This window comes from Christiangramia aestuarii (assembly GCF_009735585.1).
In the GTDB taxonomy this organism is placed as follows: domain Bacteria; phylum Bacteroidota; class Bacteroidia; order Flavobacteriales; family Flavobacteriaceae; genus Christiangramia; species Christiangramia aestuarii.
In genome coordinates this window covers 519,043-575,674 of record NZ_VJVW01000001.1, presented here as the reverse complement: position 1 = coordinate 575,674, position 56,632 = coordinate 519,043, and the positions used below count along the sequence as shown (strand labels likewise).

The window sequence follows — 56,632 nt, the reverse complement described above, 5'->3', positions numbered from 1 at the left end:
AAAATAACTTCACCATGAAAAAAACAATTTTGATGTTTGCGGCAGTAGGGGCAATGCTGTTCACCGGATGTAAAGATAACGCCTCAGATAAGGTAAAAGCTGAAAACGTAGAGGCTTCAGCTGAGCGTGACGCTAAGGAAACCGTTTATCCTGAAATTACCTTCGAAGAAACTGAGTTCGATTTTGGTAATATCGCCAAGGGTACTGCAGTTGAGCACACCTTCAAATTTACCAACACTGGAGATGCTCCATTGGTGATCACCAACGCATCAAGTTCATGTGGTTGTACAGTACCAACTTATCCTAAGAACGAAACTATCGCTCCTGGAGAATCTGGAGAGATGCTTGTTAAGTTCAATGGATCTGGAAACGGACAGGTTACCAAAACAGTTACTGTATCTGCAAATACAGAAAAAGGAAAAGAACAGATTAAAATCAAGGCTTTTGTAGAAGCTGACGAAAACGCTAGCTAAAAGCATATATGGATCAATTAACGCAGTTTGCACCAATTATTTTAATGTTTGTGGTGGTGTATTTTTTTATGATACGTCCGCAAATGAAAAAAGCTAAACAGGAAAAGAATTTTGCCGCCGAGCTTAAAAAAGGAGATCGGATCATTACCAAAAGTGGGATGCACGGCAAGATCGTAGATTTCAGCGAAAAAAATAATTCGGTGATAATTGAAACCGGAGCAGGAAAAATTACTTTCGACCGTTCTTCAATCTCAATGGAGATGAGTCAGAAACTTAATGAGCCTGTGAAGGAAAAGGAAAAGAAAAAATAAGTTTTACTACTTGTAATAAAAAAGCAGCTTTCTAAAAGCTGCTTTTTTTTGTTCTAACAATTCTTGTATTTATCATTAAGGCCAACCCCTTTCTTGATCATGGGAATGATCTTCTCGATCCGGCTTATTTTGGTAGCCTCTCTTTTTGCTTCCTTAATGTGCGCGGCATATTCCCTTTGTTTGCCGGGAGTAAGTTCGTTAAAATATTTTTCCAGCTCCCTGTCGGCTTTTAATGCTGCGGCAAGTTCTGGCGGGATCACCAGGGTTTTTACTTTCACAGGCTTTATTTCCTTGCCTTCTTTTTGATTCTGGATCGCCTCCTGAATATACGGGAGAAGAACCGAGGTTTTTAAATTGTCCCCTTTTTCGAATTTAATCTGTCTCAGGGCCTTGGTCTTCCCTTCCTGGGCATTTACCAGTAAGGCGGTATTTTCCTTTAATAGGGCACCATTGAAGAACCAAAGGCCAAAATGATTCTTAAATGCTCCCAGGCCCACAACATTCTTTCCGTCCAGGGTATAAACGGGAGCTCCCCATTTGATCTCCGACTTTAGTTCTGTGGTCATGATCATTTCATGAAGCTGCCTCAATTCTTCTTCCCAGTATTCATGAGAAGAAATGTATTCTTCAGCATTTTTAACAGGCATGGTCTACAGATTTAATTATTCATATTTTTTGGCGGTAAGCTCGGCCAGCTTCATGATAACTTCGGCCGCTTTCTGCATACTCTCCACAGGTACATATTCATACTTGCCATGAAAATTATGTCCGCCGGCAAAAATATTAGGGCAGGGCAGTCCCATAAAACTTAACTGGGCCCCATCTGTACCTCCTCTAATTGGTTTGATGATGGGCTTTACATCTACAGCTTCCATGGCTTCCTGGGCCAGGTCTACGATATACATTACCGGTTCTACCTTTTCACGCATATTGAAATACTGGTCCTTGATCTCGATCTGGACACAATCCCTTTCGTATTGCGCACAGATATCATTTCCAAGGTCTTTCATCATCTTTTTTCGCGCCTCAAAATGGGTGCGGTCATGGTCTCTTATGATATATTCCAGAACTGTTTCTTCCACATCTCCTTTTATACTGCTCAAATGAAAAAATCCCTGGCGATCTTCGGTATGTTCCGGAGTTTCCAGCCTGGGAAGGGAATTGATGAAATCCTGGGCTATATACATGCTGTTGATCATCCTATCCTTGGCATAACCAGGGTGGACGCTTTTTCCTTCTATTCTTACTACTGCCTGGGCAGCGTTAAAATTCTCATATTCCAGTTCTCCTATCTGGCTGCCATCCATAGTGTACGCCCATTCGGCGCCGAATTTTTCAACATCAAATTTATGGGCTCCCCGGCCAATTTCTTCGTCTGGTGTAAAACAAACCCTGATCTTGCCATGCGGAATTTCCGGGTTATCGATAAGATATTCCATAGCCGTCATGATCTCGGTGATCCCGGCCTTATCGTCGGCTCCCAGAAGAGTGGTCCCATCTGTGGTAATGATGGTTTGGCCCTTATACTGCTGAAGATCCTCAAAATATTCAGAAGAAAGAACTATATCCTTTTCCTCGTTCAGGACAATATCTTTCCCGTCATAATCTTCAATGATCTGGGGATTTACATTGGTTCCTGAAAAATCGGGGGTCGTATCAAAATGAGAAACAAATCCTATCACCGGGACAGTATGAGGCACATTCGCAGGTAAGGTTGCCATAACGTAAGCGTGCTCGTCTATGGTCACCTCCTGCATTCCTATGGCCTTAAGTTCATCTACAAGTTTATTGGCCAGGTCCCATTGCTTTTTAGTGCTGGGGGTTGAATTGCTGTTAGGGTCACTCTGGGTATCAATTTTTACATAACTGATAAACCTATCAATTATATGCTGTTTATTGGTCATTAAGCTAAGATTTAGTCCAAAAATACATATATAGAGGCCTGCTTCAAAACCTTTTAAGTTTTCATATAGTTTTTTCCATATTCATTCTATTTTTGCACAAACCTCACAACAATGTATAAATCGCTTATAAGACCTGGCCTCTTTAAATTTGATCCTGAAGAGGTGCATTATTTCACCTTCAATTTTTTAAGAAAGTTCTGTAAGATCCCCGGGGCAACTTCATACCTGAGGTCCAAATTCCAGGTGGAAGACAAGCGACTGGAACGTGAGGTGTTCGGGTTAAAGTTCAAGAACCCCGTGGGGCTGGCGGCAGGTTTCGATAAGGATGCGAAACTTTATAAAGAACTTTCCTCACTCGGCTTCGGTTTTATTGAAGTGGGAACGGTAACCCCAAAGCCACAACCGGGTAACGAAAAGAAAAGACTTTTCAGGTTAAAGGAAGATTCAGCTATCATCAACCGAATGGGTTTCAATAACCATGGTGTGGAAGAGATGGTAGAAAGGCTGAAAAAAAATAAGGATGTGCTTATTGGTGGAAATATTGGGAAAAATAAAATCACTCCCAATGAGAAGGCCAAGGATGATTACCTGTATAGTTTCGAGGCTTTATTCGATTATGTGAATTATTTCGTGGTGAATGTGAGTTCACCAAATACTCCAAATCTTAGAGAATTACAGGATAAAGAACCGTTGAAGGACTTGCTGAATACGCTTCAGAAGAAAAATGAGCAAAAACCTGATCCTAAGCCGATACTTCTGAAGATAGCTCCAGATCTTACCGATGAGCAGCTGATGGATATCATTGAAATTGTGCAGGAGACCGGTATCGCCGGGGTAATTGCTACCAATACCACGATTTCTCGTGAAGGTCTTAAGTCCGAAAATAAAAATGAAATGGGAGGTTTAAGCGGGAAACCCCTTACAAAAAGATCTACCGAGGTGATCAGGTTCCTTTCGGAAAAAAGCGGGAAGGCATTCCCGATCATTGGAGTGGGTGGAATTCATTCGGCAGAAGACGCCATAGAAAAGCTTGAGGCAGGAGCAAGTCTAGTGCAGCTTTATACCGGTTTCATTTATGAAGGCCCCGCACTTATCAAGGCGATCAACAAAAAGATTTTAGAGAAAGGTCTTTAATTTATGCTAGACCAACTCATACCTTTTTTAACCGCTTCTATCCTGCTTACTTTTTCACCGGGCCCCGATATTATCTATGTGCTGGTGAGGTCCATAGCCTTTGGATATAAACAGGGAATAATGACCGCCTTGGGCTTGGTCTCCGGGATTCTGGTGCATACCAGCCTGGTTGCTTTTGGGGTTTCTGCTATCATAAAACAGTCTGAATACATTTTCCTGGTCATTAAGGTGCTTGGAGCCCTGTACCTTTTATACCTGGCTTACCAGGTCTATAAGAGCGATCCCAAAATCGCTTTTACTGCTGAAGGGATCAGTGATAAAAGCATGGCCCGGCTTTACAGGCAGGGATTTATCATGAACGTGCTTAATCCCAAGGTGAGCATTTTTTTCCTCGCTTTTTTCCCCGGATTTTTATGGGAACCCGAAGGAAATACGGTTTTGCAGTTCTATATCCTGGGAGGTTTGTTCATGCTTCAGGCGCTGGTCATCTTTAGTTTTGTTGCGGTGATGGCGGGCAGGATCTCGAAATATATAAAATCTCATCCCAGGTCTGGACTTTTCCTTAAATGGTTGCAGGTCGTTATCTTTGTGCTTATTGCTGTCCTGATATTACTTTGATGACTTAAGGATTCTACAGCCAATATTCTGAAATTGCCAGTTGAAATTTAATATTATCAATAAAACTATATTCTTTTTCAATTTTCCCTAAAATGCTATCTTTGGCCGTATGGGGAAAGTAAAAATGATCGAATGTCCTAGAGATGCCATGCAGGGCATCAGGGATTTTATTCCTACCGAAAAGAAAGCTCAGTACATACAGTCGCTGTTACGTTGTGGTTTCGACACCATAGATTTTGGTAGTTTTGTTTCTCCTAAGGCAATCCCGCAAATGAAGGATACGGCCGAGGTGCTTTCCCGGCTGGACCTTTCAACGACCAAAAGTAAACTTCTGGCTATTGTGGCCAATACGAGGGGAGCAGAAGATGCTTCTAAATTCGAGGAAATAGATTTCCTGGGTTATCCTTTTTCTATTTCAGAAAACTTCCAGATGCGTAATACGCACAAGACCATTGCAGAATCTGTTGATGTACTGCAGGAGATCCTTGATATTGCCGGCGCCAGCAATAAAGAGGTCGTGGCTTACCTAAGTATGGGCTTCGGAAATCCTTACGGTGATCCGTGGAATGTGGAGATCGTAGGGGAGTGGACCGAGAAACTTTCGGCTATGGGAGTAAAGATCCTTTCCCTTTCTGATACCGTGGGTACTTCCACTCCAGAGATCATTGAATACCTTTTCTCTAATCTTATTCCTAAATATCCCAATATCGAGTTTGGAGCACACCTGCATACCACACCGTCTAAATGGCACGAAAAGGTTGATGCTGCCTATAAAGCGGGTTGCCGCAGGTTCGATGGTGCCATCCAGGGATTCGGTGGCTGCCCCATGGCCAAGGATGAGCTCACCGGCAATATGCCTTCAGAAAAAATGCTTTCCTATTTTAATGCTGCGAAGGCAGATACCAATATCAAAATGACCAGTTTTGAATCTGCTTACAATGAAGCCCTGAAGATCTTCAACGCCTACCATTAATAAGATTTATCACTTTTCTCACTCTTATTTATAAAGTTTATTTAAAATTAATCTAAATAAATTTGTAGCAACAAAAACGGGTTTTTATATTTGCCGCGATAAATTATTTTAAACCAGTCTAAATAAAGCTATATGAGAAAGCTGTTTTATTCAGCAATGATTTTCGGGGGACTTAGCCTCGTTTCTTGTTCAAATGATGATGATAATATCCAGGTACCTGGAGAGAACGAAGTAGTAGTTCCTGCAAATTACACATTCGAAAGAGATAACAGTTCAACCGTTTATTACGGTGGGCAAACTACCAGACTTGAGATGTCTAAGGAAATTACTTCCAATTTCCTGAATTTTGATGGAGCAACAGAAGAAATGCTTCTAAATATGTTCGCTAATGAGAATTCTCCATTTGAGAATGCTGAGCTTAACGAATCTTCAAAAAGCGTAAAATCTAAGGTTGCCGCATCTAACCTTTACTTTTCCACAAATACCGTAGAAAGTTCAGAGATCAGAAATGATTTTGAATCATGGATCGCAGAGCAGATGACCACGGTAAAAGCCAATAAAGATGAATTAGCTGAGGCTGGAAAAGCAGGACAGATCGCTCAGGGAACCACAGCCAGATATGTAAACGGAAAAGGACTTGAGCCTAACCAGGCTTTCGCCAAATCTTTAATAGGTGGGCTTCTGGTAGACCAGATCCTTAACAATTATCTATCTCAGGCCGTGCTTGATGAAGGTGATAACCGTATGAATAATGAAAACGATGTGACCGAAGAAGGTAAGGCTTATACTACCATGGAACACAAGTGGGATGAGGCTTACGGATATCTTTATGGAGATCCTTCTATTCCTGCTAACGATCCTAATTCAATGTTGAACGAAAGTGATGATAACCTTCTGTTTAACTATCTGGGCCGTGTAGATGCAGATGAGGATTTTGCCGGGATCGCAGAAAGTACTTACGAGGCATTCAAAACCGGACGTGCAGCAATCGTTGCAGGAGACTATGAACTTCGTGACGAGCAGGTAGAGATTATTCGTGAAAATCTTTCAAAAGTGATAGCGGTTAGAGCGGTACACTATCTGCAGGGAGGAAAGGATGCATTGAACAACCAGGAATATGGGGCAGCTTTTCATGAACTTTCTGAAGGTTTCGGATTTATTTACAGCCTTAGGTTTACCCATAACCCTGAAACCGGAGCGCCTTACCTGAGCAAAACTCAGATCGATGCCTACAAACAGGCCCTTCTTGACGGAAATGGTTTCTGGGACGTTACTCCTGAAACTTTAGACTCCATCTCAGAGGAGATCGCAGCAGCATTTGGCTTTGCTGTATCTGAGGCATAATAATAAAATAAGTTAGCCGAAGTCCTAAGAGGGCTTCGGCTTTAAAAATAGATAAGATGATAAGGATTTCAAGAATTTTAGTGTTAGCCACCCTGGTTTTTGCTGCGTGTTCTACAGAAGATGACAGCAACGGTGGTGGCAATAGTAATGATAATTTCGACCGCGGAGCCATGCTGGCAAACTGGGCAGACAATGTCATAGTTCCTTCGTTCGAGAATTTCCAGTCTGAAACCCAGAAGCTGGAAGCAGCGGCAAAGAACTTTGCAGCTAATCCTGAAATGAGCGAGCTGGAAGCTTTAAGGGCTCAGTACGAGGATGCTTACCTGGAATTTCAGACGGTTTCAATGTTCCAGATTGGCAAGGCCGAGGAGTTGAACTATCGTAATTTCCTGAATACTTATCCGGTAAACGAATCTAGCCTGGAATCTAAAATTGCTTCCGGGGAGTATAATCTTTCTTTACCATCCAGCTTTACAGAACAGGGATTCCCTGCTTTAGACTACCTGCTTTACGGTTATGGTTCAGCTGAAGCTACCCTGGAAAAGCTTGGCGGTAATGAAAATTATAGCAATTACTTGGTAGCGATTTCAGAAAGGATCAATGCGCTAACCAGCGAGGTTACTGCTTCATGGCAAGGTGATTTCAGGGATACTTTTGTAAATAATACAGGTTCCTCAAGTACAGGATCGGTAGACCGTTTTACCAATGATTATGTAATGTACTTTGAAAAGATCTTAAGATCTGGAAAAATTGGTTACCCTTCCGGGGCCCTTACGGGAACTCCATCACCAGGAAATGCTGAAGCGCTTTATGCTGGTATTTCTAAAGAACTTTACCTTAAAGCCTTTAATAGTTTCGAAGATTTTTATAAAGGCAAAACCGGGCCAAGCTACTCTCAGTACCTAGATTACTTAGGAAGTATGAAGGATGGCTCAGACCTTGATGCTCTCATCAGGGACCAGTTCGAGGCGATCAAAGCTCAAAGTGCAGATCTTAATAATAACCTTAAATCTCAGGTTGAGAGCGATAACACCAAAATGCTTACCGCATTTGATGAATTGCAAAAAGCCGTGATCCTGTTAAAGGTAGATATGATGCAATCTCTTTCTACTAGCGTGGATTATGTAGATTCAGATGGGGACTAGGCGATAATAAATGCGATTCTCACCTGGTAAATATTTGAAAAAGAATACGGAAGCCGCCCCTTTGGCGGTTTTTCGTTTGTTCTTTGGGATCATGATGTTTGCCAGTATAGTTAGGTTCTGGCTGAATGGCTGGATCGAGAAATTGTATATCGCTCCCAAATTTTTCTTTTCATATTATGGATTTGAATGGGTGAAACCGCTTGGCGATTTCACCTATTTAATTTTTATAATTTGCGGTATCGCCGCATTGATGGTCGCAGCAGGCTACAAATACCGCCTGGCCATCGTTTTATTCTTTCTCAGCTTTACTTATATAGAATTGATGGATAAGACTACTTATCTTAATCATTACTATTTTATAAGTATTCTGAGCTTCCTGATGATCTTCCTTCCTGCAAACGTATATTTTTCGGTAGATGCTTTCAGGGATCCGGCCAAGGCATTTCAAAAGATTCCAAACTGGTGCGTAGATTCCATAAAACTGCTGCTCGGGATCGTTTATTTTTATGCCGGCCTGGCCAAGATAAATTCAGACTGGTTGTTTCGCGCCATGCCATTAAAGATATGGCTGCCGTCTAAATACGACCTTCCCCTGCTCGGGGATCTTATGCAACAGGAGTGGGTACATTACGCCTTTAGCTGGAGCGGAATGCTGTACGACCTGTTCATTCCATTTTTATTGCTTTGGAAAAAGACACGTTTCCCGGCCTTTATCATGGTTATAATATTCCACGTGCTTACCCGGGTTCTATTCCCTATCGGAATGTTCCCTTATATCATGATCGTAAGCGCGCTTATATTCTTCAGTCCGAAGTTGCATCATAGAATTCTGAAAAAGATCTCCGGTTGGCTGAAGATTTCGAAACAAAGATTCGATAACTCCAGGACCCTTGTTTTTGCTGGATTAAAACAACAGCTGAGCCTTGCGGTCGTTTCGGTATTCTTTATTATACAGATTTCATTTCCATGGAGGTATTTGCTTTATCCTGGGGAGCTTTTCTGGACCGAAGAAGGCTTCAGATTTTCCTGGCGCGTAATGCTGATGGAAAAGGCGGGTTATGCCCAGTTCAAGGTGGTAGATGGGGAGACGGGCAAAAGATTCTATGTTGATAACTCAGATTTTCTAACTCCCTTCCAGGAGAAGCAAATGTCTTTTCAACCAGATTTTATTATCGAATACGCCCATTTCCTGGCGGAACATTTTAAAAAGGACGGCCATAAAAATATAGAGATCTACGTAGATAGCTACGTGGCTCTAAATGGCAGAAAGAGCGCTCCATATATAGACCCCGAGGTTAATTTGCTTAATTTCGCGGACTCTTTTGAACATAAAACATTCATTTTACCATTTAATGATGAGATTAAAGGTCTTTAGTATATTTTTCTTTTGCGGTCTTTTTGCTCAGGCCCAATATAGCCTAAGCGGAAAGGTGGTCTCTGCCGAAACCGGGGAGCCAATTCCCAATGCCGAGGTCTGGAATAAAACTGAATCTGAAGTGAGTCTGGCTAATGAGCAGGGTGAATTCAGGATCGAGAATATCGAGGCAGGGACCTATCAGTTTGCCGTATTCGGGTTTGAATATGCTATCCTGGAAAAAGAGATCACCATAGATGGAGATGTGGAGATGGACTTTCAGCTGGCTCCACTAGCAGAAAGCCTTAGCGAGGTTATGATCACCAACCGCAGGGAACAATTATTTGCCCTGAGGAAATTGAGGAAAGTAGAAGGTACGGCGATCTATGCCGGAAAGAAAAGTGAGGTGGTCCTCTTGGATAAGGTAATGGGAAACCTGGCTTCTAATAACGCCAGGCAGATCTATAACCAGGTAGTAGGACTTAACATCTATGATAATGGGGATGCAGGTCTTCAGCTGAATATTGGAGGTCGCGGGCTGGACCCTAACCGAACGCAGAATTTCAATACCCGGCAGAACGGTTATGATATATCTGCTGATGTTCTTGGATATCCAGAAAGTTATTATACCCCGCCGCCGGAAGCATTACAGGAGATCCAGGTGATTCGTGGGGCAGCTTCCTTACAGTATGGGACACAGTTTGGGGGACTCATCAATTTCAAGTTCAAGGAACCTGCAGCCGATAAGAAGATCGAGCTGGTCTCGAGACAGTCGGTTGGTTCCTATAATCTTTTTACAAGTTTCAATAGCCTGAGCGGTACGGTGGGGAAATTCAGCTATTATACCTATTACAATTTTAAAAGCGGGAACGGTTTCAGGCCGAATTCTGAATATGACTCCCACAATGCTTTTGCTCATTTGGGCTGGAAGTTCAGCGATCGCACCAGGCTTAGCTTTGAATATACCTATTTAAATTACCTGGCTCAGCAGCCGGGCGGGTTAACCGATGCGCAGTTCTATGAAGATCCAGATTACAGCAACCGGGAAAGGAACTGGTTCGATGTGAACTGGAATCTATATGCTCTGAAATTCCAACACAAATTCTCTGAAAGATCAGATTTTAGCCTGAACCTTTTTGGATTGGACGCTTCAAGGAAAGCAGTAGGCTTCAGGGAAAACAGGGTTTCTCAACCCGATGACCTGGATGCTCCGCGGGAACTTCTGGTAGATGAATTTTCTAACTGGGGTGCCGAAGCGAGGTTTCTAACCAGGTACGACCTGTTTGGTGAAGAATCGGTATTGCTTTTTGGAAGTAAATACTATGATGCCGATAATTTCCAGAAGCAGGGGCCGGGTACGGTTTCGGCGAAACCTGAATTCAATTTCACCAATGATGAATACCCGAATTATCCAAGACAGGCAGAGTATGAATTACCCAATAAGAACCTGGCCTTTTTCGGAGAGAACATTTTTAACCTGACCAATAATTTTTCTTTGACGCCCGGTTTCAGGATCGAATATATCCACACCGGTGCCATTGGATCCTACAAGAGAATTATCCTGGACCTTGCAGGAAATCCGCTGGTGAACGAGACCTTTGAAGAAGATAAGGACCTGGAGCGCAGTTTTGCCCTGCTGGGATTAGGGGCGAGTTATAATCTTGATGCTTCTAATGAGCTTTATGCTAATTTTTCCCAGAATTACCGTTCGGTCACTTTTTCAGATATCAGGATCATCAATCCAAGTTCTGTGGTGGACCCAGATATTTCAGAAGAAAGAGGCTTTACCTCAGATATCGGGATAAGGGGGAGAATTAAGAAGTATGTTTCTTATGACGCCAGTTTATTCGGTCTCTGGTATAATGAGCGAATAGGTGAGGTGACCGAGGTTCAGGATGGATTTATCGTTAGGAGAAGAGCTAATGTGGGAGATGCCTTTATCTATGGTCTGGAAACTTTTGCTGATTGGGACCTGAAAAACACTTTTTTCGACAATTGGGAGAATCATCGAATGAACCTTTTTGTGAATGCCGCTTTTACGAATTCGGAATATACCGATGCTGCTGAAGGCATCGTGAACGTGGAGGGAAACCAGGTAGAATTCATTCCCTATGTGAATTTGAAGTCCGGGCTTAATTTTGGTTATAAGAATCTTCTTGCCGGCATTCAGTATACCTACCTGTCCAGGCAGTATACAGATGCTACCAATGCTCCACAGGATAAGACCGATAACCAACGCGGAATTAAGGGAAGTATTCCCGCGTATGGAATATTGGATCTTTCAGCTTCTTACACTTACGGAAAGTTCAAACTGGAAGCAGGAATCAATAACCTTCTGGACAACTCATATTTCACCCGCAGAGCAACGGGGTATCCCGGCCCGGGAATAATTCCGGCACAGCCAATTACCTGGTATACTACGCTTCAGCTTAAGCTGTAGCCTGTGGAGCCCAGTGATTGCAAAGCATTCCCGGTGCAGCCTTTTTAGGGTTGGCACACGTAGGGGATTGGTACCTTCCGCAGTTAAGGCAATTCGGCTCGTTCTTAATGGCCGCTTTCATCTTAAAACTGTCACAGGTATGCTGGTAGCCTACACTGGTTTCATGCTTTTTGCAGTAATTGTCCTTAAAGCGGTCACAATTCATGCAGCTGTTTCCTAATCTAATGCTCATAATGATCTGTTTTAACTGAATTAAATTTACGACCCGATCACTTAAGAAGCAATATAAATAATTAAGCAGTAGTTATTTAGAGGTTAAAATTTGGTGTGCTTGAAAAAAAATTCTTCGAAATTCCCTGCCATGAGCAGGCTCTGGATTTTCAGGCATAAGTTTATCTTGTCTTAACATGTATAACTCCCTTTTTCTCACTTATTAACCTTATATTTGCATGCAATTAAATCCTTAATTGCAATGACCGCACACGATTCAAAAATACTCGGAGAGGGATTAACTTACGATGATGTACTGTTAGTTCCGGCATATTCCGATGTTCTTCCCAGAGAAGTAAGCATTCAATCAAAATTTACCAGAAACATTCCTATCAATGTTCCTATTGTATCTGCCGCGATGGATACAGTAACCGAATCCCGCATGGCAATAGCTATGGCCAGAGAAGGAGGAATAGGTGTTCTTCATAAGAATATGACCATGGAGCAGCAGGCTCTTAAGGTTCGTAAAGTGAAGCGTGCCGAGAGTGGAATGATCATAGACCCGGTAACCCTTCCTATTTCGGCAAGGGTGCGTGATGCCAAGGAGTCTATGAAAGAGCATAGCATCGGCGGGATCCCGATCGTAGATGAAAACGGTAAATTACTGGGGATAGTAACTAATCGTGACCTTAGGTTCGAAAAGAACCTTAACAGGCCTATCGCTGAGGTTATGACGTCAGAGAACCTGGTAACGGTTTCAGAAGGAACTTCTTTAGACGATGCTGAAGATATTTTACAGGCAAACAAGATTGAGAAGCTTCCCGTGATCAATAAAGACCAGAAACTGGTAGGGCTAATCACTTTTCGTGATATTACCAAGCTTACGCAGAAGCCGATGGCCAACAAGGATACTTTTGGAAGACTAAGGGTAGCTGCGGCTGTGGGAGTTACTGCAGATGCGGTAGACCGCGCAGAAGCACTGGTTAATGCCGGGGTAGACGCGATCATCATTGATACGGCTCACGGTCATACCAAAGGAGTGGTACATGTGCTGAAAGAGGTAAAGAAGAAATTCAGTGACCTTGAGGTGGTGGTAGGAAATATTGCCACGGGAGAAGCGGCAAAATACCTGGTAGATGCCGGGGCAGATGCGGTTAAAGTAGGGATAGGACCAGGTTCCATCTGTACAACTCGTGTGGTTGCGGGGGTAGGATTCCCTCAATTTTCGGCGGTACTTGAGGTTGCTGCGGCGATCAAAGGAAGCGGAGTTCCGGTGATTGCAGACGGTGGCATTAGGTATACTGGAGATATTCCTAAAGCGATCGCTGCGGGAGCTGATTGTGTGATGCTAGGATCGTTGCTAGCAGGTACCAAGGAATCACCTGGAGAGACCATCATCTTTGAAGGTCGTAAATTCAAGTCTTATCGCGGAATGGGATCTGTAGAAGCTATGCAAAAAGGTTCTAAGGACAGGTATTTTCAGGATGTGGAAGACGATATCAAGAAACTGGTGCCAGAAGGCATCGTTGGACGTGTTCCTTACAAGGGAGATCTTGAAGAAAGTATCCATCAGTTCATAGGAGGTCTAAAGGCCGGAATGGGATATTGTGGAGCCAAAGATATTGAAACCCTTAAAGAGAACGGTAAGTTCATTAAGATCACCGCTGCCGGGGTTCATGAGAGTCATCCACATGATGTAACCATTACCAAGGAATCTCCAAATTACAGCAGGTAATTATTCAAACAGAGATATAATAAAAAAAGCCCTCACATTTGTGGGGGCTTTTTCATTTTTAGAATAATATTATCTAATTCTCAACCGTGTTCTCAGCTGCCGGTTTAGGATCTTTAGGCTCAATGCCTAGTTTCTTTAAAACTTTCAGGGTAATATCATCTTCAACCCTTGAAAAAGCAAGTGCGTTGGAGCCTGCATGGAAGATCTGGGTATATCCTTCCTCGGCGATCACTTCCTGCATAGCCTTGTCTATTTTCTCATATAGAGGGCCGGTAAGTTCGTTACGCTTCATTTGCATCATTACCCCAGCCTTCTGGCGAAATCCTTTGATGTTGTTTTCCAGCTCGATGATCTTGTCTTCCTTCTGTTTCTTCAGGGTGTCTGAATAGGTTTCACTGTTCGCCTGGTAATCTTTTACCATGGTCTCATATTCCTTGATGCTGGATTCAAGGTCAGATTGCAGCTCCTTGTTATAAGATTCAAGGCCCTGGCTTACATCAGTGTTTTCAGGCATCTGGGATAAGATGTATTCGGCATCTATGGTCCCGATCTTAGATTGTGCATTCGATGAAAATGCGAAAAACATTAATAGTATTGCTAAACTAAATCGTTTCATTTTTTGTGATTTTTTCGCAAATATAACAGCCTGAGTAGAATATATCTAGTCTTTTATTTCAAAAATTGAGATTCTAGTTGTCCAGCACGCTTTTTTCTTCCTCTACGAATGCTTTGAAGTCTTCCATGTATTTCCGGGATTGTTTTTTGAAGGCACCCGGCAAGAACCAGCCAACCAGCTTCATGAACCCGCTGAACTGGAATTCGTTATCTGTGGTCCATAAAGTGCTTTTTTCAAGGGTGGGAGAGAAGCGGTTCACCTGGTAGTTATAGACGCCCTTGGCCTCATAAGTGGCGCTGTATTCTTCGGGCAGGTTGTTCTTGATAATGGTTTCGGTCATTTCTATTTGCCGCTTTCCCATATCGTACTTGAGCAGGTTCTGCGAGCCTTCTTCACCAAGCTTGCCATTGATGGGCTTCATAAAGATGAATCCGCGCTGCCAGTGCTTCATGTTTTTAGGGTCTGAAAATTTTTCCACGACCTCTTTTCGGGGCTTATTAATAGTGATCTCCAGTTGGTATTTCATAATAAGCTGATTAGTTGTAGCTTAAAGATAACATAGAATTAAATATTTCTGAAATTTATAATTTAAATCTGCTGTTTTCGTTATGCCTTTAGCTTGCAGAACCTTAACTAATTCTTATTTTTGCCCGGATAGAGATCTTATGTACAGGTAACTTCTCTTCTGGCATTTAATTTGAAGAATGCTAAATAAAACAGATTTTGAAGAAGAATTTTAGCGGATTTATTTTTGGCTTCATCTCATTGCTCCTGCTGGGTTGCGATTATTTTCAGCAATCTGATGATCGTAAGGTAGCCGTTAGAGTGAATGACTCCTATCTTTACGAAGAAGATATACAGGCCCTGATAAATGAGAACACTTCTCCCGAAGACAGCGCTATTATTGTTTCAAATTATATCACCCGCTGGGCTACCCAGCAGTTGCTCATAGACAGGGCAGAGCTGAATTTACCCCAATCTCAGCAGAATGAGTTCAACGAACTGGTGAACAATTACCGGAATGAGCTTTATACCAATGCCTATACCGATGCCGTGGTGTCCCGTGACCTGGATACTTCTCTCAACCGGGAAGATGTGGAGAAATATTATGAGCTGAACAAGGAAAATTTCATCCTGAATGAAGACCTGGTGAAACTTAGATATATCAACCTGGCCAAGAACAGCAATAACCTGGAGGAGATCAAGAGGAAATTTGAAAGGTTCAATGAAGAAGATCAGCAGGAGCTTTTGGATATGGCACTGCAGTTCAAGAACTATTCTTTGAACGATTCGGTTTGGGTAAAGACCAAATCTGTATATGATAAAATTGGTCCGCTTTCAGTAGAAGACAGATCAAGCTTGCTTAAGAAATCTAATTTTATGGAATTGCAGGATTCACTAAATGTGTATCTTGTGTACGTAAATGACGTTCTAAGCCGAAATGAGCAGGCACCCATAGAATATGCTTCGGCAACCATACGCGAGATTTTGCTGAATAAACGCAAACAAGCATTAATTAAGGAATTAGAAAAAGATATTACAAAAGATGCAATTAAGAATAATGAATTTGAAATCTTCAATTAAACCTGTTTTAGCAGGCCTGGGTGTGATACTGAGCAGTACTTTGAGTTACGGGCAGGAAGTGATCGTTACAGACAGTACTTCCATTCAGCCTGATGCCGAAGTGAGACAAGTGGAAGAAAGCAAGCAGGGTACCCAGAGGAAAAAGGTAGATGGGATTGCAGCTGTAATTGGGCAATATATTATCCTGGAAAGTGATATTGACCTTATGTATAAGGATATGCAAAGCCAGGGAATGTCTACTTCTGAAGTGACCGACTGTAATCTTGCCGGTTCCCTAATGGAAAATAAACTATATGCTCACCATGCCATACAGGATAGTATCATCATTTCTGATGCCCAGATAAATGGAATTGTAGACCAGAGACTTCAGGGACTGGTACAGCAGGCAGGTTCCATGGAAAAGATCCTGGAATTCTACAATAAGGAAAGCGAAGCTGAACTGAGACAGGAGATCTTCGATCTTACCAAGCAGAGCCAGCTTACCCAGAGAATGCAACAAAAGATCATCGAAGAGATCGAGATCACTCCAGAAGAGGTGAGACAGTATTATAACAAAATGGAAGAGAAGCCAATGTTCGGAACAGAGGTGGAACTTTCACAGATCGTGATCGAGCCGGAGATCCCTGAATCTGAAAAACAAAAGATCATAGATCGACTAAATGAGTTTAAGGCAGATATCGAGGAAAATGGTGCGAGCTTCTCTACCAAAGCAGTTCTTTACTCCCAGGATCCTGGAACGGCTTCAGATGGAGGTAGAATTACTCTTACCCGTAAAGATCCATTTGTAAAGGAATTTAAGGATGTAGCTTTTAGCCTTCAGGAAGGAGAGATCAGCGAGCCTTTTGAAAGTGAATTCGGTTATCATATCATCCAGATCGACAAGATCAGGGGGCAGACCGTAGATCTAAGACATATACTTTTGATCCCTGATGTGACTAACGCTTCCGTAGAAAAAGCCAAGAAAGAAATAGATACCATCAGGAAAAAGATCGTGAACGGCGACCTTGAATTTGCAGCTGCGGCGAGAGAAGCTTCAGACGAGGAAGAAACCAAGAATGAAGGAGGTAAGCTTATTAATCCTCGTACCGGGGATACCAGATTCGAACTTACCAAGATAGACCCGGAGCTGTTCAAGCAGGTTGAAGGTCTGGAAGAAGGTGAAGTTTCCCTGGTGCTAAGCCAGAAGGACAGAACGGGAAGGCCACAGTTCAAGATCATCAAGGTTACAAAAAAGATCCCTGAGCATGAGGCAGATTATGCTACAGATTATCAGAAGATAAAGGAACTTGCACTAAGGGATAAGCAGCTTGATGCTATCGCCGAGTGGCAGAAAGAAAAAATTAACGACACCTATATAAAAGTGAATGGTAAATATCGCGACTGCGATTATACCAGTGACTGGGTGAAAAACTAAAATTATATGTCTGACGTTGCACTGGTAGAAAAGTTAGTAGATAAGCATCAGGATCTCAAGAGAGAGATCGCAAAGGTGATTGTTGGTCAGGATGAGGTGGTAAACCAGATCCTTCTAAGTATTTTCTCCGGTGGTCATTCATTATTGATCGGGGTTCCCGGGCTGGCCAAGACGCTAATGGTGAATACCATCGCCCAGGCCCTGGGTCTTAATTTTAAACGTATACAGTTCACCCCAGACCTTATGCCCAGTGATATACTTGGAGCAGAGATCCTGGATGAGAACAGGAAGTTCAAATTCATCAAAGGACCCATTTTCACCAATATACTACTGGCTGATGAGATCAACCGTACCCCGCCTAAAACCCAGGCAGCGCTGCTGGAAGCCATGCAGGAACGAGCGGTTACCGTAGCCGGGCATCACTATAAACTGGATCTGCCTTATTTTGTGCTGGCAACCCAAAACCCAATAGAGCAGGAGGGAACCTATCCCTTACCGGAAGCCCAGCTGGACAGGTTCATGTTCGCCATCCACCTGCAGTATCCCAGTTTTGAAGAAGAAGTAGATGTGGTGAAAACCACTACTACCGACGAGTTCCAGCAGGTGAATGCATTATTCACAGCCCAGGAAATATCAGATATTCAGCATGTGATAAGAAGAATTCCCGTTCCCGATAATGTGGTGGAATACGCCGTTAGACTGGTAGGAAAGACCCGTCCTCAAAACGGCGCGCCAGACCTCATCAAAAACTACGTTGATTGGGGTGCAGGGCCAAGGGCCTCGCAAAACCTTATTATGGCCGCTAAAACCCACGCCGCGGTGAACGGTAAATTCTCGCCAGATATCGAGGATGTTCAGGCAGTTGCTTTCGGAATTCTAAGGCACCGAATCATTAAGAACTATAAGGCAGAGGCAGAGGGCATCACCGAAGAAGAGATCATCAGGAAATTGTTCTAGATGATCGGGATTATCCTAAAAAATAAATTAGCTTACAGTATCTTATTTTATGTTTTCTGGGGCGGCTCTTTTTACGCTACAATTTTGAACCTTGGCGAAGGTGCCACAGAAATTCTAAGATGGTTTCTTAGGTTGCTAATTTTCCTTTTCTGGTTGCCAGTACTGCTGGATATGATCAAGACCAAAATAAAGAATAAAATATTCTGGATCCTTTCCATGTTTTTACTTCCCTTTTTCGCCCCGGTAGTTTATATCTTCCGGCGGAAAAATCTTGTGCATCTGGAAACCAATAAATTTAAATTTGGGAAATAAACCCGGTAAAATTGATAAATTCTCAATTTATTACCCTTAAATTGGTTTTTACTGAATTTTTAGCTATCAAAATTATAATTTCAGAAATTATTTATACTAAATTCTGAGATTCACTTCCAATTTTCAAAATCCCTTAGAAATCCCTATTTTTGCAAGACTTTTTTAGAACAAAAAAACAAACAGAATATGGCATACGATATTGATATGATCAAAAAGGTGTATAGCCACATGGCCGAGAGAGTGAATACTGCTCGCGAGGTTGTTGGAAAGCCTTTGACACTTTCAGAAAAGATCCTTTACTCTCACCTGTGGGATGGTCAAGCGACCGAAGCCTACAAAAGAGGTAAAGATTACGTTGAATTCTCACCAGACAGAATTGCCTGCCAGGATGCGACCGCGCAAATGGCTTTATTGCAGTTCATGCAGGCCGGGAAGAAAAAAGTTGCGGTTCCTACCACTGTTCACTGTGATCACCTGATCCAGGCGAAAATGGGAGCTGCGATCGACCTTCAGTCAGCTAACAAGACTAGTAGCGAGGTTTTCGATTTTCTGGAATCAGTATCTAACAAGTATGGTATCGGATTCTGGAAGCCGGGAGCTGGAATTATTCACCAGGTAGTTCTTGAGAACTATGCCTTCCCGGGAGGAATGATGATTGGTACAGATTCTCACACCGTGAACGCAGGTGGACTTGGAATGGTAGCCATTGGTGTTGGTGGAGCTGACGCTGTAGATGTAATGGCCGGAATGCCATGGGAGCTTAAATTCCCGAAACTAATTGGAGTTAAATTAACCGGAAAACTTTCTGGATGGACGGCTCCTAAAGATGTGATCTTAAAAGTTGCTGGTATCCTTACCGTAAAAGGTGGTACTGGTGCAATCATCGAATATTTTGGAGAAGGTGCACGCAGCATGTCCTGTACAGGTAAAGGAACTATCTGTAATATGGGGGCTGAAGTTGGTGCAACCACTTCTACTTTTGGGTATGATGACTCTATGGAGCGTTACCTGAGAGCTACCAACCGTGCAGATGTTGCAGATGCAGCCAATGAAGTACGTGAGCACCTTACAGGTGATGATGAGGTATATGCAAATCCAGAGCAGTATTTCGATGAAGTTATCGAGATCAACCTATCTGAATTGAAACCTCACCTAAATGGACCTTTTACTCCAGACCTTGCGACTCCAATTTCAGAAATGGGAGAAAAGGCAAAAGAGCATGACTGGCCAATCAATGTAGACTGGGGTCTTATTGGTTCATGTACCAACTCTTCTTACGAAGACCTTACTAGAGCCGCTTCTATTGCTAAACAAGCCGTGGACAAGAAAGTAAAAGCAAAATCTGATTTCGGTATCAACCCGGGATCTGAGCAAATTAGATATACTGCAGAAAGAGACGGACTGCTACAGATCTTTGAAGATCTTGATGCGACTATCTTTACGAATGCCTGTGGGCCATGTATCGGTCAGTGGGATCGTTCAGACAGGAAAGGTGAAGAGAAGAACACGATCGTTCACTCCTTCAACCGTAATTTCTCTAAACGTGCAGATGGTAACCCGAATACTCACGCTTTCGTAGGTTCTCCAGAAATGGTTGCCGCGATCGCAATTTCAGGTAGACTTGATTTCGATCCAACTCGTGATAAACTGATCAATGAGGATGGTGAAGAAGTAATGCTTGATGAGCCACAGGGAATTGAATTACCAACAAAAGGATTTGCTGTAGAAGATGCAGGGTATATTGCGCCAAAAGAAGATGGTAGCGATGTTGAAGTAAAAGTTGCTGAAGATTCTGAAAGACTTCAGTTATTGACTCCTTTTGAGCCATGGGACGGTAAGAACCTAACCGGGGCGAAACTTCTTATCAAGGCCCACGGAAAATGTACTACCGACCATATCTCTATGGCTGGACCATGGTTGCGTTACCGAGGTCACCTGGATAACATTTCTAACAACTGTTTGATTGGAGCGGTTAACGCTTTCAATATGAAAACGAACTTCGTGAAGAACCAATTGACAGGTGAATACGATGGAGTACCTGCAGTACAGAGAGAATACAAGAAAGAGGGAATCCCGACGGTAGTTGTGGGTGACCATAACTACGGTGAAGGTTCTTCGAGAGAGCATGCAGCCATGGAGCCAAGACACTTAGGTGTTAAGGTTGTTCTTGTGAAATCTTTCGCTCGTATCCACGAGACTAACCTGAAAAAACAGGGAATGTTAGGTCTTACTTTCGCGAATGAGAACGATTACGATCTTATTCAGGAAGATGATACCTTCAACTTCGTAGATCTTGAGGATTTTGCTCCAGACAAGCCTCTAACTATCGAGATCGTTCATGCTGATGGAAGCAAGGATACCATTAAGGCGAACCATACTTACAACGCTCCACAGATCGAGTGGTACAAGCACGGTTCAGCGCTTAACCTTATCAAGAAGCAAAACGCAGCTTAATTTTAGCTGAAATTATAAAAAGAAAACTCCCTTTTCAGGGAGTTTTTTTATGTCTTAACTTTGCGAAAATTTAGCTTTGAGCCCAATGAAATTATTCAAGAACCAGTGGTCTAATATCATCTTTATCGTGGTCATCCTGGCCATGATCATTCCCCAGACCAGGAAGCCTATACAGATCTTTGTAAATAAACTCATTTCTTTCGCTCCTTCGGTAAACGACGAGGAAGACAGGGAGAAAATTGCCAATTATAACTGGGTGCTGGAAGATTCACGTGAAAAGCGCGTAGAATTTGAAGAGTTTAAAAACGAGGTTGTGATCTTGAATTTCTGGGCTACCTGGTGCCCGCCATGTATCGCAGAAATGCCGAGCTTTCAGGAATTATACGAAGATTACGGTGAGAAAGTGACTTTCCTGTTTGTATCATCTGAACATCATGAAACAACAGACGGGTTTATGAAACGAAAGCGTTTTAGCCTGCCTTCCTATAAAATGCTTACGAAAGCCCCTGAACCCATGATAGGCAAAACACTTCCTACCACCTACGTGATCGCTAAAGATGGAAGCATTGTGGTAGACAAGGTTGGTGCCGCAGATTGGAACAGTGATAGTTTCAGGAAAACCCTGGATAAATTGCTCGCGGAATAATTTATAATTTATTGAAAAAGGATTTCAGGAACTGAGGATGAAATAGAGATAACATTATTTTTAGATCTTCGGAAAAACTGGTCTCTTCATCCAGGAACCTGAAAATATCCTGAATCGAATTTTTTGTGTAGAACTTGGTGAACAAAGATTCCCCCAGGTCATTTCGCTTTTCCAGCACATCCAGGAAGATCGCATCGTATTTTCTGAATTTATTATTCTGTAGTCCATAGGAAGGTCTCCTACTGCTTTTAATGTTCTGGATGAGTTGTTCTATCTTTTTCTCGGTATTCTTAAAGGAATAACCCGAAGATGCCTTTACCCAGCCCCCGGCAGTTCCGATCCTGGTGAGATAATCGGTATTTTCGCTATGGAAATCAAAATCGGTCATCGGGATCATGCCCTTTTCGGTTTCGGTGATCTTATAGTTTTCGATCTTTAGGATCTGCGATAGATATTTCTCCAGGTAAATATCATACTCTTTATCCTCGACTAGAAAAGGTGTGAAAAAGGTGAATTCAACCAGGGCTTTATTTTTCGAGAGGGGAAGTACATAGGTGAAACTTGTGGAATCTTTGTATTTTATTCGATAGTCCATCATAGTGAAAAGGCTTTCATCAAAATGCTCCTTTTCGGTCTCAATTTCCCATCCCTTGAAATGCTGGTAGATCACGGCAGATTTTTCGTCCTGCTTATACTCTTCTGGAGGCCGACTGTCGAAAAAATGTGTGGCGGTATAATTCCCTTTCCTTCCAATAGCGGTCCTGGTTACCTGGTCAATTTTTTCGATCTCATCCTTCACAAAGCTGATATCTTCAGACCTTTCCAGTTTTTTCCTTATAAAATTATAGAAATCAAGAGATTTCAGCATCTTATAGGAATAGGGTTCCAGATTAAGTATCTCTTCGGTTTCAGAAGAAATGAATCTACCCATTTGCCAGCTTTTATGAACCAGGTGATCCCAGGAGCCCATATTCTCTTCCCAGAAGCACCAGGTCTTATCGTTGTCAGTTTTATCTGAAGGGTCGATGATAATTATCTTCTTCCCCTTGAAGAAAACGTCGTTGCTAATGCGGTAGGCTAACTGTAATCCAGCCAGACCACCGCCAACTATGGCATAATAATAATCTGGCGTTATCATTTATGGGTAAGTCCTATTTTCTGAAGTATTTAAAAGGCACGAACAACATCCCGAAGCATTCACCATCATCTTTTCCCAGATGTTTGTGATGCATTTTATGGGCTCTTCTAATTCCCTTGGCGTATTTGTTATTTGCGTTCCTGAATATTTTGAATCTCTGGTGGATAAAGATATCGTGTACGGTAAAATAAGTGATCCCGTAAGCCAGGATTCCCAGGCCGATAGGCAGACCAATCCAGATATCTTCATATTTCCATAAAAGGAAGCAGCCTATACTTACCAAGGCGTAAAAAACGAAGAAAAGGTCGTTTCTCTCCCACCAGCTGCTGTGATCTTTGCGGTGGTGATCCTTATGGAGTTTCCATAGAAATCCGTGCATTACATATTTATGGGTAAACCAGGCCATTCCCTCCATGATGATGAAGGTTCCCAGAAACACTGCAATCCATAATAAAACATTCATAATCTGTATTCTTTTATATAAGGTTCAGTCGGTAGGAAATATAAGATTTTGCAAGGAGACCGGCCTTCTGATAGTTTGGTACTCTAATCCTGCGTTTTCTTATTTCCAGCGACGGAACTCTTTTTAATTTTTGTAATAATTTCCTGTAGTAAATATACGCCGTATAGACTCCAAATTTAGCTTCTACGGGCAAATGTGCAATTCCTTTTAGACCTTTATGAAAATCCTCTTCGATCTCTTTAATGATCTGTTCCTTGTTCATTTCGTTAAGTTGGGACAAATCTACATTGGGGAAGTAACTCCTGCTCAGGTCCTCGTAATCTGCTTTAAGATCCCTTAAAAAATTCACCTTTTGAAAAGCCGATCCCAGGCTCATGGCCGAATCCTTTAATTCTTCATATTTTTGTTCATTTCCCTTCACAAATACCTTTAGGCACATAAGGCCTACTACATCTGCACTTCCGTAGATATACTGGCGGTATTCCTCCATACTTAGATATTCGTTCTTATGAAGATCGAGGCGCATGCTATCCATAAAGGAATTATATAACTCTTTCTGGATGTCGTATTTATGAACGGTTTCCTGAAAAGCGTTCAAAATGGGATTCATGGAAATCTTCATCTCTATGGCTTTGTGAAGATCTGTTTCAAAATCCTGAAATAATTTTTTCTTGTCGTAATCGTGGAAGGTATCCACAATCTCATCAGCGAATCTCACAAATCCGTAAATGTTATAAATATCCTGCCTTATGGAAGGAGCTAGCATTTTTGTGGCCAGGGAGAAAGAGGTGCTGTAAGAATTGGTTACGGTCTTACTGCAGGACCTGGACACGATGTCAAAAAGGGCTTTCATATCAATTTTTTTCATTTTTTTCGATTAGACCGGCTGCCAGTTTCCCTGAAATCAGGGAAGGGGGGACACCAGGACCGGGCACGGTTAATTGCCCTGTAAAGTATAGTTGGTCTACTTTTTTACTTCGTAACTTAGGTCTGAGAAACGCGGTTTGGAATAGCGTATTGGCCATTCCATAGGCATTTCCTTTATAAGAATTATAGGCTTCCTTAAAGTCTTTCACACAAAAGGATTCCTTAAATATAATATTTGTTTTCATTTTTTGCCCGGTGATCTTTTCAAAACGCTCCAGGATAATATTAAAATAACGTTCTCTTATCTCTGGCGTATCTTCCAGGTCTGGAGCTAATGGAATTAAAAAGATACCGGCTTCCTTACCTTCCGGAGCGCAGGTTTCGTCTGTTATAGATGGGAAACTGGCGTAAAAAAGCGGATTCTCAGGCCAGGCTGGGTCATCATAAATATCTTTTGCATGCGCTTCAAAACTACTGTCGAAAAATAAAGTGTGGTGAGAAACATTATCCAGCTTCTTATCGAATCCCACATAAAAGAGCAGGGAAGAAGGTGCGAAGGTTTTATTATCCCAATATTTTTCTGAATACTGTCTGAGTTCTGGTTTCAGCAGTTGTTCGGAATGATGGTAATCTGCACCGGTTAGTATTTTATCTGCAAAATGCTGTTTACCATTTACCTGAAGTCCGATCGCTTTTGAATTTTCGGTAATGATCTTCTCAACGGGTGAATTCAAATGAAATATCACTCCAAGGGATTCTGCCAGGTCTCTTATACCTTCTATCACCTTGTACATTCCGCCTTTAGGATGCCAGGTGCCCAGGCCAAAATCGGCGTAGTTCATAAAGCTGTAGAAAGCCGGGGTGTCACTCGGTTTGGCGCCAAGGAATAATACCGGGAATTCCAGTATCTGCCTGAGTTTATTGCTGGAGAAATCCTTGCGAACATCAGAACTTATATTGGTAAAGAAACGGCCCAGTCTTGTTGCAGTTGCCGGGGTGACCAGCTCAAGGGGAGATATGCCGGGCCTGTATACAAGGTCCTTAATGGCAATATCATAATTATCCTGAGCCTTAGAAATAAAATTTTCCAGTTTTTGAGAGCTTCCCGGTTCTACCTTTTCAAAATTGTCGTAGATCTCGTTTAAGGAACCTGGAATAAGGACTGAATCGTCCTTTCCAAAATATACCTGGTAGGCGGGATCCAGCTTTTCCAGCTGATAGTAGTCTGAAGTTTTCTTGTCAAAATCTGCAAAGAATCTTTCAAAGACATCGGGCATCCAGTACCAGGTAGGGCCAATATCAAAGGTGAATCCTTCTTTTTTTAGCTGGCGGGCTCTTCCGCCTACGCTATCGTTCTTTTCAAAAACCTCTACTTCATAACCCGCTTTCGCGAGATAGCAGGAGGCGGCAAGAGATGAAAAACCTGAGCCTATAATATTGATCTTCTTTGGCATTTAAGGGATTTTAAAGGGTCTTTGCGAAATCGAAAACCGAAGTATGTACCTTAATATTTTCAGCCAGACCTTTTGTTTCTATTTCCTTGGTGCGCTGACCAAATAACAATAATTCGTGATTCTTTTCCTGACAAATCTTTTCCTGGAAATCATCAATGAACTCCTGGATGTTCGTATTTACAGGAGTGATGGTAAGGTAACTTACGAAAACCAGGTTCTTATGGATTTTCATCAGGTAATCCATATTGTCTAAAGGAAGGCTTGGGCCAAGGTATATGGCGTTTTTACCCGCATTTAATAATTCGTAGTTCAGGTAAAGTATTCCTATATCGTGAATCTCGTTATCTGGAAGAAACAGGACGTATAACTTTTCATCTATTTGGTCTGGGATCTCAGCCTTAAGATCGGCAATGTTCAAATAGATTTTCTGTTTGATGAGTTCAACGATATAATGCTCATGTATTGGCTTTATGGTATCTGTTTGCCATAACAGGCCGATCTCTTCTAAAAGTGGCAGAAAAACATCGTGGAAAACCTCTCTGAAGGTCCTCTTGGATCTCAGTTTATTATAGGTTCTCTGGAACAGGCGGTCATCAAAATTCATCATGGCCAGCTTGAAGGAATTCTTCGCCCTGTTCTCTTCACTGGAAGATGCCGAAATTCGTTTTACCAGGTCATTGATCTCCTCCTCCTGCATCTTGGAGATGCGTGATATCTTGTATCCATGTCCGTTGAGAAAGGCGATGTTCAATAGTTTCTGGAGGTTCTGGCCGTTATAAGTTCTAATATTGGTGTCTGTCCTTTCGGGATTCAGTATATCGTAGCGTTTTTCCCAGATCCTTATGGTGTGAGCTTTTATTCCACTAAGGTGTTCAAGGTCTTTAATACTGAAATTTTGTTTAATATGTTCCATGATTTTCTATAGGGATTAAACAAATCTAAACAATAATAATCAGCTATTGATTTATTAAAATGTTAAATGTTTAATATTATAAATAGAAAATTAAACAAAATAATTTCAGGCAAAGGAAGACCTTTTTCGAAAGCTTCGAAATTCAGTTTAATTTAGTAAATAATTAATGTGGGAAAAATGTATTGAAAAGTCAGGAATAGTACCCGAGGCGGGACTTGAACCCGCACGCCCTAATGGACACATGGCCCTCAACCATGCCTGTCTACCAATTCCAGCACTCGGGTTTGAGATTATGGAAGAGCTCCATAGGCTGGTAATAAAAAACCGGAGGTCATCCGGTGTAGAACTTAATAGTGATCTGGCTGGGGCTCGAACCCAGGACCCTCTCCTTAAAAGGGAGATGCTCTACCAACTGAGCTACCAGATCATTAATATTTCAAAATCTAACAAATTCTTTGATCTGGTTGGGCTTCCGGGAGGAAAAATATATACCCAATAAAATTCAGATCAAAAAAAGTGATCTGGCTGGGGCTCGAACCCAGGACCCTCTCCTTAAAAGGGAGATGCTCTACCAACTGAGCTACCAGATCATTAAAATGCATCCGTCTTTTTGCGAATGCGGGTGCAAATATACATTCATTAATTTATTTTTCAAGCCTAAATTGGTATAATTTTATCATAGTTTTGCCTTTCACTCATTTTAAGGAGATTATCGAATGAAAATTTTTCTAATAGGATATATGGGATCTGGAAAATCCCATATCGGAAAGCGTTTAGCGGAAAGAATTGAGCAAGAATTTATAGATTTTGATGAAGAAATCGAAAAAATGGAAAATTCCAGAATTTCTGAGATTTTTCGGCAAAAAGGGGAGATCTATTTTAGAAAATTAGAGAGAAAGGTATTGGAAAGAATGCTTAAGCTTGATCAGCAAGCGGTGATCTCACTCGGAGGAGGCACACCCTGCTATGGAGATAATATGGAGTTGATAAAAAATTCTGATGATGTAGTATCCTTTTACCTGAAGCTAAATGTGCAGACTCTTACCGAAAGGCTTCAGGCCGAGAAAGAGCATCGTCCCGTGATAAGCCACCTGGAAAATGAAGAGAAATTAGAAGAGTTCATCAGGAAACATCTTTTTGAAAGAGGTTTCTATTATAACCAGAGTGATCACATCATCAACTGTGACTCTAAGATTTCAGAAGAGATAATAGAAATGATTCAGCAGAAATTAGGATAATACGACCCTGTCCTTACCTTTTTCAAAAATAACCTTTACAGTTTCACTCAGGGAAGTAGAAAGAGAAATTCCCTTAAAATCGGCTTTTACCGGGTATTTCTTATGGTTTCTATCTACCAGGACCGCGGTTTTGAATTGTTTTAAGGGAACATCCAGGAAATGCCTTACTCCGTAGATAAGGGTGGTGCCCGAGTTAAGTACATCATCTACCAGGATGATCGCCTTGTTCTTATAATCTTCCGGCTTAAGCGAGGTCTTTACCTCACCCAGGGGATTCTTTTTGTCTATCTCAACCTTACAAAGGGTAGTGGTTAAAGGGGAGATATCCTTGAGTTCAGCTTCAAGTCTCCTGGCTACCTCGTAACCGTTCTTGAGGATACCGGCAATGATGATCTCTTTTTCTTCAACATTGCTCTCGTAAACCTGATAGGCGATACGTCGAATTTTATGTTTTATCTCTTCCTGGTTTAAAATTGGATGATGATCTTTCATCTCTTATTTTTTTCTGAATTTAAAAAACAATTCATTTCCCTGTCTTGGAGGAATAGAATTATAACATCGCTCCAAAATATCTATTTTGAAGTAGGGGCTAAAATACGCTAAATATTCTTCTTTATTTCCGCCGAATGGCGGGCCGTCTTCTTTAAGTTCGAAATCGAAAAGCAGGCCGGCGATTTTACCTTCATAAGTAAGGAGCTCTGATGTTTTCTTGGCATATTCCGGCCTTTTTTCTACCGGGATGGCACAAAAAAAGGTCTGCTCAAGGATAAGATCAAATGAGCCTGCCATTTCAAAGAAATCCTGCTGTATTAAGTTTTTTTCTGGGAACTCAGGAATTCGCTTCTTTAGATTTTCCAGGGGTTCCCTGGCGATATCACAAACGAATACATTGCTGAAACCATTTTTGAAGAGATATTCGGCTTCATAAGAATTACCTGCTCCCGGGATCAATATACGAAGCTCTTTATCTTCAATTTGGTCAATATATTGCTTTAACGGGGTAGAGATATGTCCAATATCCCAGCCGGTGTTACCCTCTTTATATCTATTGGACCAAAATTCGCTATTCATCTTTTTTATTCTGATCCTTAAATTCATCCTCGGCATTTTCGAACCAGTCGTCAATATCCCTGCGGTCCTTTTTGGTAGGCCTTCCCGTACCTTTTTTGCGATAATAATCTTTGGAATATTTGAGCAGGTCAAGCTTTTCGAAGGCTTCTTTAGGCGTTACATCATGCACATAAATATTCACCAGTTTCGCGCCCACCCTGCTTTTTGGCAGGTCCAGGATTTCCAGTTCGTAATTTATCTGGTTCTTTCTTACCCTGAGCTTGTCCCCCGGGAAAACATCCTTGGAAGGTTTTAAGATCTCATCGCCCAATCTTACCTTACCCTGCTTGCAGGCGTTGGTCGCAATACTCCTGGTCTTAAAATATCGCACGCACCATAAAAATTTATCAACTCTCATAATTTGACCTCTAAATCAGCGTTCATAATGAAGCAAAAATACTAGATTATTGTATCTTGCGGCTCCAAAATATAATTCTGATGAGATTAAACAAAATATTAACGATCTGCCTGTTGGCATTTCTTGTATTTTCATGTGATAAGGATGATGACAATGGGTCAACTCCGGTTCCTCTAAGGGACAGGGGAGAGCAGGCAATTGCAGATGATCAGGCTTTAATAGAATACCTTTCAACGCATTTTTATAATTACGAGGAGTTCGAGGACCCTGCCGAAGATTTTGATTATATAGTTAGGCTTGATACCATTGCCGGGGAAAATGCAGATAAGACCCCTATCATCGAGTCTGAAAAGCTTATCACCAAAACGGTGAATAATCAGGGTGTAGACCAGCAGTTATATGTGCTGGTAGTGAGAGAGGGTGAAGGTCAGAAACCTACTTTCGCAGATTCTACTTACGTGACCTACCAGGGGGAATTGCTTACTGGTACTGTCTTTGACAGCAGGTTAAAATCGCCGACCTGGTTTAGTTTAACGCCTTATTTTAATCGTTCTTCAATAGAAGGAACATTGGTAGAAGGCTTTCCGGAAGGTCTTGAAGAATTCCGTGGAGCAACAGGATTTACCACCAATCCAGATAATACGATCACCTGGAATAATGATTTTGGAGTAGGATCTATCTTTATGCCTTCAGGACTGGCTTATTTTGCGGCTGCGCAGCCTAAGATTCCTTCTTATTCGCCAATTATTTTCAACATTAATATGTACAGGGTGAACGAGGCAGATCACGACAGGGATGGAATCCCTTCTTATATGGAAGATCTAGATGGTGATGAAGACCTATTAAATGATGATACAGATGATGACGGAGTGCCTAATCATTCAGATCCGGACGATGACGGGGACGGTACCCCAACTAGAGAAGAGATCGTAATCAACGAGGATGGTACGATCAGTTTTCCAGACTCCAATAATAATGGAACACCAGATTATTTAGATCCAGATACTTTTTAGGATTAATAGAAAATCTATTAATAAAAAAGCCCTGCCTTTCAGCAGGGCTTTTTTTATTGAGAATATTTTTTATTTACCTCCTATAGATTGCAAGTCATCTATGCAATCCTGGTCCAGTTCGGGAACTCCGCCACCTTCTATCACGTCTACGACCCCGCTTCCAAATTCAATGGAAGCTCTCATAAGGCAGCCGCTGTTAACACAATGTCCGTTATTTTCTGGGTCTTCATGGTCACTCGTTTGTTCCGTGCCCAGGTTTACCAGGCCGAACAAATGAGAAAACTCGTGGTTTAATGTGGCACCTTCGATAGTAGCTCTTCTGGGAGCGTTATTCCGGCTGGCAAAATCCCTGATGGTTTTCCCATAGATGACCATAGAGGTATTTCTAAAGGCTGAACCCAGAACAAATTTCTCGTCGGTATCCTTTTCATTGTGTCCATCGGCGAAATAGATCCAAACGGCAATTTCGTCTCCAACATTATAGGCGGTGCGTTCTTGTTTTTCGATTTCCACTACTTCTTCAATGGAAAATGGAGCTTTCCCGGAAGAAGGCACAGACCTCAGGTTGATGCTTATCCCGTCTGGTTTATAGGTCCTGGATTCAAGAAAATTTCTGAAAATAGAGATGGCTTCATCTGAAGGTTTATAGTTTTCCACATACACGATCTCTATATTCATTGAGGTGTAGGTGGCGTCGTTCAACAGGTCTGAAGCTGAGGTTCCCAGGCTCTTGAGATTCGCCGATCGGTCAATGCCGTCACCACCATCACTGGGGCTTTCTGAGGTACAGGAAATAACCAGGCTTAGGCTGACAAATAGTAGAAGTAATCTTTTAAATCTTATCATGGCAATTTTTAAGCATTAATTCAAAAATAGTAAAAATCACGAGTTTAAGTAATTGTAGTTTCTAAGCCGTTGCAAAAACGAAGCTTAAGCTTATCTATTTAATTTTTAAACAGGCCAGATATTCATAGTTTTCTCCGGTAATAAGGATCTCGGTTTCGAATCCGTTTTCTGAAGCATATTTTTCAAGCAATTCTGGATCTATATATAACCAGTCGAAGCTCTCGGAGGTTTCCTCTTTATAGCTTACCCTGAATTCGAATTCTCCATAATATTTTTCTGAAGCCTCGATTTCATCATCGAATAGATAGATGAGATCTGAGGAATCCATAAGTATTTTTCCTCCTTCCTTCAGTAAACTTTTGCAGTGATTGAAAAAGTTTTTGAGGTTTTCAAGTTTTCCTATGATGCCGCTTCCGTTCATAAGCATTAAGATCGTATTGAACTTTTCATTTTCGATACTGAAAAAATCCTGGCAGCTAGCATTTACCACACCTCGCTTCCTGGCAATTTCAATAGCTCCCGGGGAAGTATCTATGGCATGAACTTTCAGATTTTCATTTTTCTGAAGATAGAGTGCATGGCTTCCGGCACCACAACCCACGTCCAGCACTTTTCCCTGGCAGGATAAAAGGGCCTTCTGTTCTATCTTGGGCATCTCATTGAAATCTCTGAATAAATATTCCGTAGGAATAATGTCATCATCAAAATCTGGAGAATGCACGTTGATATTCGTTCTATCATTTTCTTCGTAGAATGCTTTAATGGCATTGCCGAATATATCCTTATTTTTGTCCAATGGAAGAAATTCTTAAGAGGTTACCTGAAAAGGCCAAAGATAAGAAGAAGGAGAATAGGAAATTCTTTTCCAGGCTAAAGAAACGTCCGCCGAAAGACCTGGATTCTTTAATGCTGGAATTGCACGAAGATGAATTTTCCAGGACAGACTGCCTTAATTGCGCCAACTGCTGTAAGACTACCGGCCCGTTGTTTACCCAGAAGGATATTGAAAGAATTAGCCGGCATTTCAGGATGAAGCCCGGAGAATTTATCGATACTTATCTCAGGCTGGATGAGGATAATGATTTTGTACTTCAATCTGTCCCCTGCCCATTCCTTGGCGCAGATAATTATTGCTCCATTTACGATAAAAGACCTAAGGCCTGCCGGGAATATCCCCATACAGACCGGAAGGATTTTTATAAAATTTCTAGTATAACCATAAGAAACACGGCGGTTTGCCCGGCTGCCTATAACATTGTGGAGGAAATGAAGAAAAGATTGAAAAACTAACTTTTAGGTCTAAAATATTTTGTTTTTCTTTAACAAAATATTTGACCATGAAAAAACTATTACTCCTTCTTTTCTTATCGACTTCCAACCTTTTTGCGACCAACTGGTATACAGATCTGGAAACCGCGCAGAAAGTCGCCATTGCCAGCAATAAATTGATCATAGTAGACTTCTGGGCAGACTGGTGCGGTCCCTGTAAGAAGATGGACCGGGACGTATGGGGTGAGGAAGAAGTGAAGACCGTCCTTGCCGATTATGTTCCGCTAAGGGTAGATTTTGATACTCAAAGGCAATTAGTGAATCAATACGGAGTTCGTGGAATTCCTTACGTGGTAATTATGGATGCCAATGGTAAGGTGCTTCACAACAATCTTGGGTACACAGATAAGAATCAAACACTGCGTGTTCTTGAAAAATACAGGTTGAACACCTCTTTTATGCAGCTGGAAACCGCCTATTTTAATCGGCAGCCAAGTTATTCCACGGCTTTAAGGCTCGCGCAGAAATATCTGGATTTCAGTCTCTATGTGGAAGACCCGGGGGTTAGGAAAACTGTACTATCTCTTGCCAAAGAATATCTATCGGAAACCGAAGACCTGCTGGACTCCAAACAGTCTAATTACAATATGGTGGAGCAGAAGATCGAACTCCTCGAGGCGAATGTGGACCTTTACGATGGCAATTATCGTAAACTGGCGAGATTCCTTGAAAAAAAGATCGATGAGGAAGATTTAAGAAAATATAACTGGGGTATTTACTGCTTTTTGAATTACTGTAAATTCAAAGAGGAAGATGACGAGGAAAATATTCAAAAATGGGAAGATGAATTGAACCAGCTAAAAAATCCGGAGGTATACTGGACCAGGTATTCCAAACTGGTCGCTTCAAAAGAATAAAAAAAGAATTTTTTAGAAATAAAAAGCCCGAACATTAAGATGTTCGGGCTTTTTCGTGAAAGTGAATAAGGCGGTTATTCCTGGTATAGCAGATATTTTTGCCTCATTTTATCGTAATTAGATAATCCCTCTTTCCAGCTATCCCTGATTTGCTGAAATGACCTGCCGCTTTCAATTTGTTTCTGGAGTTCCTTGGTTCCGGCAAGTTTTGTGAAAAACTGGTTGAAGAACTCCTCTTTTTTAGCCGTATGCTCATATGCCTCAATGAGCCATTCCAGGTTTAAAGCTGATAAATATTCTGCCCCGGTTAGGTCTTTTCCATAACATGTTTTTCCTAAATGCTTGGGATTGGTAGCGCCATCTTTTGATTGCGGGGTATAGCTGAATCCATAATAATTTTGGTCAAGAAATGGCGATCCGAAAACCTGGAACTGTTTGTCGGTTCCGCGGCCAGCATTCACATTGGTACCTTCAAAAAAGCAAAGGCTGGGATAGAGGTTGATCGATCTATCGTTGGGTAGGTTAGGGGAAGGTTTAACCGGAAGGGAGTAAGGTTTAGAGTGATCGTAGTTTTCCATTTCTATGATCTTAAGCTCGCAGGCAATGCCATTTTTCAGCCATTTTTCACCATTGATCATTCGGGCATATTCGCCAATGCTCATGCCGTGTACCACCGGAACAGGGTGCATGCCCACAAAACTTTTAAATTCTTTCTCTAGGATAGGCCCATCAATATAATGCCCGTTGGGGTTGGGCCTGTCCATCATGATAAGCGGAATGTTATTCTCAGCGCAGGCTTCCATCAGGTAATGCAGAGATGAGATATAAGTGTAAAACCTTGCTCCTACATCCTGTATATCGAAGATCATGATCTCAATATCCTTTAAAGCTTCCGGGGAAGGTTTTTTATTGCTGCCGTAAAGCGAAACAACGGGAAGGCCGGTCCTGGTATCAACGCCATCCTTTATAATTTCACCGGCATCGGCCGTGCCTCGAAATCCATGTTCTGGCGCAAATACCTTGGTGATCTCAACATCCAAAGCCAGCAGGGAATCTACCAGGTGTTTGTAATCACCTTTTTCAGTTTTTATGATGGAGGTCTGGTTGCCCACCAGGCCTATTTTTTTATTCCTGATCATTGGAAGATAAGCCTCGGTCTTGTTCGCCCCGGTAATTATTTCGGCAGAAACGGCTGGCAAATTTTCTTGTTCTTCATGATTTTCTGAAAGCAGTTTTGCTTCCTTCCGGCTGTTTCCGCAGGAAAGAATTCCAATAAGAATAAATAAAAATGTACTTTTGAACAATCTCTTAATCATAGGATATTGAATTTCGAGTATTTCGTTGTAAAGCGCCTTATCAGCGCAAAAAAGTATAAAAGTAGCATATCTGCCCCTATAATAAAAATCGCCATAACGGCTATCGCGATAGGGGTGATCATGATGCTGGTTTCTTTTGCGACGGGGCTCGGGCTGCAGGAAAAGATCAGGGATAAGATCGCTGCTTTTAATGGGCATATCAATATTTCCAGTTACGATAATAATAGTTCTAAAGTCTCGCTGATCCCGGTTTCCAAAGACCAGGATTTCTATCCTGAATTCACTTCGGTGGAAGGTATAAAGCATGTTCAGGCCGTAGCTACTGTTTTTGGAGTGATTCGTACCGAAGAGGATTTTGAGGGAGTGATCGTAAAAGGAGTTGGTGGTGATTACAACTGGGAGTATTTTGATGAATTCCTTTTAGCTGGCCGCCTTCCCGATTTTTCAAATAAACTGAACGACGGGATCCTTATTTCCCAGTATCTGGCCAGCCGGCTTAAACTGGAGGTCGGGGATAAGGTACCTACCTATTTTCTAAGGGATGACAGCGAAAGGCCACTGGTGAGAGGTTTTGAGATCACCGGTATTTATGAATCTGGTTTCCAGGAATTCGATGAGCTTTATCTAATAGCCGATATCAGGCATATTCAGCGTATCAATGGCTGGGAAGACGACGAAGTTGGTAATTTCGAGGTTTTTATAGAAGATTTTGATGAGCTGGATAAGAAGGGAAATGAGGTTTATGAAAATACCGGCTCCTTTTTGGATACTCAAACCATAAGTCAGAAATATTACTCCATTTTCGAGTGGCTTTCCTTATTCGATTTTAATATAGCCCTTATCATCGGCATCATGATCCTGGTGGCGGGAATCAATATGATCACAGCGCTTTTGGTGCTTATTCTCGAACGTACCCAGATGATAGGGATTCTGAAGGGGCTTGGCGCCGGTGACTGGAGCATACGAAAGATATTTTTGTATAATGCTGGATACCTTATTCTCCTTGGATTGTTCTGGGGTAACCTTATCGGGATTGGATTACTGGCTATTCAGAAATATTTCAAACTGGTGCCACTGGATCCCCGCACCTATTATGTTACCGAAGTTCCCATCTACCTTAACTGGGATTACGTACTTGCGGTTAACCTGGGAACCCTCATCCTGTGTATGCTCATGCTGCTTATTCCTTCGGTGATCATTTCCAAGATCTCTCCAGTTAAAGCCATTAAGTTCGAGTAAATTTTCCGACCAAAATATAAGCACCTGTAATCCTTGGTTAAAGGCTTCAGGATTTTTTACATTTGCAATCTTAAAATTTGAAAATGGAATACGCTGAAAATATATTAGGTACGATAGGCAACACTCCTCTGGTCAAGATGAATAAGATCGTGAAGGATATCGATGCCCTGGTACTTGCTAAATATGAAACTTTTAACCCGGGGAATTCTGTTAAGGATCGTATGGCTGTGAAAATGGTTGAAGAAGCTGAAAAGAAAGGTCTTTTAAAGCCTGGCGGAACCATCATTGAAGGAACTTCCGGAAATACCGGTATGGGCCTTGCTCTTGTGGCCATCGTCAAAGGATATAAGATGGTCTGCGTGATGAGCGATAAGCAAAGCAAGGAGAAAATGGATATCCTAAGGGCTGTTGGAAGCGAAGTTGTGGTTTGTCCTACAGATGTTGAACCAGATGATCCTCGTTCTTATTATTCTACCTCAAAGAGGCTGGCTGAAGAAACGCCTAATTCCTGGTATGTGAACCAGTATGATAACCTGGCCAACCGCCAGGCGCATTACGAAACCACCGGCCCGGAGATCTGGAAACAGACCGACGGAAAAGTGACGCATTTCGTGGTAGGGGTTGGTACCGGAGGAACTATCTCTGGAGTGGGAAAATACCTCAAAGAACAAAATCCGAATATCAAGGTCTGGGGAATAGACACCTATGGCTCGGTTTTCAAGAAATACCATGAGACGGGAATCTTTGACGAAAAGGAAATATACCCATATGTGACCGAAGGTATTGGAGAGGATATTCTGCCTAAGAATGTAGACTTCGACGTAATAGACGGGTTTACCAAGGTAACCGATAAAGACGCGGCGGTTTATACCCAAAAGCTTTCCAAGGAAGAAGGTTTCTTTTTGGGGAACAGTGCCGGGGCTGCTGCCAAAGGTCTTTTACAATTGAAAGAGCATTTCAAAAAAGATGATGTGGTAGTAGTGCTTTTCCATGACCATGGTAGCCGCTATGTAGGTAAAATGTATAATGACGAATGGATGAGAAAAATGGGATACATCGAATAGTATTCTTTTGCAAATAGATCTAAAACCTCGCCCTGGGCGGGGTTTTTTTATGCTAAGAAAAAACTAAAGACAGAAGAATAATTTCAGAATAGTGCCAAATATTCTATTTTCAGGGCATAAAATTTAATTATGAAGAAAATCTACCTTGTCTTTTTCAGTTTTATACTTTTTTCTTGTAGTTCCACCCTGGATGTTAGGAATAACCAGGAACCAGAAAATCCTGATTTCACCTACCTTGCCCTGGGCGATTCTTATACCATTGGGGAAAGCGTGGTGGAAACCCAACGCTGGCCGGTTCAGCTTGCCGAACAGCTTCGAGCAAGGGGCTACAAGATGGCACCTCCAAAGATCATAGCCAAGACTGGTTGGACCACGGCAGACCTCCTAAGGGGAATAGATAACGAGCTGGATGTACAGAGAGATTTTGACCTGGTTTCCATCTTGATCGGGGTGAATAATCAGTACCAGGGAAAACTGATCACCGAATACGAGGAAGAGCTTCGAACTATCTTCCGTAAGGCCATTAACCATTCCAAAACAAGGGAAAAAGGTGTGTTTGCGGTAAGCATCCCCGATTATGGATATACTCCTTTTGGAGCTGAAAACCAGGAAGAGATAAGTGCAGAGATTGACCGGTTTAATGAGGTCTTTAAGAGGGTGGCGGCAGAATTCAATGTGCCTTTTTATAATATTACCCCCATCTCCCGGGAAGCAGATGAAAATCCTGAACTGGTGGCCAGTGACGGATTACATCCAAGTGGTTTAATGTACAAATATTGGGTAGACCAGATCGTAAACCAGGTTGCTGAAAAACTCCCGCAATAAATGTTTAAATAGTTAAATATCAATCGATTAAATTGATATTTTTAGTGGGTGAGAGAAGACCTTTTATATCACCTGTGGAAATTTCAAAAATTCGATACTGAAGCTCTGCAAACTTCAGCAGGAGAACCTGTTTCTGTAATTCACCCCGGTTTCCAGAATGAACTTGCCGGGCCAGATTTCTTTAATTCCAGGATACAGATAGGCGATCAGCTGTGGGCCGGGAATGTAGAGATACACGTGAGAGCTTCAGACTGGTATTTCCATCAACATGAAACCGATCCTAATTATGAGAATGTGATCCTGCATGTGGTGTGGGAAGACGACTCCGAAATTTACCGGAATGATAATTCTATTATTCCCACACTATCACTGAAGGATCGCGTATCCCCAGAAATGCTGGCTAATTACTCCCGCCTCCTGGAGCAAATCCACCTAAAACTGAATTGCGAAAATGATTTTCCTCATTTTTCAGAATTCCAGGTAGAACACTGGCTGGAACGCCTGTATTTTGAGAGACTGGAGGCTAAATCGGCCAGAATCCTAAAGGTTCTTTGTGAAACGGGAAACGACTGGGAGGCGACCTTATTCATTATGCTGGCGCGTAGTTTTGGTTCTAATGTAAATGCGGAAGCCTTTATGAGCCTGGCTCAGGACCTGGATTTTAAGATTATTCAGAAGCTGGGTAATAATCTTTTCACTCTTGAAGCCTTGTTGCTTGGGCATGCCGGCCTGATAAAGGAAACCGATAATTATGGCGTCGCTTTGAAAAATGAATACCAGTACCTAAAGCATAAATATTCGTTACAAAATGAATTTCTTCCTCAACCCCAGTTTTTCAAGCTTAGGCCAGACAATTTTCCGAGCTTAAGGCTTGCGCAAATGGCTGCTCTATATTCCCAAAAAAAACTTTTATTCCAGGATCTAATGCAGGTTCAGCAACTCGAGGAGATCTATAGAATTTTTAATGTACAGATCTCAGACTACTGGAAAACTCACTATAATTTCGGGAAAAGCCATCCTTCACGAATTAAGAAACTAACTAGGTCGTTTATCGGGCTTTTGGTGATCAATTGTATCCTGCCTATGCAATACTGTTACAGGCAGCAACTGGGGAAGGAAACTGAAACCTCTGTTCAGTCATTACTAAAAGGCCTTAAGGCAGAAAAAAATACTGCCATCTCCATATTTTACGAAATAAGGCCGGGTCTGGCTTCTTCGGCTATGCATTCCCAGGCGCTGTTGCACCTCAAACAGCATTATTGTAGCCAGAATAAATGCCTGCAGTGCGAATTGGGAGCTTCTTTATTAAGGAAGTCTCCCAAATACGTTTAAATTTGTGTCATGACCACTTTTATATCAAATACAAGATATTACCTGGAAAGGCATGGTTTTTATGTGTCCACTCGGTTGGCCGATAAACTTGGTATGCGGGCTAAGAACGTGCGGTTGTTCTTTATTTACGCGTCCTTTTTTACCATGGGAGCCGGCTTTATAGTGTATTTGATCCTGGCTTTCTGGCTAAAATTAAAAGACCTTATTTACACCAAAAGGACTTCGGTATTCGATCTATGAGAAGACTCTTTGAATCAAAAATAAGATTTGCGGTTTCCCTGATCATCCTCGTCTTTATCACCGGGGTGGTAGGTTTTAGATTCCTATACGATTATTCCTGGGTAGACGCACTCTATATGACCATAATCACGGTAAGCACGGTGGGCTATGGTGAGGTGCAACCGATGGATGCTTATGGGAAGATTTTTACTTCGGTCTTTATTATCTCAGGACTTTTTATATTTGGTTTTGGTCTATCAACGATCACGGAACATATTCTAAACAAAAATAATTTAGGTAATCTTAAGCGGAATAAAATGAAAAAGAGGATAGACTCCTTTACAGATCATATCATTGTATGCGGGTACGGGCAAAATGGAAAAGAAGCCGTTCAGAAACTGAAGGATTACCGGAAGAATTTTGTGATCATAGATGATAATGAGGAGGTCTTTCATGGCATTGAAGGTGATGATCTCAATTATATCGTTGGTAATGCTACTGAAGATGAGGTGTTACAAACAGCGGGCATCGAAAGAGCCTCCACGCTTATTTGTGCCCTTCCGCGTGATGCTGATAACCTGTTTATAGTGCTTTCAGCAAGACAGTTAAAAAAAAGCCTGAAGATCATTAGCCGGGCGACCGAAGAGAACAGTTATAAAAAACTGAAACTTGCCGGAGCCGATAACGTGATCATGCCAGACAGGATAGGGGGAAGCCATATGGCCTCGCTGGTAGTGGTGCCAGACCTGGTAGAATTCCTGGATAACCTTTCAGTATCCGGGGAACATGACAGTATTAACGTAGAACAGATCCCATTTTCCAAGGTTTGTTCAGACGGGATAGAGAAAACGATCGCAGAGACCGATATTCGTAAAAAGACCGGTTGTTCCATCATAGGATATAAATCTCCAACAGGAACTTACGTGGTAAATCCCGAACCTTCTTTAAGGCTTGAAAAAGAATCTAAGTTGATCATGATAGGAAGGCCGGAACAGATCGAAAAACTTAAAAAATATTATTCGGTTTAGGTTGGGAAGTCCTGCTATCTCTTGGTTGTTAAATGCCTTTTTATTTAACAATAAATTCACAATTTAACTCCTAAAAGTTTGATTTAGCCTATTTTTTTAGCATATTCACCGGCTGAAAATTTAACTTCAAATAATTAACGAAAAACTATATGAGAAAGTATTTGCTTTCAATGTTCTTTTTATTTTCAATTTTTGGATTGTCTGCACAAGAACTTGATGTTAAAGCCAAAGTTGGGAATCCTTCTAATGTCATCAATAACGGTTTTATTGAGCTTGATGTTACCGGAGGAACTCCGCCCTACAAGTACAAGTGGTCTAACCAGTCAACCAGCCTTGAATCTAACCGGGCTGAAGGCCTTACCGAAGGTGTATCTTACGATGTAGTAGTTACTGATAGTGAAGGAAATTCAGTAGAAAAATCCTACAGAGTAGAAGCTGAAGCAATTACTGAACATTTTAACGGAACATTCGCCCCGATCGTTGAAGGTATGGGAAGTGTTCTTTTCTGGGATCCGTTCTCTGCCGTTGGGATTTATGATCCTGTAGTATATGCAGATTTGAAGAGGATCGAGGCTCCTGAGTGGGATGCTACCGAAGATGTAAAATACATCCTGCAAGAATGGCTTGTAGAGGAAGGTGAGCATGTGACCGAAGGAGACCCTGTTGCTATCGTTACTAAGAATGGCCAGGAACTTACGGCAATGGCAAACGCCGATGGTTCATTGAAGCATTTCCTTGGAGAAGGAGAGGTGATTTATGATTCAGAGAACAAAAAGGATGTTATCGAGCAGGGAGCTCAATACTTCGCGAGCATAGAATATGATGAGCCGGTTGCTTTATTGCATCCAAACGGAGATCCTCAAACCAAGAGCATTCCGTTTATCGTGGTATGGCTTGTATTTGGGGCGCTTTTCTTTACGCTTCGTTTAGGGTTTATTAATATTAGAGGTTTTAGACATTCGTTACAGCTTGCAAAAGGTAAGTTTGATGACCCGAATGCCCCTGGACAAGTCACTCACTTCCAGGCACTGGCAACTGCGGTTTCGGGTACTGTAGGATTGGGTAATATCGCCGGTGTGGCCGTGGCTGTATCCCTTGGAGGTGCAGGTGCAACAATGTGGATGATCCTGGCAGGTTTACTGGGGATGTCTTCAAAATTCGTGGAATGTACCCTAGGTGTAAAATATAGATTCATCAATTCTGAAGGTCGTGTATTTGGAGGACCTATGAACTACCTTAGATATGGTCTTGAGAAAAGAAATAAAAGAGGTCTTGGAAAATTCCTTGCCGGATTCTTCGCTATCCTTGCGATCGGAGCGTCTTTTGGAGGGGGTAACATGTTCCAGGCTAACCAGTCTTTCTCCATTCTGGCGGGTGAATTCCCAATGCTGGCAGGAAACGGATTCTGGTTTGGTATCGTGGTAGCTGTCCTTGTAGGGATAGTGATCATTGGAGGTATTAGCAGTATTGCGAAAGTAACTGGAAAAATCGTTCCTATTATGGCTGCTGTTTACGTGATTGGAGCCTTTGTGGTAATTGGAGTGAACTTTGGAAATATTGGTCCTGCTTTTTCTGCCATCTGGGACGGAGCATTTAGCCCAAGTGCATTAAAAGGTGGAGTTATTGGAGTATTGATTGTTGGATTCCAGCGTGCCGCCTTCTCTAACGAGGCCGGGGTTGGATCTGCCGCAATTGCCCACTCTGCAGCTAAAACAAACCATCCTCCATCTGAAGGTTTTGTAGCCTTACTGGAGCCGTTTATCGATACAGTGGTTGTATGTACGCTAACAGCGCTTGTACTTATCTTTACAGGTATGCACGAGGTTGAAGGTGTTGGAGGAGTTGAGCTTACTTCTAGTGCTTTTGGTAGTGTGATCTCATGGTTCCCTTATGTGCTTGCCACTGCAGTATTTTTATTCGCTTTCTCAACGATGATCTCCTGGTCTTATTACGGGATGAGGGCCTGGACCTACCTGTTCGGAAAGAGTAAGAAAAACGAGATGGTTTATAAATCTTTATTCCTTGTTTTTGTAGTGGTAGGAGCTTCTGTAAGCTTAGGAGCCGTGCTGGATTTCTCAGATATGATGATCCTTGCCATGTCTTTCCCTAACATTATCGGTTTATACTTTATGATCGGTGAGGTTAGCGATGACCTTAAGGAATATACTCACAGGCTTAAAGCCGGAGAGTTGTTTCACAAGCCTGAAAAGGAAAAAGTGAAAAAGGCTTCTTAAGTCTCTAGAAAAAAATGAAATTCCTAAAATCCCATTTTGCACTTTCCAGAAGTCAGCAAAATGGGATTTTTGTATTGGTGGCATTGATCATAATCTTACAGGTCCTGCTACTTATAGATTTTCCCAAAGAAAAGCCGGCTGCCAGTTATACTGAAGATCAACTCGAGGCTTTCCGTAATGAGCTCGATTCCCTTAATAGGGCTAAGCCTGTTATTAGGGACAGCATCTTTCCTTTCAATCCTAATTACCTTACAGATTTTAAAGGCTATCGACTGGGAATGTCCCCGGCAGAGATAGACCGTTTACTGGCCTATCGAAAAGAAGGCAGATGGATCAATTCTGCAAATGATTTTCAGCATGTGACAGGAATATCAGACAGCCTTTTGCGAAAGATTTCACCTTCTTTTCGTTTTCCGGAATGGGTTAAGGAAAAAGAAAGACTTCAGTTTCAAAAAAGGATAACCGAAGATAAAGAGATCATCCATGCCGATCTTAATATTGTCAGCGCATTGGACCTTAAAACCATAAACGGGGTGGGAGAAGTGCTTTCAGAAAGGATCGTAAAATACAGGAGCAAAATTGGAGGCTTTGTAGATCCCATTCAGCTTTATGATGTTTACGGGGTTTCTCCGGAAGTGATTCAGCGTATAAATACGCGTTTTAAGCTGCTTTCTAAACCTGATGTTAGTATCAAGAATATCAATGAAATTACTGAGGCTGAATTAGCCGAAATCCCTTATTTTAATGAGCGTCTGGCTAAGGATATTTTAAATTACAGAAGTTTGCATGAGCGGATTTCGTCGTTTGAAGAATTATCAAAAATCAACAATTTTCCTTACGATAAAATCGATAGAATTAAATTATATTTGGCCATAGAGTGAAATTTGGAATAAAAAGGCTTCCAAATTATTAAAAACATAATTTAAGGATACTGCTTTTTCTTCGGAAAAGGTTCAGTTTAAAAATATTAGAATGAGTAGATATTTTACCGAGGAGCACGAATTATTCAGGAAGAGTTTTCAGGAATTCCTTCAGAAAGAAGTGGTGCCTCATATAGAGAAATGGGAAGAGACCGGAACCATAGAAAGGTTCATCTGGAAGAAGTTTGGAGAAATGGGTTATTTTGGCCTGAATCAGCCTGAAGAATATGGCGGAATGGGTCTGGATCTTTTTTACACCGTGATCTTTCTGGAAGAACTGCAAAAGATAAATTCTGGGGGATTCGCTGCGGCCATGTGGGCACATGCCTACCTGGCAATGACCCATGTAAACGTGGAGGCCAGTCATGAGCTGAAACAAAAATACCTTACCCCAGCGATAGATGGTGAAAAGATAGGTTGTCTTTGTGTTTCTGAACCTTTTGGAGGATCAGATGTAGCCGGAATGAAAACTACAGCCGTGAAAAAAGGCGATAAATATGTGATCAATGGTTCCAAGACCTTTATCACCAACGGGGTTTACGCCGATTTTTACGTGGTTGCAGCCAAGACCGACCCGGCCAAGGGTAATAAGGGAATGAGCATTTTTCTGGTAGATAAGGAATTTGGAGGTATTTCTGCGACCAAGTTGAATAAACTGGGATGGAGAGCTTCAGATACGGCAGAACTTGCATTTGATAATGTTGAGGTTCCTGCAGAGAATTTACTGGGTGACGAAGGAAAAGGTTTCAACTATATCATGCAGCATTTTGCAATGGAGAGATTGATCATGGGAATCAATGCCCACGCTAGATCTGAATTCGCCCTGGAATATGCGATCGGCTATATGAACGAGCGTGAGGCATTTGGTAAAACTTTAGATAAGTTCCAGGCTCTAAGACACAGCGTGGCCGAAATGGTGAGCGAGGTCGAGGTGATCAAGGAATTCAACTATGCCACCGCAAAAAGATTGAACGATGGGGAATATGTAGTGAAGGAAGCTAGTATGTCTAAGTTGCTTGCCACCAAGATCGCAGACGAAGTTATGTATAAGTGCCTGCAATTGCTGGGTGGTTACGGTTATATGGAAGATTATCCAATGGCCCGAATGTTCAGGGACAGCAGGCTGGGCCCAATTGGTGGAGGAACTTCTGAAATTTTGAAGGAAATTATCGCCAAAATGGTGATCGATAAAAAAGAATACAAACCGGCTGCCAAATAAGAATTTTGGCGAAAATTCATTTTCGATTATCGCCAAAATGGTGATCGATAAAAAAGAATACAAGCCGGCGGCCAAATAAGAATTTTGGCGAAAATTCATTTTCGATTATTGCCAAAATGGTAATCAAGAATAAAAAACCTGAAATTTCTTTCAGGTTTTTTTATTCTAATTGATAAGTTTTAACTCTCCTAATTTCTGCGGTCGGTAAGGGAATTTTGGTTCGGGAGCGCCTTGGAATATATAGTTTGGAGAGCATAAGTTAGATCACAATCTGGGTAGGGATTTGTTAGTGGTTAGAATATTAGTAATAATTGAGGCTAAGCGTGGCGTTCTTAATGGAAGTGAAACCTCCAGGAGCACTTAGTTTGAGTTTTGCTTCAGGCTTTGAAACAGGGTTCTTCTCATTTTTTCTCCTGTAATAAAAAAGTCTTTCGCTTCTTCATCGGTAAAGAATTGGGCAGTCAGGGTTTCATCTGCGACGATCTCAGCTTCAGATCTGCCGTTTTGCATGGCGTCAAAAACATTTTTTCTTAAGGTCTCCAGCATTTCCAGGTAGGAAGCATATTTTTCATAACTGGCGACATCCCCGTGGCCCGGGATGATTTTCGTATTCTTATTGATGAGCGAAAGGCCTGCTTTCGCAGCTTTGATATCTCCATCTATACTGCCGCCACTTTGAAGATCTATAAAAGGGAACATATCATTGAAAAAGGTGTCTCCGGTATGCAAAACATTGCTTTGAGGGAAATATATCAACGCGTCCCCATCTGTATGGGCGTTATGAACATGGGTGACCAGTACATCATTATGGTTTATATGCAAATTGATATTTTCGTTGAAAGTTACGATGGGTAGTCCATTGATTTTGGTGGTATCGGCCTCCAGTCTTTTTCTAACGTTCTCGTGGGCGAAGATCAGGGTGCCATCTTCCTGAAAATTTTTATTGCCTCCGGTATGGTCACCATGATGATGAGAATTAACCAGGAATTTTACAGGCCGCTCGCTTAGGGTCTTTAATTTGGCTTTGATCTTTTCTGTAAGGGCCGGGAACTGGTCGTCTATCATAAAGATCCCGTCTTCACCGGTGAGGACTCCAATATTACCGCCAGCGCCTTTCAGTATATAAACATTTTTATTAACGGGTATGATCTCTATTTCTACCTCGTTCATATCCTGGAAAGCAAAAACAGTTTGGCCAAGCAGCAGGCAGGCCAGCAGCATTCTAAAGGAGTTTTTCATAGTTATTGGTGTTAAGTGTTCTAAATTTACAGAATTAGAATCACTTAATGTTCTGAAAATGTGAGAACTCATTCAAATAAGTGATAAAAGTGTTGGGGGTTTGTAGAAATGCACTATCTTTGCAGCCGATTCCAAAAGAAGGGAGGTGATGACACTATGTTAATTATACCAGTTAAAGACGGAGAAAATATAGATAGAGCTCTTAAGCGTTTCAAGCGTAAGTTCGACAAGACCGGAACTATGCGTCAGCTAAGAGATCGTCAGCATTTTACAAAACCATCTGTAGAGCGTAGAGCTCAAATTCAGAAAGCTGAGTACATCCAGCACCTGAGAGACGCAGAGGATATCTAGTAAATACTAGAAGATTGTAAAAAGCGATCTAAAATTATAGAACTGTTGATAGATTTAAGTTTACTAACTTTGTCTGTCAACAGTTTTTTTATGCCCTTTTCAGCCTTCCTGGATTATCTGCAGCTCGAGAAAAAATATTCTGAGCATACCATTACTGCCTACAGGGCAGACCTTCAGGAATTTTTAGATTTCATATCCAGGGAATACGAGCAGGAGGATTTGGAAACAGTCAATTATTCCCAGGTACGTCGCTGGATCGTTAATCTTTCTGAAGCCGGGATAAGTAACCGGAGCATTAACAGGAAGATCTCTTCTCTAAAATCATATTACCGCTTTCTTTTAAAGACCAGGCAGATCGAAGTTTCTCCGCTGGTAAAACATCGGGCATTAAAGACCTCGAAAAAGGTGCAGATCCCTTTTTCTGAAAACGAGATCGTGCAGGTGCTTCAGAACATAGACGATTCCTCCTATGAGGGGTTGCGGGACAGGCTCATTGTGGAGCTGTTTTATTCTACCGGGATCAGGAGGGTAGAGCTTATTAATATTCGCCAAAATGACCTCGACCTGGAGAAAGGGGTGTTAAAGGTACTGGGAAAGAGAAATAAGGAGCGATATATCCCTCTAATAGGTTCGGTGATCAAAACTGCGCTGCGCTACCTTGATTCTAAAGGGGCTTCCAAAGATCACCAAAATTCAGGCTATCTTTTTCTTACCAATAAGGGAGATAAAATCTATGAAAGTTTTGTTTATAGAGTTATAAATAATTATTTTAGTGAGGTGTCTGGCAAACTAAAAAAGAGTCCGCATATTTTGCGGCATTCGTTTGCTACTCATTTATTGAACCAGGGAGCAAATTTGAATGCGGTAAAAGAATTATTGGGTCACTCCAGTCTTGCAGCGACCCAAGTCTACACTCATAACAGCATCGCAGAACTGAGCAAAATTCACAATCAGGCTCATCCCCGGAACAATAAGAATTAACTTAATCATTTTGTTTAATTAAATTCTACAGGATATGAAAATGAATCTGCAGTCCGTAAACTTCAATGCTGATCAAAAACTGATTGACTTCACTCAAAAAAAACTTGATAAACTGGAAAACTATTTTGATAAGATTATTTATGCCGATGTATTTTTCAAAGTGCAGAACACAAGTGGAAAGGAAAATAAAATTACAGAGATTTTAATCAGTGTTCCTGGTGGGGATTTAATGGTGAAAAAGACTTGTAATAAGTTCGAAGCCTGTGTAGATGAATGTGTTAATTCGCTGCAGCGACAATTAATCAAAAGAAAGGAAAAATTAAGTGCTCATGTTTAGCTGAAATTTTTCAAAATTATTTTTTGATAAAGGAATAATTTATATACATTTGCAGTCCGTTAGAAATAGCGGACTTTTTTATGCTGAAAAAGCAGCATAAAATGCCGATGTAGCTCAGCTGGCTAGAGCAGCTGATTTGTAATCAGCAGGTCGTGGGTTCGAGTCCCTCCATCGGCTCTTGAAATACTGAAATTATCGAAGTTTCCTGGAAATTTTAAAGCTTAAAACCCTTAGGTTTAAGTGATTTAAAATTTTTCTAAAGAAATTTTGAAAAATGCTTTGGATGGCGCTTCAAATTTGCTTTAATTTGCAGCCGTTTTAGAAACGAAACCATCACGAAGCTTAGCTGTTTCAGCTACGGTTCTATGAAATAGTGGTAAAATTGGGGAGATACTCAAGCGGCCAACGAGGACAGACTGTAAATCTGTTGTCTTTCGACTTCGCAGGTTCGAATCCTGCTCTCCCCACAAAAGAATTCAAATTTTGTGAATTCAAGATTTCAGATTTATCTGAAGTTGAGAGTTCTTGAAGATTGAATTGAATGCGGGAGTAGCTCAGTTGGTAGAGCGTCAGCCTTCCAAGCTGAATGTCGCCGGTTCGAACCCGGTCTCCCGCTCTAAGCGAAAACCGTTACATTGAAAGATGCGGTGATTCGCTCAAAATAAAAATTGAATCAGGATATTTTCCCCCGGTCATGAGAATAGGTAAAAATGAAAGGTTTTACTGCCTTTTCTTTTTTTGCGTCTGTTCTTTAAATTATCCAACATGGGTTATGCAGCCGGTACCTCGATCTTGATCTTTTCCATAAGCCCTTGCAGGTTTATGGATATCGCTGTTTAAAACAGTCAATTGTCTGGCCGACGTAGCTCAGGGGTAGAGCGTTTCCTTGGTAAGGAAGAGGTCACGGGTTCAATTCCCGTCGTTGGCTCTAGTTTTGTATAAAATTGAACACTAATATATAACTAAGATTAAATAAGTATTAATTATGGCAAAGGAAACTTATGATCGTTCCAAACCGCACCTTAATATTGGTACAATTGGACACGTAGATCACGGAAAAACTACTTTAACAGCAGCGATTACTAAAGTGATGGCTGATGCTGGATATTCTGAAGCAAGAGCTTTTGATCAAATCGACAACGCTCCTGAAGAAAAAGATAGAGGTATTACAATTAACTCTTCTCACGTAGAGTACCAAACAGCAAATCGTCACTACGCACACGTTGACTGTCCAGGTCACGCCGATTACGTAAAGAACATGGTAACTGGTGCTGCTCAGATGGACGGTGCTATCCTTGTTGTTGCTGCGACTGATGGTCCTATGCCACAAACTCGTGAGCACATCCTTCTTGGACGCCAGGTTGGTATCCCAAGAATTGTTGTATTCTTAAACAAAGTTGACCTTGTTGATGATGAGGAGCTTCTTGAACTAGTTGAAATGGAAGTTAGAGATCTTCTTTCTTTCTACGAGTATGATGGTGATAATGGTCCTGTAATTTCAGGTTCTGCACTTGGAGCTCTAGAAGGTGATGAGAAGTGGGCTAAAACCGTTCTTGACCTTATGGAAGCTGTAGATAGCTGGATTGAACTTCCTCAGCGTGATGTAGATAAGCCATTCTTGATGCCTATCGAAGATGTATTCTCTATTACTGGTCGTGGTACTGTTGCAACTGGACGTATCGAAACTGGTGTTGCTAACACTGGAGATCCTGTAGAGATCATTGGTATGGGTGCTGGAAAACTTACTTCTACTATTACTGGAGTTGAGATGTTCCGTAAGATCCTTGATAGAGGTGAAGCTGGAGATAACGTAGGTATCCTTCTAAGAGGTATCGAGAAAACTCAGATCTCTAGAGGTATGGTAATTACTAAGCCTGGGTCTGTAACTCCTCACGCTAAATTCAAAGCAGAGGTTTATATCCTTAAGAAAGAAGAAGGTGGACGTCACACTCCATTCCATAACAACTACCGTCCTCAGTTCTACGTGCGTACAACTGACGTAACAGGAACTATCAACCTTCCTGAAGGAGTAGAAATGGTAATGCCTGGTGATAACCTTACTATTACAGTAGAGCTTATCCAGCCAATCGCAATGAACGTTGGACTACGTTTCGCTATCCGTGAAGGTGGTAGAACTGTAGGTGCTGGTCAGGTAACTGAAATTCTAGACTAAGAATTATTTTGATATAAAAAGGTATCCCGTGAAGAGCGGGATACCTTCACTTATATTTACGGGTTTAGCTCAGTTGGTAGAGCACTGGTCTCCAAAACCAGGTGTCGGGAGTTCGAGCCTCTCAACCCGTGCAAATTATTTTTTTGAAAATGGCAGGATTAGTTAATTACATATCAGAATCATATAACGAATTACGAAACCACGTTACCTGGACAAGTTGGACTGAAGCGCAAAAGCTTACAGTGATTGTCGCTTTGTTCTCGATTATATTTTCATTAGCTATTTGGGGTGTCGATACGCTTTTTAGTGGAGCGATCGAGCAGTACTTCGAATGGGTTAAATCATAATTAAAGTAGCGATGGCAGAAGCAAAGGAAAAAAAGTGGTATGTGGTTCGTGCCGTTAGCGGACAGGAAAATAAAGTAAAAGACTATATAGAGAAAGAAATTTCTCATCAGGGTCTTGAAGACTTTGTAGACCAGGTTCTGGTTCCTACCGAAAAAGTAATTCAGATTCGTAACGGAAAGAAAGTAAACAAAGAACGTGTATACTTTCCGGGTTATGTAATGATCCAGGCTAATATTGCCGGTGAGATTCCTCACATTATCAAAGGAATTAACGGAGTTATAGGATTTTTAGGCGAAACAAAAGGAGGGGATCCTGTGCCACTTAGAAAATCTGAGGTGAACAGAATGCTAGGAAAAGTTGACGAGCTTTCTGTAAAATCTGATAATGTAGCTATTCCATTTACCATAGGAGAAACTATTAAGGTAATTGACGGACCGTTCAACGGCTTTAATGGTACTGTAGAGAAGATCAATGAAGAGAAGCGTAAGCTTGAGGTGATGGTGAAGATCTTCGGAAGAAAGACTCCGCTGGAGTTAAGCTACATGCAGGTAGAAAAAGTTTAGAAAAATAACTGTTACATATATTTTTTGATGGTTTTTTCAGCTTCCACTCAATAAACTATCATTTAAAAATTTGAAAAATGGCAAAAGAAGTAAGTAAAGTTGTAAAACTACAAGTTCGCGGAGGTGCTGCTAACCCATCACCACCAGTTGGACCTGCTTTAGGTGCTGCCGGGGTAAATATCATGGAATTCTGTAAGCAATTCAATGGTAGAACTCAGGATAAGCAAGGAAAGGTACTTCCAGTTGCAATTACTGTGTATTCAGATAAGTCTTTTGATTTCGTAATCAAGACTCCACCTGCAGCAGTACAATTGATGGAAGCGGCAAAGACTAAAAAAGGTTCTGGTGAGCCGAACAGAAAAAAAGTAGCTAGTGTTTCTTGGGATCAGGTTAAAGCGATTGCAGAAGACAAGATGCAGGATCTTAATGCATTTACTGTAGAGTCTGCAATGAAAATGGTTGCCGGAACAGCTCGTTCGATGGGAATAACTGTAAAAGGTGATGCACCGTTTTAATCCAAAAAGAAATTAAGAAATGGCAAAATTAACTAAAAAGCAAAAAGAAGCTCAGTCTAAGATTGAGAACGGCAAAACTTATACAGTTGCCGAAGCTTCAGCTTTGATAAAAGAAGTTTCCAACGAAAACTTTGACGCCTCTGTAGATCTTGCGGTTCGTTTGAACGTAGATCCACGTAAAGCTAACCAGATGGTGAGAGGGGTTGTAACTCTTCCTCACGGAACTGGTAAGGATGTTAAGGTTTTGGCTCTTGTAACTCCAGATAAGGAAGAAGAGGCTAAAGTAGCTGGTGCAGATTACGTTGGATTAGATGAGTACCTGGAAAAGATCAAAGGCGGATGGACAGATGTAGATGTGATCATCACTATGCCGAGCGTGATGGGGAAACTTGGACCACTAGGACGTGTTCTAGGACCAAGAGGTTTAATGCCTAACCCAAAGACCGGTACTGTAACTATGGATATCGCTAAAGCGGTTTCAGATGTGAAGGCTGGTAAGATCGATTTTAAGGTAGATAAAACCGGGATTGTACACGCTGCTGTTGGAAAAGCATCTTTCGACGCTGAGAAGATCGCAGGTAACGCAAGAGAATTATTAACTACGCTGGTAAAATTGAAGCCTCAGGCAGCTAAGGGAGTTTATATAAAGAGTATTTATATGACCACTACCATGAGCCCGAGTGTAGCAATAGATACTAAAAGGTTTACTGAGCAATAATTTAAGATTATGACAAGAGAAGAAAAATCACAAGTTATAGAAGATTTAACTGCCCAGTTAGCCGGATTCCAAACTATCTATTTGGCTGACATTTCTGGCCTTGATGCCGGAAGTACTTCTAACTTACGTAGAGCTTGTTTCAAAGCTGATGTTAAGTTATCGGTAGTTAAAAATACGTTGCTTGCTAAGGCTATGGAAGCTGCAGACAAAGATTTCGCAGATCTTCCAACAGTTTTAAAAGGCAACACCTCAATCATGCTTTCTGAAACCGGAAATGCTCCGGCGAAAGTAATCAAGGAATTTAGAAAGAAATCTGATAAACCTCTACTTAAAGGAGCTTTTGTTGAAGAAGCTGTATATGTAGGAGATGACTATCTTGAAACACTTGTTAACATCAAGTCTAAAGAAGAAGTTATCGGGGATATCGTTGGATTACTTCAATCTCCTGCTAAGAATGTTGTTTCTGCACTTAAATCAGGTGGCGGAAAACTTGCAGGAATCCTTAAGACCCTTTCAGAAAAAGAGGGATAAAATAGTACGCACTTTTTAACAATTATATATTAAAGAACTTTTTAAAAACGATAGAAAATGGCAGATTTAAAAGATTTCGCAGAACAATTAGTTAACTTGACAGTAAAAGAAGTAAATGAGTTAGCTGATATACTTAAAGAAGAATATGGTATCGAGCCTGCTGCTGCTGCAGTAGCTGTTGCTGGCGGTGCTGCTGGTGGTGGTGAAGAAGCTGAAGAGCAAACTGAATTCGACGTAATTCTTAAAGCTCCAGGTGGATCTAAACTTGCAGTAGTTAAACTTGTAAAAGAACTTACTGGACTAGGTCTTAAAGATGCTAAAGAATTAGTAGATGGTGCTCCAAAACCAGTTAAAGAAGGAGTAGCTAAAGACGAAGCAGAAGCTCTTAAAAAGCAATTAGAAGAAGCAGGAGCTGAGGTTGAGCTTAAATAAGCTTAACACAAGCAATATTATTTAGGTTTAGACCTCAGGAATTACTCCTGGAGGTCTAAACCATTTTGCGTATATAAAACTGAATGTTTTAAAAGCGCAGTTTTTTTTATATAAATTATAATCCCGTCCATTGATGTTAGCAAAGCAAACTGAAAGATTGAGTTTCTCTTCTGTTAAGAACAAGCCTGCTTATCCGGACTTTCTGGATCTGCAGATTAAGTCTTTTCAGGACTTCTTTCAATTAGAGACAAAATCAGAAGAGCGGGGAAATGAAGGTCTTTACAACACCTTCCTAGAAAACTTCCCCATTACGGACACCCGTAATCAATTTGTACTAGAATTCTTAGATTATTTTGTGGACCCGCCAAGATACTCCATCCAGGAATGTATCGAACGCGGATTGACCTACAGTGTACCTCTTAAGGCAAGACTTAAGTTATACTGTACCGACCCTGAACACGAAGATTTTGAAACCATCGTACAGGACGTATACTTGGGAACCATCCCATATATGACACCTAGCGGAACTTTCTGCATCAACGGTGCCGAGCGAGTAGTAGTATCTCAGCTACACCGTTCACCTGGGGTTTTCTTTGGACAGTCTTTCCATGCTAATGGAACTAAATTATATTCAGCCCGTGTGATTCCTTTTAAAGGATCATGGATTGAATTTGCGACAGATATTAACAGCGTAATGTATGCATATATCGATCGTAAGAAAAAATTACCTGTTACTACTCTTTTCCGTGCCATTGGATTTGAGCGTGATAAGGATATCCTGGAGATCTTTGACCTTGCAGAAGAGGTTAAAGTTTCTAAGACAGGACTTAAAAAATATCTTGGACGTAAACTTGCGGCCAGGGTACTTAATACATGGTATGAGGATTTCGTAGATGAAGATACTGGTGAAGTTGTTTCTATCGAGCGTAACGAGATCGTTCTTGACCGTGATACTGAACTTGAAAAAGATCACATAGAAGAAATTCTTGAAACCGGATCTAAAACTATCCTTCTTCATAAAGAGGATAACCAAACCGGTGACTATGCGATCATTCATAATACCTTACAAAAGGATCCTACCAACTCTGAAAAAGAAGCGGTAGAACATATCTATCGTCAGCTTCGTAATGCTGAACCGCCAGATGAGGAAACTGCTCGTGGAATTATCGACAAGCTTTTCTTCTCAGATCAGCGTTACAGCCTAGGAGAAGTAGGACGATATAGAATGAACAAAAAACTTGGTCTTGATGTAGAGATGGATAAGCAAGTGCTTACCAAGCTTGATATCATTACCATTGTTAAATATCTTATTGAGCTTATCAACTCTAAAGCTGAGATCGATGATATTGATCACTTGTCTAACCGTCGTGTTAGAACTGTAGGTGAGCAATTGTCTCAGCAGTTCGGTGTTGGTCTTGCACGTATGGCAAGAACAATCCGTGAGAGAATGAACGTTCGTGATAACGAGGTATTTACCCCTATAGATTTGATCAATGCGAAGACACTTTCTTCTGTGATCAACTCTTTCTTCGGAACGAACCAGTTATCTCAGTTCATGGACCAGACCAACCCTCTTGCAGAGATCACGCACAAGCGTAGACTTTCAGCATTAGGACCAGGTGGTCTTTCAAGAGAAAGAGCAGGTTTCGAGGTACGTGACGTTCACTATACTCACTACGGAAGACTTTGCCCGATTGAAACTCCTGAAGGTCCGAACATTGGTCTTATCTCTTCTCTTTCTGTTTACGCTAAAGTGAACGGAATGGGATTCATCGAAACACCATATCGTAGTGTGACCGATGGTAAGATCAACTCTTCTGAAGAACCAATTTATTTAAGCGCTGAAGAGGAAGAAGGTAAGAAGATCGCTCAGGCTAACATCCCATTAAAAGAAGATGGAACCATAGATACAGATCGTGTTATTGCACGTATGGAAGGAGACTTCCCGGTAGTTGATCCTAAAGAGGTTCATTATACCGATGTTGCGCCAAACCAGATCTCGTCTATTTCAGCTTCATTGATTCCATTCCTGGAACATGATGATGCGAACCGTGCCCTGATGGGATCTAACATGATGCGCCAGGCAGTACCACTATTAAGAACAGATTCTCCTATCGTTGGAACTGGTCTTGAAAGACAGGTAGCTACAGATTCTCGAGTATTGATCAATGCAGAAGGAGAAGGTGAAGTAGAATATGTAGACGCAAATAAGATCATCATCAAGTACGACCGTACGGATGAGGAAAGAATGGTAAGCTTCGACGATGATTCTAAGACTTACGATCTTATCAAATTCCGTAAGACCAATCAGGGAACCTGTATCAACCTTAAGCCGATCGTTAGTGTTGGAGACAGGGTAACTAAAGGACAGGTACTTTGCCAGGGTTATGCTACCGAAGCTGGGGAACTTGCACTAGGTAGAAACATGAAGGTTGCCTTCATGCCTTGGAAAGGTTACAACTTTGAGGATGCGATCGTAATTTCAGAAAAAGTGGTAAGAGATGATATCTTCACCTCTATCCATATCGACGAGTACTCTCTTGAAGTTAGAGATACTAAACTAGGTAATGAGGAATTGACCAATGACATTCCAAACGTTTCAGAAGAGGCTACAAAAGACCTTGATGAGCATGGTATGATCAGGGTTGGTGCTGAAGTGAAGCCTGGTGACATTCTTATTGGTAAGATCACTCCTAAAGGAGAAAGTGATCCAACACCAGAAGAAAAACTTCTACGTGCGATCTTTGGTGACAAAGCAGGTGATGTAAAAGATGCTTCGTTAAAAGCTTCTCCATCATTAAGCGGAGTTGTGATCAACAAGAAGTTGTTTGCAAGAGCTATCAAAGATAAGCGTAAGAGAGCTCAGGATAAAGAAGATGTTGCAGCATTAGAGAAGAAGTACGATGCTAAATTTGCCAATCTTAAGGCTGAACTTGTTGAGAAACTTTTCGCTATCATAGGTGGAAAAACAGCTCAGGGAGTACAGAACGACCTTGGTGAAGAAGTAATGCCAAAAGGTAAGAAGTACACGCTTAAGATGTTGAACGCTGTAGACGATTATACTCACTTAACTAGTGGTACCTGGACTACAGACGATCACCTTAACGAACTTGTTGCAGATCTTATACATAATTATAAAATCAAGGAAAACGATCTTCAGGGTAACCTAAGAAGAGAAAAATTCACCATTTCTGTAGGAGATGAACTCCCATCAGGAATTCTTAAACTGGCTAAGGTTTACATCGCTAAGAAACGTAAGCTGAAAGTAGGGGATAAGATGGCAGGACGTCACGGTAACAAGGGTATTGTTGCTAGAATCGTCCGTCAGGAAGATATGCCATTCCTTGAAGACGGAACTCCGGTAGACATCGTGTTGAACCCACTTGGGGTACCTTCACGTATGAACATCGGTCAGATCTACGAAACTGTGCTTGGTTGGGCCGGTCAAAAGAATGGTAAGAAATATGCCACTCCAATTTTCGACGGTGCTACTATCGATGAGATCAACGATCTTACAGATAAGGCAGGAATTCCAAGATACGGTCACACTTATCTATATGATGGTGGAACCGGGGAGAGATTTGACCAGCGTGCGACCGTAGGTGTGATCTACATGCTTAAACTTGGTCACATGATCGACGATAAGATGCACGCCCGTTCTATTGGACCATACTCACTTATTACTCAGCAGCCTCTTGGTGGTAAAGCACAATTTGGTGGTCAGAGATTTGGAGAGATGGAGGTTTGGGCTCTTGAAGCTTATGGAGCATCCAGCACTCTTAGGGAAATCTTAACCGTGAAGTCTGATGACGTTATCGGTAGAGCTAAGACCTATGAGG

The 56,632-nt window shown here is 41.5% G+C and carries 57 protein-coding genes and 8 tRNA genes (1 of these 65 cut by a window edge); 45 read left to right on the top strand and 20 right to left on the bottom strand.

Annotated features, from left to right (window positions below; all coding sequences use genetic code 11):
- Positions 1 to 14 precede the first annotated feature (14 nt).
- Both FLP08_RS02550 and yajC read left to right on the top strand, forming a co-directional pair.
- Entirely contained in the window at positions 15 to 473 is a 459-nt protein-coding gene (locus FLP08_RS02550; RefSeq protein ID WP_156273712.1) for a DUF1573 domain-containing protein, read from the top strand.
- Positions 474 to 481: 8 nt separating this feature from the next.
- On the top strand, positions 482 to 784 hold the full coding sequence (gene yajC, locus FLP08_RS02545) for a preprotein translocase subunit YajC (protein ID WP_156273710.1): 303 nt from the start codon (positions 482 to 484) through the stop codon (positions 782 to 784).
- 53 nt (positions 785 to 837) lie between these two features.
- Here yajC and FLP08_RS02540 read toward each other — a convergent pair whose 3' ends face one another.
- Positions 838 to 1,431 (bottom strand): YdeI/OmpD-associated family protein, encoded by a 594-nt coding sequence (locus tag FLP08_RS02540; protein WP_156273708.1) that lies wholly within the window; start codon positions 1,429 to 1,431, stop codon positions 838 to 840.
- Between the two features lie 15 nt (positions 1,432 to 1,446).
- The gene (gene pepT, locus FLP08_RS02535; RefSeq protein WP_156273706.1) at positions 1,447 to 2,688 is read right to left on the bottom strand and encodes a peptidase T; all 1,242 of its coding nucleotides are present in this window, start codon (positions 2,686 to 2,688) and stop codon (positions 1,447 to 1,449) included.
- A gap of 111 nt (positions 2,689 to 2,799) precedes the next feature.
- Here pepT and FLP08_RS02530 point away from each other — a divergent pair, with 111 nt between their 5' ends.
- The 7 genes from FLP08_RS02530 (at position 2,800) to FLP08_RS02500 (ending at position 11,696) form a co-directional block, all read left to right on the top strand.
- A complete protein-coding gene (locus tag FLP08_RS02530; RefSeq protein WP_156273704.1) occupies positions 2,800 to 3,822 on the top strand; it encodes a quinone-dependent dihydroorotate dehydrogenase in 1,023 nt (340 codons plus the stop codon).
- Between the two features lie 3 nt (positions 3,823 to 3,825).
- A complete protein-coding gene (locus tag FLP08_RS02525) occupies positions 3,826 to 4,440 on the top strand; it encodes a LysE family translocator (RefSeq protein WP_156273701.1) in 615 nt (204 codons plus the stop codon).
- A gap of 109 nt (positions 4,441 to 4,549) precedes the next feature.
- Positions 4,550 to 5,413, top strand: a complete 864-nt coding sequence (locus FLP08_RS02520) for a hydroxymethylglutaryl-CoA lyase (protein ID WP_156273699.1) — start codon at positions 4,550 to 4,552, stop codon at positions 5,411 to 5,413.
- A gap of 132 nt (positions 5,414 to 5,545) precedes the next feature.
- Positions 5,546 to 6,757 (top strand): DUF4856 domain-containing protein, encoded by a 1,212-nt coding sequence (locus FLP08_RS02515; protein ID WP_156273697.1) that lies wholly within the window; start codon positions 5,546 to 5,548, stop codon positions 6,755 to 6,757.
- Between the two features lie 56 nt (positions 6,758 to 6,813).
- A complete protein-coding gene (locus FLP08_RS02510; RefSeq protein WP_156273695.1) occupies positions 6,814 to 7,902 on the top strand; it encodes an imelysin family protein in 1,089 nt (362 codons plus the stop codon).
- Between the two features lie 10 nt (positions 7,903 to 7,912).
- The gene (locus FLP08_RS02505) at positions 7,913 to 9,277 is read left to right on the top strand and encodes an HTTM domain-containing protein (RefSeq protein WP_156273693.1); all 1,365 of its coding nucleotides are present in this window, start codon (positions 7,913 to 7,915) and stop codon (positions 9,275 to 9,277) included.
- Positions 9,255 to 11,696, top strand: a complete 2,442-nt coding sequence (locus tag FLP08_RS02500) for a TonB-dependent receptor domain-containing protein (protein WP_425549994.1) — start codon at positions 9,255 to 9,257, stop codon at positions 11,694 to 11,696. The genes FLP08_RS02505 and FLP08_RS02500 overlap by 23 nt, the downstream gene beginning before the upstream one ends.
- On the opposite strand, the gene FLP08_RS02495 is transcribed toward FLP08_RS02500, so the two are convergent.
- A complete protein-coding gene (locus FLP08_RS02495) occupies positions 11,686 to 11,928 on the bottom strand; it encodes a hypothetical protein (RefSeq protein WP_156273691.1) in 243 nt (80 codons plus the stop codon). The genes FLP08_RS02500 and FLP08_RS02495 overlap by 11 nt on opposite strands.
- 240 nt (positions 11,929 to 12,168) lie before the next feature.
- Between FLP08_RS02495 and guaB the strand changes: the two genes are divergently transcribed.
- Complete coding sequence (gene guaB / locus FLP08_RS02490; protein WP_156273689.1) at positions 12,169 to 13,641, top strand: IMP dehydrogenase; 1,473 nt, start codon at positions 12,169 to 12,171, stop codon at positions 13,639 to 13,641.
- Between the two features lie 73 nt (positions 13,642 to 13,714).
- On the opposite strand, the gene FLP08_RS02485 is transcribed toward guaB, so the two are convergent.
- Both FLP08_RS02485 and FLP08_RS02480 read right to left on the bottom strand, forming a co-directional pair.
- A complete protein-coding gene (locus FLP08_RS02485; protein ID WP_156273687.1) occupies positions 13,715 to 14,257 on the bottom strand; it encodes an OmpH/Skp family outer membrane protein in 543 nt (180 codons plus the stop codon).
- Positions 14,258 to 14,330: 73 nt separating this feature from the next.
- Positions 14,331 to 14,783 carry an SRPBCC family protein gene (locus FLP08_RS02480; protein WP_156273685.1) on the bottom strand — a complete coding sequence of 151 codons (453 nt, stop codon included), beginning with the start codon at positions 14,781 to 14,783 and terminating at the stop codon, positions 14,331 to 14,333.
- 197 nt (positions 14,784 to 14,980) lie between these two features.
- Here FLP08_RS02480 and FLP08_RS02475 point away from each other — a divergent pair, with 197 nt between their 5' ends.
- From FLP08_RS02475 to FLP08_RS02450, 6 genes are all read left to right on the top strand, one after another.
- Complete coding sequence (locus tag FLP08_RS02475; protein WP_156273683.1) at positions 14,981 to 15,841, top strand: peptidyl-prolyl cis-trans isomerase; 861 nt, start codon at positions 14,981 to 14,983, stop codon at positions 15,839 to 15,841.
- Entirely contained in the window at positions 15,804 to 17,255 is a 1,452-nt protein-coding gene (locus FLP08_RS02470) for a peptidylprolyl isomerase (protein ID WP_156273681.1), read from the top strand. The genes FLP08_RS02475 and FLP08_RS02470 overlap by 38 nt, the downstream gene beginning before the upstream one ends.
- Before the next feature lie 6 nt (positions 17,256 to 17,261).
- The gene (locus tag FLP08_RS02465) at positions 17,262 to 18,212 is read left to right on the top strand and encodes an AAA family ATPase (protein ID WP_156273680.1); all 951 of its coding nucleotides are present in this window, start codon (positions 17,262 to 17,264) and stop codon (positions 18,210 to 18,212) included.
- Positions 18,213 to 18,524, top strand: coding sequence for a PLDc N-terminal domain-containing protein (locus tag FLP08_RS02460; RefSeq protein ID WP_156273679.1), 312 nt, complete (start codon positions 18,213 to 18,215; stop codon positions 18,522 to 18,524).
- A 186-nt stretch (positions 18,525 to 18,710) separates the two neighbouring features.
- Positions 18,711 to 20,978, top strand: coding sequence for an aconitate hydratase (locus FLP08_RS02455; protein WP_156273677.1), 2,268 nt, complete (start codon positions 18,711 to 18,713; stop codon positions 20,976 to 20,978).
- An 85-nt stretch (positions 20,979 to 21,063) separates the two neighbouring features.
- Positions 21,064 to 21,624: a TlpA family protein disulfide reductase gene (locus tag FLP08_RS02450; protein WP_156273675.1), complete on the top strand. Its 561-nt coding sequence runs from the start codon at positions 21,064 to 21,066 to the stop codon at positions 21,622 to 21,624.
- Position 21,625: 1 nt separating this feature from the next.
- Here the strand turns inward: FLP08_RS02450 and FLP08_RS02445 are convergent, their stop codons facing one another.
- The 8 genes from FLP08_RS02445 to FLP08_RS02410 all read right to left on the bottom strand — a co-directional run bounded on the left by FLP08_RS02445 (position 21,626) and on the right by FLP08_RS02410 (position 27,049).
- Positions 21,626 to 22,762, bottom strand: a complete 1,137-nt coding sequence (locus FLP08_RS02445) for a lycopene cyclase family protein (protein WP_156273673.1) — start codon at positions 22,760 to 22,762, stop codon at positions 21,626 to 21,628.
- Positions 22,763 to 22,775: 13 nt separating this feature from the next.
- A complete protein-coding gene (locus FLP08_RS02440) occupies positions 22,776 to 23,225 on the bottom strand; it encodes a sterol desaturase family protein (protein WP_156273671.1) in 450 nt (149 codons plus the stop codon).
- A 13-nt stretch (positions 23,226 to 23,238) separates the two neighbouring features.
- On the bottom strand, positions 23,239 to 24,078 hold the full coding sequence (locus FLP08_RS02435; RefSeq protein ID WP_156274306.1) for a phytoene/squalene synthase family protein: 840 nt from the start codon (positions 24,076 to 24,078) through the stop codon (positions 23,239 to 23,241).
- 1 nt (position 24,079) lies between these two features.
- Positions 24,080 to 25,546, bottom strand: a complete 1,467-nt coding sequence (gene crtID, locus FLP08_RS02430) for a bifunctional phytoene desaturase/3,4-desaturase (RefSeq protein WP_156273669.1) — start codon at positions 25,544 to 25,546, stop codon at positions 24,080 to 24,082.
- Between the two features lie 10 nt (positions 25,547 to 25,556).
- Positions 25,557 to 26,459, bottom strand: coding sequence for a MerR family transcriptional regulator (locus FLP08_RS02425; RefSeq protein WP_156273667.1), 903 nt, complete (start codon positions 26,457 to 26,459; stop codon positions 25,557 to 25,559).
- A gap of 200 nt (positions 26,460 to 26,659) precedes the next feature.
- Positions 26,660 to 26,743 (bottom strand) — tRNA-Leu (locus FLP08_RS02420).
- A 70-nt stretch (positions 26,744 to 26,813) separates the two neighbouring features.
- Positions 26,814 to 26,886 (bottom strand) — tRNA-Lys (locus tag FLP08_RS02415).
- Between the two features lie 90 nt (positions 26,887 to 26,976).
- Positions 26,977 to 27,049, bottom strand: a tRNA-Lys gene (locus tag FLP08_RS02410).
- Between the two features lie 126 nt (positions 27,050 to 27,175).
- Here FLP08_RS02410 and FLP08_RS02405 point away from each other — a divergent pair.
- Positions 27,176 to 27,697 carry a shikimate kinase gene (locus tag FLP08_RS02405; RefSeq protein ID WP_156273665.1) on the top strand — a complete coding sequence of 174 codons (522 nt, stop codon included), beginning with the start codon at positions 27,176 to 27,178 and terminating at the stop codon, positions 27,695 to 27,697.
- Here FLP08_RS02405 and FLP08_RS02400 read toward each other — a convergent pair.
- Genes FLP08_RS02400 through FLP08_RS02390 form a run of 3 tightly spaced genes read right to left on the bottom strand, consistent with a single transcriptional unit; the run spans position 27,689 to position 29,165 of the window.
- Positions 27,689 to 28,189, bottom strand: coding sequence for a phosphoribosyltransferase family protein (locus FLP08_RS02400; RefSeq protein WP_156273663.1), 501 nt, complete (start codon positions 28,187 to 28,189; stop codon positions 27,689 to 27,691). The two genes, FLP08_RS02405 and FLP08_RS02400, sit on opposite strands and share 9 nt — an antisense overlap.
- Before the next feature lie 3 nt (positions 28,190 to 28,192).
- Positions 28,193 to 28,768 carry a methyltransferase domain-containing protein gene (locus tag FLP08_RS02395; protein WP_156273661.1) on the bottom strand — a complete coding sequence of 192 codons (576 nt, stop codon included), beginning with the start codon at positions 28,766 to 28,768 and terminating at the stop codon, positions 28,193 to 28,195.
- Complete coding sequence (locus FLP08_RS02390; protein WP_156273659.1) at positions 28,761 to 29,165, bottom strand: RNA-binding S4 domain-containing protein; 405 nt, start codon at positions 29,163 to 29,165, stop codon at positions 28,761 to 28,763. Before FLP08_RS02390 ends, FLP08_RS02395 begins: the two co-directional genes overlap by 8 nt.
- Before the next feature lie 80 nt (positions 29,166 to 29,245).
- Here FLP08_RS02390 and FLP08_RS02385 point away from each other — a divergent pair, with 80 nt between their 5' ends.
- Entirely contained in the window at positions 29,246 to 30,178 is a 933-nt protein-coding gene (locus FLP08_RS02385) for an FKBP-type peptidyl-prolyl cis-trans isomerase (protein WP_156273657.1), read from the top strand.
- 69 nt (positions 30,179 to 30,247) lie between these two features.
- Here the strand turns inward: FLP08_RS02385 and FLP08_RS02380 are convergent, their stop codons facing one another.
- Together FLP08_RS02380 and FLP08_RS02375 are read right to left on the bottom strand one after the other, a co-directional pair.
- A complete protein-coding gene (locus tag FLP08_RS02380; RefSeq protein WP_156273655.1) occupies positions 30,248 to 31,024 on the bottom strand; it encodes a hypothetical protein in 777 nt (258 codons plus the stop codon).
- A gap of 94 nt (positions 31,025 to 31,118) precedes the next feature.
- The gene (locus FLP08_RS02375) at positions 31,119 to 31,820 is read right to left on the bottom strand and encodes a class I SAM-dependent methyltransferase (protein ID WP_156273653.1); all 702 of its coding nucleotides are present in this window, start codon (positions 31,818 to 31,820) and stop codon (positions 31,119 to 31,121) included.
- On the opposite strand from FLP08_RS02375, the gene FLP08_RS02370 reads away from it, so the two are divergent.
- Positions 31,820 to 32,314: a YkgJ family cysteine cluster protein gene (locus FLP08_RS02370; protein WP_156273651.1), complete on the top strand. Its 495-nt coding sequence runs from the start codon at positions 31,820 to 31,822 to the stop codon at positions 32,312 to 32,314. The two genes, FLP08_RS02375 and FLP08_RS02370, sit on opposite strands and share 1 nt — an antisense overlap.
- A 47-nt stretch (positions 32,315 to 32,361) precedes the next feature.
- The gene (locus FLP08_RS02365; RefSeq protein WP_156273649.1) at positions 32,362 to 33,210 is read left to right on the top strand and encodes a thioredoxin family protein; all 849 of its coding nucleotides are present in this window, start codon (positions 32,362 to 32,364) and stop codon (positions 33,208 to 33,210) included.
- Between the two features lie 74 nt (positions 33,211 to 33,284).
- Here FLP08_RS02365 and FLP08_RS02360 read toward each other — a convergent pair whose 3' ends face one another.
- Positions 33,285 to 34,526, bottom strand: a complete 1,242-nt coding sequence (locus FLP08_RS02360) for an exo-beta-N-acetylmuramidase NamZ family protein (protein WP_156273647.1) — start codon at positions 34,524 to 34,526, stop codon at positions 33,285 to 33,287.
- Between the two features lie 6 nt (positions 34,527 to 34,532).
- Here FLP08_RS02360 and FLP08_RS02355 point away from each other — a divergent pair, with 6 nt between their 5' ends.
- From FLP08_RS02355 to FLP08_RS02315, 9 genes are all read left to right on the top strand, one after another.
- Entirely contained in the window at positions 34,533 to 35,765 is a 1,233-nt protein-coding gene (locus FLP08_RS02355) for an ABC transporter permease (protein ID WP_156273645.1), read from the top strand.
- Between the two features lie 83 nt (positions 35,766 to 35,848).
- On the top strand, positions 35,849 to 36,829 hold the full coding sequence (locus FLP08_RS02350) for a PLP-dependent cysteine synthase family protein (RefSeq protein WP_156273643.1): 981 nt from the start codon (positions 35,849 to 35,851) through the stop codon (positions 36,827 to 36,829).
- 129 nt (positions 36,830 to 36,958) lie between these two features.
- Positions 36,959 to 37,654, top strand: coding sequence for an SGNH/GDSL hydrolase family protein (locus FLP08_RS02345; RefSeq protein WP_156273641.1), 696 nt, complete (start codon positions 36,959 to 36,961; stop codon positions 37,652 to 37,654).
- A 48-nt stretch (positions 37,655 to 37,702) separates the two neighbouring features.
- The gene (locus FLP08_RS02340; protein ID WP_162430880.1) at positions 37,703 to 38,986 is read left to right on the top strand and encodes a DUF2851 family protein; all 1,284 of its coding nucleotides are present in this window, start codon (positions 37,703 to 37,705) and stop codon (positions 38,984 to 38,986) included.
- Between the two features lie 9 nt (positions 38,987 to 38,995).
- On the top strand, positions 38,996 to 39,226 hold the full coding sequence (locus tag FLP08_RS02335) for a PspC domain-containing protein (RefSeq protein ID WP_156273639.1): 231 nt from the start codon (positions 38,996 to 38,998) through the stop codon (positions 39,224 to 39,226).
- The gene (locus FLP08_RS02330; RefSeq protein WP_156273637.1) at positions 39,223 to 40,233 is read left to right on the top strand and encodes a potassium channel family protein; all 1,011 of its coding nucleotides are present in this window, start codon (positions 39,223 to 39,225) and stop codon (positions 40,231 to 40,233) included. Before FLP08_RS02335 ends, FLP08_RS02330 begins: the two co-directional genes overlap by 4 nt.
- A gap of 149 nt (positions 40,234 to 40,382) precedes the next feature.
- A complete protein-coding gene (locus FLP08_RS02325; protein ID WP_156273635.1) occupies positions 40,383 to 42,467 on the top strand; it encodes an amino acid carrier protein in 2,085 nt (694 codons plus the stop codon).
- 14 nt (positions 42,468 to 42,481) lie between these two features.
- Positions 42,482 to 43,348 (top strand): ComEA family DNA-binding protein, encoded by an 867-nt coding sequence (locus tag FLP08_RS02320; protein ID WP_156273633.1) that lies wholly within the window; start codon positions 42,482 to 42,484, stop codon positions 43,346 to 43,348.
- A gap of 91 nt (positions 43,349 to 43,439) precedes the next feature.
- Positions 43,440 to 44,606, top strand: a complete 1,167-nt coding sequence (locus FLP08_RS02315; RefSeq protein WP_156273631.1) for an acyl-CoA dehydrogenase family protein — start codon at positions 43,440 to 43,442, stop codon at positions 44,604 to 44,606.
- A 360-nt stretch (positions 44,607 to 44,966) separates the two neighbouring features.
- On the opposite strand, the gene FLP08_RS02310 is transcribed toward FLP08_RS02315, so the two are convergent.
- Complete coding sequence (locus tag FLP08_RS02310; RefSeq protein WP_156273628.1) at positions 44,967 to 45,845, bottom strand: MBL fold metallo-hydrolase; 879 nt, start codon at positions 45,843 to 45,845, stop codon at positions 44,967 to 44,969.
- A gap of 156 nt (positions 45,846 to 46,001) precedes the next feature.
- On the opposite strand from FLP08_RS02310, the gene rpsU reads away from it, so the two are divergent.
- The 16 genes from rpsU to rpoB all read left to right on the top strand — a co-directional run.
- Complete coding sequence (gene rpsU, locus FLP08_RS02305; protein ID WP_026933820.1) at positions 46,002 to 46,196, top strand: 30S ribosomal protein S21; 195 nt, start codon at positions 46,002 to 46,004, stop codon at positions 46,194 to 46,196.
- 90 nt (positions 46,197 to 46,286) lie between these two features.
- A complete protein-coding gene (locus FLP08_RS02300) occupies positions 46,287 to 47,177 on the top strand; it encodes a tyrosine-type recombinase/integrase (protein WP_156273626.1) in 891 nt (296 codons plus the stop codon).
- 34 nt (positions 47,178 to 47,211) lie between these two features.
- On the top strand, positions 47,212 to 47,514 hold the full coding sequence (gene hpf, locus FLP08_RS02295; RefSeq protein ID WP_156273624.1) for a ribosome hibernation-promoting factor, HPF/YfiA family: 303 nt from the start codon (positions 47,212 to 47,214) through the stop codon (positions 47,512 to 47,514).
- Between the two features lie 103 nt (positions 47,515 to 47,617).
- Positions 47,618 to 47,691: transfer RNA gene (locus FLP08_RS02290), tRNA-Thr, on the top strand.
- Between the two features lie 207 nt (positions 47,692 to 47,898).
- A tRNA-Tyr gene (locus FLP08_RS02285) sits at positions 47,899 to 47,981 on the top strand.
- Positions 47,982 to 48,057: 76 nt separating this feature from the next.
- Positions 48,058 to 48,130: transfer RNA gene (locus FLP08_RS02280), tRNA-Gly, on the top strand.
- A gap of 240 nt (positions 48,131 to 48,370) precedes the next feature.
- Positions 48,371 to 48,442, top strand: a tRNA-Thr gene (locus tag FLP08_RS02275).
- A 57-nt stretch (positions 48,443 to 48,499) separates the two neighbouring features.
- On the top strand, positions 48,500 to 49,687 hold the full coding sequence (tuf, locus tag FLP08_RS02270; RefSeq protein WP_156273622.1) for an elongation factor Tu: 1,188 nt from the start codon (positions 48,500 to 48,502) through the stop codon (positions 49,685 to 49,687).
- A 58-nt stretch (positions 49,688 to 49,745) separates the two neighbouring features.
- Positions 49,746 to 49,818 (top strand) — tRNA-Trp (locus FLP08_RS02265).
- Between the two features lie 18 nt (positions 49,819 to 49,836).
- On the top strand, positions 49,837 to 50,034 hold the full coding sequence (gene secE / locus FLP08_RS02260; protein WP_156273620.1) for a preprotein translocase subunit SecE: 198 nt from the start codon (positions 49,837 to 49,839) through the stop codon (positions 50,032 to 50,034).
- Between the two features lie 11 nt (positions 50,035 to 50,045).
- Positions 50,046 to 50,597 carry a transcription termination/antitermination protein NusG gene (gene nusG / locus FLP08_RS02255; protein WP_156273618.1) on the top strand — a complete coding sequence of 184 codons (552 nt, stop codon included), beginning with the start codon at positions 50,046 to 50,048 and terminating at the stop codon, positions 50,595 to 50,597.
- A gap of 77 nt (positions 50,598 to 50,674) precedes the next feature.
- Entirely contained in the window at positions 50,675 to 51,112 is a 438-nt protein-coding gene (gene rplK / locus FLP08_RS02250) for a 50S ribosomal protein L11 (protein ID WP_156273616.1), read from the top strand.
- A gap of 19 nt (positions 51,113 to 51,131) precedes the next feature.
- The gene (rplA, locus tag FLP08_RS02245) at positions 51,132 to 51,830 is read left to right on the top strand and encodes a 50S ribosomal protein L1 (RefSeq protein ID WP_156273614.1); all 699 of its coding nucleotides are present in this window, start codon (positions 51,132 to 51,134) and stop codon (positions 51,828 to 51,830) included.
- A 9-nt stretch (positions 51,831 to 51,839) separates the two neighbouring features.
- Positions 51,840 to 52,361: a 50S ribosomal protein L10 gene (rplJ, locus tag FLP08_RS02240; protein WP_156273612.1), complete on the top strand. Its 522-nt coding sequence runs from the start codon at positions 51,840 to 51,842 to the stop codon at positions 52,359 to 52,361.
- 57 nt (positions 52,362 to 52,418) lie between these two features.
- Complete coding sequence (rplL, locus tag FLP08_RS02235; RefSeq protein ID WP_156273609.1) at positions 52,419 to 52,793, top strand: 50S ribosomal protein L7/L12; 375 nt, start codon at positions 52,419 to 52,421, stop codon at positions 52,791 to 52,793.
- A gap of 133 nt (positions 52,794 to 52,926) precedes the next feature.
- Positions 52,927 to 56,632, top strand: the 5' portion of a protein-coding gene (rpoB, locus tag FLP08_RS02230) for a DNA-directed RNA polymerase subunit beta (RefSeq protein WP_156273607.1). The gene runs 107 nt beyond the window's last position; the window shows 3,706 of its 3,813 coding nt (coding positions 1-3,706); it begins with the start codon at positions 52,927 to 52,929; its stop codon lies beyond the right edge, outside the window.

Bases quoted from the DNA above. Each gene is read 5' to 3' on its own strand.
- FLP08_RS02550 (WP_156273712.1), top strand. From the start codon at position 15: ATGAAAAAAACAATTTTGATGTTTGCGGCAGTAGGGGCAATGCTGTTC.
- yajC (WP_156273710.1), top strand. From the start codon at position 482: ATGGATCAATTAACGCAGTTTGCACCAATTATTTTAATGTTTGTGGTG.
- FLP08_RS02540 (WP_156273708.1), bottom strand. From the start codon at position 1,431: ATGCCTGTTAAAAATGCTGAAGAATACATTTCTTCTCATGAATACTGG.
- pepT (WP_156273706.1), bottom strand. From the start codon at position 2,688: ATGACCAATAAACAGCATATAATTGATAGGTTTATCAGTTATGTAAAA.
- FLP08_RS02530 (WP_156273704.1), top strand. From the start codon at position 2,800: ATGTATAAATCGCTTATAAGACCTGGCCTCTTTAAATTTGATCCTGAA.
- FLP08_RS02525 (WP_156273701.1), top strand. From the start codon at position 3,826: ATGCTAGACCAACTCATACCTTTTTTAACCGCTTCTATCCTGCTTACT.
- FLP08_RS02520 (WP_156273699.1), top strand. From the start codon at position 4,550: ATGGGGAAAGTAAAAATGATCGAATGTCCTAGAGATGCCATGCAGGGC.
- FLP08_RS02515 (WP_156273697.1), top strand. From the start codon at position 5,546: ATGAGAAAGCTGTTTTATTCAGCAATGATTTTCGGGGGACTTAGCCTC.
- FLP08_RS02510 (WP_156273695.1), top strand. From the start codon at position 6,814: ATGATAAGGATTTCAAGAATTTTAGTGTTAGCCACCCTGGTTTTTGCT.
- FLP08_RS02505 (WP_156273693.1), top strand. From the start codon at position 7,913: ATGCGATTCTCACCTGGTAAATATTTGAAAAAGAATACGGAAGCCGCC.
- FLP08_RS02500 (WP_425549994.1), top strand. From the start codon at position 9,255: ATGATGAGATTAAAGGTCTTTAGTATATTTTTCTTTTGCGGTCTTTTT.
- FLP08_RS02495 (WP_156273691.1), bottom strand. From the start codon at position 11,928: ATGAGCATTAGATTAGGAAACAGCTGCATGAATTGTGACCGCTTTAAG.
- guaB (WP_156273689.1), top strand. From the start codon at position 12,169: ATGACCGCACACGATTCAAAAATACTCGGAGAGGGATTAACTTACGAT.
- FLP08_RS02485 (WP_156273687.1), bottom strand. From the start codon at position 14,257: ATGAAACGATTTAGTTTAGCAATACTATTAATGTTTTTCGCATTTTCA.
- FLP08_RS02480 (WP_156273685.1), bottom strand. From the start codon at position 14,783: ATGAAATACCAACTGGAGATCACTATTAATAAGCCCCGAAAAGAGGTC.
- FLP08_RS02470 (WP_156273681.1), top strand. From the start codon at position 15,804: ATGCAATTAAGAATAATGAATTTGAAATCTTCAATTAAACCTGTTTTA.
- FLP08_RS02465 (WP_156273680.1), top strand. From the start codon at position 17,262: ATGTCTGACGTTGCACTGGTAGAAAAGTTAGTAGATAAGCATCAGGAT.
- FLP08_RS02460 (WP_156273679.1), top strand. From the start codon at position 18,213: ATGATCGGGATTATCCTAAAAAATAAATTAGCTTACAGTATCTTATTT.
- FLP08_RS02455 (WP_156273677.1), top strand. From the start codon at position 18,711: ATGGCATACGATATTGATATGATCAAAAAGGTGTATAGCCACATGGCC.
- FLP08_RS02450 (WP_156273675.1), top strand. From the start codon at position 21,064: ATGAAATTATTCAAGAACCAGTGGTCTAATATCATCTTTATCGTGGTC.
- FLP08_RS02445 (WP_156273673.1), bottom strand. From the start codon at position 22,762: ATGATAACGCCAGATTATTATTATGCCATAGTTGGCGGTGGTCTGGCT.
- FLP08_RS02440 (WP_156273671.1), bottom strand. From the start codon at position 23,225: ATGAATGTTTTATTATGGATTGCAGTGTTTCTGGGAACCTTCATCATC.
- FLP08_RS02435 (WP_156274306.1), bottom strand. From the start codon at position 24,078: ATGAAAGCCCTTTTTGACATCGTGTCCAGGTCCTGCAGTAAGACCGTA.
- crtID (WP_156273669.1), bottom strand. From the start codon at position 25,546: ATGCCAAAGAAGATCAATATTATAGGCTCAGGTTTTTCATCTCTTGCC.
- FLP08_RS02425 (WP_156273667.1), bottom strand. From the start codon at position 26,459: ATGGAACATATTAAACAAAATTTCAGTATTAAAGACCTTGAACACCTT.
- FLP08_RS02405 (WP_156273665.1), top strand. From the start codon at position 27,176: ATGAAAATTTTTCTAATAGGATATATGGGATCTGGAAAATCCCATATC.
- FLP08_RS02400 (WP_156273663.1), bottom strand. From the start codon at position 28,189: ATGAAAGATCATCATCCAATTTTAAACCAGGAAGAGATAAAACATAAA.
- FLP08_RS02395 (WP_156273661.1), bottom strand. From the start codon at position 28,768: ATGAATAGCGAATTTTGGTCCAATAGATATAAAGAGGGTAACACCGGC.
- FLP08_RS02390 (WP_156273659.1), bottom strand. From the start codon at position 29,165: ATGAGAGTTGATAAATTTTTATGGTGCGTGCGATATTTTAAGACCAGG.
- FLP08_RS02385 (WP_156273657.1), top strand. From the start codon at position 29,246: ATGAGATTAAACAAAATATTAACGATCTGCCTGTTGGCATTTCTTGTA.
- FLP08_RS02380 (WP_156273655.1), bottom strand. From the start codon at position 31,024: ATGATAAGATTTAAAAGATTACTTCTACTATTTGTCAGCCTAAGCCTG.
- FLP08_RS02370 (WP_156273651.1), top strand. From the start codon at position 31,820: ATGGAAGAAATTCTTAAGAGGTTACCTGAAAAGGCCAAAGATAAGAAG.
- FLP08_RS02365 (WP_156273649.1), top strand. From the start codon at position 32,362: ATGAAAAAACTATTACTCCTTCTTTTCTTATCGACTTCCAACCTTTTT.
- FLP08_RS02360 (WP_156273647.1), bottom strand. From the start codon at position 34,526: ATGATTAAGAGATTGTTCAAAAGTACATTTTTATTTATTCTTATTGGA.
- FLP08_RS02350 (WP_156273643.1), top strand. From the start codon at position 35,849: ATGGAATACGCTGAAAATATATTAGGTACGATAGGCAACACTCCTCTG.
- FLP08_RS02345 (WP_156273641.1), top strand. From the start codon at position 36,959: ATGAAGAAAATCTACCTTGTCTTTTTCAGTTTTATACTTTTTTCTTGT.
- FLP08_RS02335 (WP_156273639.1), top strand. From the start codon at position 38,996: ATGACCACTTTTATATCAAATACAAGATATTACCTGGAAAGGCATGGT.
- FLP08_RS02330 (WP_156273637.1), top strand. From the start codon at position 39,223: ATGAGAAGACTCTTTGAATCAAAAATAAGATTTGCGGTTTCCCTGATC.
- FLP08_RS02325 (WP_156273635.1), top strand. From the start codon at position 40,383: ATGAGAAAGTATTTGCTTTCAATGTTCTTTTTATTTTCAATTTTTGGA.
- FLP08_RS02320 (WP_156273633.1), top strand. From the start codon at position 42,482: ATGAAATTCCTAAAATCCCATTTTGCACTTTCCAGAAGTCAGCAAAAT.
- FLP08_RS02315 (WP_156273631.1), top strand. From the start codon at position 43,440: ATGAGTAGATATTTTACCGAGGAGCACGAATTATTCAGGAAGAGTTTT.
- FLP08_RS02310 (WP_156273628.1), bottom strand. From the start codon at position 45,845: ATGAAAAACTCCTTTAGAATGCTGCTGGCCTGCCTGCTGCTTGGCCAA.
- rpsU (WP_026933820.1), top strand. From the start codon at position 46,002: ATGTTAATTATACCAGTTAAAGACGGAGAAAATATAGATAGAGCTCTT.
- FLP08_RS02300 (WP_156273626.1), top strand. From the start codon at position 46,287: ATGCCCTTTTCAGCCTTCCTGGATTATCTGCAGCTCGAGAAAAAATAT.
- hpf (WP_156273624.1), top strand. From the start codon at position 47,212: ATGAAAATGAATCTGCAGTCCGTAAACTTCAATGCTGATCAAAAACTG.
- tuf (WP_156273622.1), top strand. From the start codon at position 48,500: ATGGCAAAGGAAACTTATGATCGTTCCAAACCGCACCTTAATATTGGT.
- secE (WP_156273620.1), top strand. From the start codon at position 49,837: ATGGCAGGATTAGTTAATTACATATCAGAATCATATAACGAATTACGA.
- nusG (WP_156273618.1), top strand. From the start codon at position 50,046: ATGGCAGAAGCAAAGGAAAAAAAGTGGTATGTGGTTCGTGCCGTTAGC.
- rplK (WP_156273616.1), top strand. From the start codon at position 50,675: ATGGCAAAAGAAGTAAGTAAAGTTGTAAAACTACAAGTTCGCGGAGGT.
- rplA (WP_156273614.1), top strand. From the start codon at position 51,132: ATGGCAAAATTAACTAAAAAGCAAAAAGAAGCTCAGTCTAAGATTGAG.
- rplJ (WP_156273612.1), top strand. From the start codon at position 51,840: ATGACAAGAGAAGAAAAATCACAAGTTATAGAAGATTTAACTGCCCAG.
- rplL (WP_156273609.1), top strand. From the start codon at position 52,419: ATGGCAGATTTAAAAGATTTCGCAGAACAATTAGTTAACTTGACAGTA.